The 57,671-nt window shown below is 64.7% G+C and carries 44 protein-coding genes, 1 tRNA gene and 2 pseudogenes (2 of these 47 cut by a window edge); 26 read left to right on the top strand and 21 right to left on the bottom strand.

Annotated features, from left to right (window positions below; genetic code table 11):
* Positions 1–1,349: the 5' portion of an SIR2 family protein gene (locus CH249_RS06980; RefSeq protein WP_094681617.1), read on the bottom strand. Its footprint begins 418 nt before the window's first position; the window shows 1,349 of its 1,767 coding nt (coding positions 1–1,349); it begins with the start codon at positions 1,347–1,349; its stop codon lies off the left edge, out of view.
* A gap of 309 nt (positions 1,350–1,658) precedes the next feature.
* Here CH249_RS06980 and CH249_RS27505 point away from each other — a divergent pair, with 309 nt between their 5' ends.
* The 3 genes and pseudogenes from CH249_RS27505 to CH249_RS28695 form a co-directional block, all read left to right on the top strand.
* Complete coding sequence (locus tag CH249_RS27505) at positions 1,659–1,913, top strand: hypothetical protein (protein ID WP_143544367.1); 255 nt, start codon at positions 1,659–1,661, stop codon at positions 1,911–1,913.
* Positions 1,914–1,940: 27 nt separating this feature from the next.
* Positions 1,941–2,636, top strand: a pseudogene (locus CH249_RS28700) (recombinase family protein); the annotation flags it as partial.
* A gap of 41 nt (positions 2,637–2,677) precedes the next feature.
* Positions 2,678–2,809, top strand: a pseudogene (locus CH249_RS28695) (hypothetical protein); the annotation flags it as partial.
* Between the two features lie 285 nt (positions 2,810–3,094).
* On the opposite strand, the gene CH249_RS06965 reads toward CH249_RS28695, so the two are convergent.
* The 3 genes from CH249_RS06965 to CH249_RS06955 form a co-directional block, all read right to left on the bottom strand.
* Entirely contained in the window at positions 3,095–3,469 is a 375-nt protein-coding gene (locus tag CH249_RS06965) for a hypothetical protein (RefSeq protein ID WP_094681614.1), read from the bottom strand.
* A gap of 45 nt (positions 3,470–3,514) precedes the next feature.
* Positions 3,515–3,604 (bottom strand) — tRNA-Ser (locus CH249_RS06960).
* Positions 3,605–3,649: 45 nt separating this feature from the next.
* Entirely contained in the window at positions 3,650–4,093 is a 444-nt protein-coding gene (locus CH249_RS06955) for a MarR family winged helix-turn-helix transcriptional regulator (protein WP_179273159.1), read from the bottom strand.
* Positions 4,094–4,239: 146 nt separating this feature from the next.
* Between CH249_RS06955 and mgrA the strand changes: the two genes are divergently transcribed.
* On the top strand, positions 4,240–5,274 hold the full coding sequence (mgrA, locus tag CH249_RS06950; RefSeq protein ID WP_094681613.1) for an L-glyceraldehyde 3-phosphate reductase: 1,035 nt from the start codon (positions 4,240–4,242) through the stop codon (positions 5,272–5,274).
* A gap of 35 nt (positions 5,275–5,309) precedes the next feature.
* Positions 5,310–6,299 carry an NAD(P)H-quinone oxidoreductase gene (locus tag CH249_RS06945; RefSeq protein ID WP_094681703.1) on the top strand — a complete coding sequence of 330 codons (990 nt, stop codon included), beginning with the start codon at positions 5,310–5,312 and terminating at the stop codon, positions 6,297–6,299.
* Positions 6,300–6,409: 110 nt separating this feature from the next.
* On the opposite strand, the gene CH249_RS06940 is transcribed toward CH249_RS06945, so the two are convergent.
* Positions 6,410–7,615 (bottom strand): cysteine desulfurase-like protein, encoded by a 1,206-nt coding sequence (locus CH249_RS06940; protein ID WP_032395644.1) that lies wholly within the window; start codon positions 7,613–7,615, stop codon positions 6,410–6,412.
* A gap of 176 nt (positions 7,616–7,791) precedes the next feature.
* Between CH249_RS06940 and CH249_RS06935 the strand changes: the two genes are divergently transcribed.
* The 5 genes from CH249_RS06935 to CH249_RS06915 all read left to right on the top strand — a co-directional run bounded on the left by CH249_RS06935 (position 7,792) and on the right by CH249_RS06915 (position 11,956).
* The gene (locus tag CH249_RS06935; protein ID WP_032395518.1) at positions 7,792–8,376 is read left to right on the top strand and encodes a bacterial proteasome activator family protein; all 585 of its coding nucleotides are present in this window, start codon (positions 7,792–7,794) and stop codon (positions 8,374–8,376) included.
* 81 nt (positions 8,377–8,457) lie between these two features.
* The gene (locus CH249_RS06930; RefSeq protein WP_179273032.1) at positions 8,458–9,294 is read left to right on the top strand and encodes an ABC transporter permease; all 837 of its coding nucleotides are present in this window, start codon (positions 8,458–8,460) and stop codon (positions 9,292–9,294) included.
* Positions 9,295–9,305: 11 nt separating this feature from the next.
* Positions 9,306–10,145: an ABC transporter ATP-binding protein gene (locus CH249_RS06925; protein WP_045198036.1), complete on the top strand. Its 840-nt coding sequence runs from the start codon at positions 9,306–9,308 to the stop codon at positions 10,143–10,145.
* Positions 10,138–11,040, top strand: coding sequence for a glycosyltransferase (locus CH249_RS06920; protein ID WP_032395519.1), 903 nt, complete (start codon positions 10,138–10,140; stop codon positions 11,038–11,040). Before CH249_RS06925 ends, CH249_RS06920 begins: the two co-directional genes overlap by 8 nt.
* A 52-nt stretch (positions 11,041–11,092) precedes the next feature.
* Positions 11,093–11,956 carry a TylF/MycF/NovP-related O-methyltransferase gene (locus CH249_RS06915; RefSeq protein ID WP_032395520.1) on the top strand — a complete coding sequence of 288 codons (864 nt, stop codon included), beginning with the start codon at positions 11,093–11,095 and terminating at the stop codon, positions 11,954–11,956.
* On the opposite strand, the gene CH249_RS06910 is transcribed toward CH249_RS06915, so the two are convergent.
* The 4 genes from CH249_RS06910 to CH249_RS06895 form a co-directional block, all read right to left on the bottom strand.
* Positions 11,957–13,849 carry a glycosyltransferase gene (locus tag CH249_RS06910; RefSeq protein ID WP_094681612.1) on the bottom strand — a complete coding sequence of 631 codons (1,893 nt, stop codon included), beginning with the start codon at positions 13,847–13,849 and terminating at the stop codon, positions 11,957–11,959.
* 111 nt (positions 13,850–13,960) lie between these two features.
* Positions 13,961–14,794 carry an alpha/beta fold hydrolase gene (locus CH249_RS06905; RefSeq protein WP_094681611.1) on the bottom strand — a complete coding sequence of 278 codons (834 nt, stop codon included), beginning with the start codon at positions 14,792–14,794 and terminating at the stop codon, positions 13,961–13,963.
* The gene (locus CH249_RS06900; protein WP_094681610.1) at positions 14,791–15,396 is read right to left on the bottom strand and encodes a TetR/AcrR family transcriptional regulator; all 606 of its coding nucleotides are present in this window, start codon (positions 15,394–15,396) and stop codon (positions 14,791–14,793) included. The genes CH249_RS06905 and CH249_RS06900 overlap by 4 nt, the downstream gene beginning before the upstream one ends.
* The gene (locus CH249_RS06895) at positions 15,393–17,180 is read right to left on the bottom strand and encodes an amidohydrolase family protein (RefSeq protein ID WP_094681609.1); all 1,788 of its coding nucleotides are present in this window, start codon (positions 17,178–17,180) and stop codon (positions 15,393–15,395) included. The genes CH249_RS06900 and CH249_RS06895 overlap by 4 nt, the downstream gene beginning before the upstream one ends.
* 164 nt (positions 17,181–17,344) lie before the next feature.
* On the opposite strand from CH249_RS06895, the gene CH249_RS06890 reads away from it, so the two are divergent.
* The 5 genes from CH249_RS06890 to CH249_RS06870 are packed head-to-tail and all read left to right on the top strand — an operon-like array spanning position 17,345 to position 22,890.
* A complete protein-coding gene (locus CH249_RS06890) occupies positions 17,345–19,597 on the top strand; it encodes a hypothetical protein (RefSeq protein WP_256988161.1) in 2,253 nt (750 codons plus the stop codon).
* A 14-nt stretch (positions 19,598–19,611) separates the two neighbouring features.
* Positions 19,612–20,655: a glycosyltransferase gene (locus CH249_RS06885; RefSeq protein ID WP_170945866.1), complete on the top strand. Its 1,044-nt coding sequence runs from the start codon at positions 19,612–19,614 to the stop codon at positions 20,653–20,655.
* Positions 20,652–21,593, top strand: coding sequence for an NAD(P)-dependent oxidoreductase (locus CH249_RS06880; protein ID WP_094681608.1), 942 nt, complete (start codon positions 20,652–20,654; stop codon positions 21,591–21,593). Before CH249_RS06885 ends, CH249_RS06880 begins: the two co-directional genes overlap by 4 nt.
* The gene (locus CH249_RS06875) at positions 21,590–22,057 is read left to right on the top strand and encodes a GtrA family protein (protein WP_037187241.1); all 468 of its coding nucleotides are present in this window, start codon (positions 21,590–21,592) and stop codon (positions 22,055–22,057) included. The genes CH249_RS06880 and CH249_RS06875 overlap by 4 nt, the downstream gene beginning before the upstream one ends.
* Entirely contained in the window at positions 22,054–22,890 is an 837-nt protein-coding gene (locus CH249_RS06870) for a glycosyltransferase family A protein (RefSeq protein ID WP_094681607.1), read from the top strand. Before CH249_RS06875 ends, CH249_RS06870 begins: the two co-directional genes overlap by 4 nt.
* Positions 22,891–22,898: 8 nt before the next feature.
* Here CH249_RS06870 and rfbB read toward each other — a convergent pair whose 3' ends face one another.
* On the bottom strand, positions 22,899–23,903 hold the full coding sequence (rfbB, locus tag CH249_RS06865; RefSeq protein WP_094681701.1) for a dTDP-glucose 4,6-dehydratase: 1,005 nt from the start codon (positions 23,901–23,903) through the stop codon (positions 22,899–22,901).
* 278 nt (positions 23,904–24,181) lie between these two features.
* Positions 24,182–24,700 carry a maleylpyruvate isomerase family mycothiol-dependent enzyme gene (locus CH249_RS06860; protein WP_179273158.1) on the bottom strand — a complete coding sequence of 173 codons (519 nt, stop codon included), beginning with the start codon at positions 24,698–24,700 and terminating at the stop codon, positions 24,182–24,184.
* 150 nt (positions 24,701–24,850) lie between these two features.
* Between CH249_RS06860 and rfbA the strand changes: the two genes are divergently transcribed.
* Together rfbA and CH249_RS06850 are read left to right on the top strand one after the other, a co-directional pair.
* A complete protein-coding gene (gene rfbA / locus CH249_RS06855) occupies positions 24,851–25,726 on the top strand; it encodes a glucose-1-phosphate thymidylyltransferase RfbA (protein ID WP_045198019.1) in 876 nt (291 codons plus the stop codon).
* Positions 25,723–26,307, top strand: a complete 585-nt coding sequence (locus CH249_RS06850) for a dTDP-4-dehydrorhamnose 3,5-epimerase family protein (protein WP_094681605.1) — start codon at positions 25,723–25,725, stop codon at positions 26,305–26,307. The genes rfbA and CH249_RS06850 overlap by 4 nt, the downstream gene beginning before the upstream one ends.
* Before the next feature lie 225 nt (positions 26,308–26,532).
* On the opposite strand, the gene CH249_RS06845 is transcribed toward CH249_RS06850, so the two are convergent.
* On the bottom strand, positions 26,533–27,051 hold the full coding sequence (locus tag CH249_RS06845; protein WP_094681699.1) for a GtrA family protein: 519 nt from the start codon (positions 27,049–27,051) through the stop codon (positions 26,533–26,535).
* A gap of 47 nt (positions 27,052–27,098) precedes the next feature.
* Between CH249_RS06845 and CH249_RS06840 the strand changes: the two genes are divergently transcribed.
* Genes CH249_RS06840 through CH249_RS06830 form a run of 3 tightly spaced genes read left to right on the top strand, consistent with a single transcriptional unit; the run spans position 27,099 to position 31,206 of the window.
* On the top strand, positions 27,099–28,550 hold the full coding sequence (locus tag CH249_RS06840) for an FAD-binding oxidoreductase (RefSeq protein ID WP_094646387.1): 1,452 nt from the start codon (positions 27,099–27,101) through the stop codon (positions 28,548–28,550).
* Positions 28,547–29,311 carry a decaprenylphospho-beta-D-erythro-pentofuranosid-2-ulose 2-reductase gene (locus CH249_RS06835; RefSeq protein ID WP_032381093.1) on the top strand — a complete coding sequence of 255 codons (765 nt, stop codon included), beginning with the start codon at positions 28,547–28,549 and terminating at the stop codon, positions 29,309–29,311. The genes CH249_RS06840 and CH249_RS06835 overlap by 4 nt, the downstream gene beginning before the upstream one ends.
* Before the next feature lie 5 nt (positions 29,312–29,316).
* Positions 29,317–31,206: a galactan 5-O-arabinofuranosyltransferase gene (locus CH249_RS06830; RefSeq protein WP_094681604.1), complete on the top strand. Its 1,890-nt coding sequence runs from the start codon at positions 29,317–29,319 to the stop codon at positions 31,204–31,206.
* Between the two features lie 9 nt (positions 31,207–31,215).
* On the opposite strand, the gene CH249_RS06825 is transcribed toward CH249_RS06830, so the two are convergent.
* Complete coding sequence (locus CH249_RS06825; RefSeq protein WP_094631884.1) at positions 31,216–31,776, bottom strand: hypothetical protein; 561 nt, start codon at positions 31,774–31,776, stop codon at positions 31,216–31,218.
* Between the two features lie 409 nt (positions 31,777–32,185).
* Between CH249_RS06825 and CH249_RS06820 the strand changes: the two genes are divergently transcribed.
* From CH249_RS06820 to CH249_RS06795, 6 genes are all read left to right on the top strand, one after another.
* Positions 32,186–32,680: a hypothetical protein gene (locus tag CH249_RS06820; protein ID WP_094631883.1), complete on the top strand. Its 495-nt coding sequence runs from the start codon at positions 32,186–32,188 to the stop codon at positions 32,678–32,680.
* Positions 32,677–33,066 carry a transcriptional regulator gene (locus CH249_RS06815; RefSeq protein WP_094631882.1) on the top strand — a complete coding sequence of 130 codons (390 nt, stop codon included), beginning with the start codon at positions 32,677–32,679 and terminating at the stop codon, positions 33,064–33,066. The genes CH249_RS06820 and CH249_RS06815 overlap by 4 nt, the downstream gene beginning before the upstream one ends.
* 200 nt (positions 33,067–33,266) lie before the next feature.
* Positions 33,267–35,036, top strand: coding sequence for a glycosyl transferase (locus tag CH249_RS06810; RefSeq protein WP_094681603.1), 1,770 nt, complete (start codon positions 33,267–33,269; stop codon positions 35,034–35,036).
* Complete coding sequence (locus CH249_RS06805; protein ID WP_094681602.1) at positions 35,014–38,217, top strand: arabinosyltransferase domain-containing protein; 3,204 nt, start codon at positions 35,014–35,016, stop codon at positions 38,215–38,217. The genes CH249_RS06810 and CH249_RS06805 overlap by 23 nt, the downstream gene beginning before the upstream one ends.
* A gap of 75 nt (positions 38,218–38,292) precedes the next feature.
* Positions 38,293–41,610, top strand: a complete 3,318-nt coding sequence (locus CH249_RS06800) for an arabinosyltransferase domain-containing protein (RefSeq protein WP_094646381.1) — start codon at positions 38,293–38,295, stop codon at positions 41,608–41,610.
* Positions 41,611–41,957: 347 nt separating this feature from the next.
* The gene (locus tag CH249_RS06795) at positions 41,958–42,920 is read left to right on the top strand and encodes a hypothetical protein (protein ID WP_094681601.1); all 963 of its coding nucleotides are present in this window, start codon (positions 41,958–41,960) and stop codon (positions 42,918–42,920) included.
* A gap of 161 nt (positions 42,921–43,081) precedes the next feature.
* Here CH249_RS06795 and CH249_RS06790 read toward each other — a convergent pair whose 3' ends face one another.
* From CH249_RS06790 to CH249_RS06755, 8 genes are all read right to left on the bottom strand, one after another.
* Positions 43,082–44,626, bottom strand: coding sequence for an acyl-CoA carboxylase subunit beta (locus CH249_RS06790; protein WP_032396431.1), 1,545 nt, complete (start codon positions 44,624–44,626; stop codon positions 43,082–43,084).
* Between the two features lie 3 nt (positions 44,627–44,629).
* Positions 44,630–49,708, bottom strand: coding sequence for a polyketide synthase Pks13 (gene pks13 / locus CH249_RS06785; RefSeq protein ID WP_094681600.1), 5,079 nt, complete (start codon positions 49,706–49,708; stop codon positions 44,630–44,632).
* A 43-nt stretch (positions 49,709–49,751) separates the two neighbouring features.
* Positions 49,752–51,650: a long-chain-fatty-acid--AMP ligase FadD32 gene (gene fadD32, locus CH249_RS06780; protein ID WP_032396433.1), complete on the bottom strand. Its 1,899-nt coding sequence runs from the start codon at positions 51,648–51,650 to the stop codon at positions 49,752–49,754.
* Between the two features lie 181 nt (positions 51,651–51,831).
* On the bottom strand, positions 51,832–52,830 hold the full coding sequence (locus CH249_RS06775; protein ID WP_032396434.1) for an LLM class F420-dependent oxidoreductase: 999 nt from the start codon (positions 52,828–52,830) through the stop codon (positions 51,832–51,834).
* 206 nt (positions 52,831–53,036) lie between these two features.
* The gene (locus CH249_RS06770; protein ID WP_045197997.1) at positions 53,037–53,990 is read right to left on the bottom strand and encodes a cutinase family protein; all 954 of its coding nucleotides are present in this window, start codon (positions 53,988–53,990) and stop codon (positions 53,037–53,039) included.
* A gap of 12 nt (positions 53,991–54,002) precedes the next feature.
* Positions 54,003–54,548, bottom strand: a complete 546-nt coding sequence (locus CH249_RS06765) for a DUF732 domain-containing protein (protein ID WP_032396436.1) — start codon at positions 54,546–54,548, stop codon at positions 54,003–54,005.
* Between the two features lie 87 nt (positions 54,549–54,635).
* Complete coding sequence (locus tag CH249_RS06760) at positions 54,636–56,537, bottom strand: alpha/beta hydrolase-fold protein (RefSeq protein ID WP_082073872.1); 1,902 nt, start codon at positions 56,535–56,537, stop codon at positions 54,636–54,638.
* Positions 56,538–56,758: 221 nt separating this feature from the next.
* A protein-coding gene (locus CH249_RS06755; RefSeq protein WP_045197995.1) for an alpha/beta hydrolase family protein crosses the window boundary here: on the bottom strand, positions 56,759–57,671 show its 3' portion. The gene runs 101 nt beyond the window's last position; only the last 913 of its 1,014 coding nucleotides appear in the window; its start codon lies off the right edge, out of view — the gene reads right to left on this strand; its stop codon occupies positions 56,759–56,761.

Below are 57,671 nucleotides of genomic sequence, written 5' to 3'. Positions count from 1 at the left end.
AGCTTGTACGACTCGGCTTCTGCCGAGGCCGACCGCGACCTGAGCCAGAGAAAGATACCGAATCGCTCAGAAGTTAGCGAATCTTTAAACTGTCTATATATTTCAGCCCGACTTTCGTTTTTCGTACGCGAGAGATTATCAACGGCTTGCGTAAGCAAACTTTGGACACCTCCATCTCTATTAAGTAGCTCATGGAGTCGGTCGGACAGGAGCACCGTAGCATCTTTTCCCGGAAACTCCAGATCGTCACCACATCCTAAATTCCTATAACAAAGATCCAACGTTCTACTCAACCTATAGCCATATCGCCTGGACTCGGTCGGATCATCGTTCCCGATATAATCCTCGGGCGCGAAACACGCAAGTGATGCGTCTGCAATGGCCTGAGCTTGCTGGCCGTATGACTTAAAAAATACTGTCTTTACATTCAACAGGCGCGATAGGTACTCTGCCTTTTTAATTTCATACGCTCGCGCCGAATTTGAGTTGATAGCAACGCGTGGAGACGCAACGGTCAGAAGAAAAGGCATCATGTATTCTTCGCGCGATTTATGCAAAGACCATAACGGCGACACCAGGTTTGGGTCAGTCATGCTCACCCCGATGAAAACTACATGCGAGACAATGAGTCTTTCGCGGACGAAGTCACGAATGCGCGGTCCAAACTCCAGAAAATCCGATTCTGTGAGAACAAGATTTCCTGCGGGGTCGCGGTTGGGCTTGAGCACACCATGTAGATGAAGCACCGAATTGCCCGCAGTCCATCCCGGATGTTCTCCTATTGTTCGGTCTTCATCCTCAAACACTAGCGGGTCGAAAGCCACCGGATTTATTTCCGACTTAGAGTCTCCACTAACTTCAAGATCTTCAATCGCAGTCTCAAGTAGCACGTCAAAATTGGTAGTTGCGATATATGCGCGATCTCCCAGAAACGAGCACAACTTTGCCACTTCGCCGGCCAGTCTTCCCGGAACGGGCTCTCTGATAACCTTGCCGTGCGGTGTCTTGTAGAGCGCTTGTTGCACGATTCGCTCGGGTGTAGCGGTAGTGCCCTCGTTCACAAACTGCAACACAGACTCAGCTTTTCGTAGAAGATCTTCCGAGTCAAGCGTGGCCGCTTCGCGCCAAGTCGGGTCCTCGATCTCGCGTGTCATGTTAGCGATCAACTGATTCCAACTCGGAAGTTCTGAGTCCAGGGATACACCAGCACCTAGGACAAAGGTAAAATTCTTGGTGGGATCGACCAGGTCGACCAGCAAATCCCTAAAATTTGGTTGATTCGAGAAAGATAACGCTGGTCTCTCAAAAAACTGATGACAGAAATCTGTATCTTTCTCATTCTCGTACATTCCGTTCACTTCTGAACCTCCAGACTATTCCGCACCGCCAACGTGTCGCCGTCGCGCGTCGCACCCACTGAAGGCACATGAGCACTACACAGCTTCGCCAGAATACTACGACTGGTTTGTTTTTTCGCGGAAAACGAGCGTACTGACGGCTATGCGCAGTAAGACGAGACGTCGTCCGAATTCTTCGGACTAATCTGACTGCTACGCCGAAGGATCACCACAGCTTCGGCGGGATTAGACGACACGAGATCTTGGTGTACGAGCAGGTTTCCCAGATCCGCCCAGTACTGCACTTCCAGGAGTAGCCGCATGAGCCGCCGCAGCACACCCAACTCACCATTCGGATCTGCCGACGACGCCGACGCGGCACCACCAGAAACTCTCCGGCGTAATCGCAGCGCCAGTCGGTACGCCGGTGCTCGGAAGTCGATCCTCGAAGAATTCCGCGCCGGGAACGCCCCGACCCAGGAAGCGCAGATCGTCGCGCCTGCAGTCCGCACCGAGCGTCAAGCACGTGGCCGAGCCGTCATCTACGTCCGCGTCAGTACCGAGGAGCAGGCATGAGTCGGTGGCGGCGCGGAAGGCTACTCGATTCCGTTCCAACGCGACGCCTGCCGCCGGAAGGCCGAAGAACTGAACCTCACCGTCGTCGCCGAGTATGCCGAACTCGGTCGGTCCGCGACGACCGTCAACCGACCCGAATTTCAACGAATGTTCGCCGAACTCAACGATCTCGGTGTCACACACGTCATCGTCCACAAGCTCGACAGGCTCAGCCGAAGCCCGAAAGCCGACTACTACGTCGATTCCGGCCTGGAGGCGACCAGGGCGGCGCTGGTATCGGTCAGCGAGTACATCGATGACACCCCGCAAGGAAAACTGAATCTGCAGATTCAGCGCGGCATGGCGAACTACTACTCGAACAACCTCGCGACGGAAGTGATCAAGGGACTGAAGTCGAAGCTCGCAGCCGGAGGCACTCCCGGCCGCGCGCCGATCGGGTACCTCAACAAGCGTCGCCTCGAAGGCAGCGCCGATATTCGGTGGGTTGAACTCGACCCTGAACGTGCCAATCATGTGAGCTGGGCATTCACCGAATATGCGAAAGGCGAATACAGTCTCGCCAATCTCGCCGATGCCCTCGAAGACCGAGGACTCCGTACCCGCGCGACACCGAAAGTACCGAGCCGTCCGGTGTCGATCAGCTCGCTTGATCGACTCTTGATTAACCCGTATTACGTCGGCATCGTGGCCTACAAGGGCGTCTATCACCAGGGCACTCACGAAGCGCTCGTCGATATGGGTACCGGCTACAAGTCCAGGACGTCATGCATGCCCACAACACCGCTGGTGAAAAGGACAGGACACGTAATTCGTACCTTCGCGGGAAAATTTGGTGCAGCCACTGCGGGACGCGAATGGTCTACTCGAAGAATCGCGGCAAGAGCGGAAACCTGTACGGGCACTTCTTCTGCATGGGACCAGAGGACAAAAAGAATCGATGCCCGCGCGGATTCGTCAAACTGCCTGCAAGATTCGCGATTGTCCTCGACACGGCCACGCGCGAGGCTGCCGACGCCGTTGCCGCAGCGACCAGAAACAAAGCCCAGCTCGAACGTGAGCGCGCCAAACTACTCGAAGCGCACTGCGCCGGGGCAGTACCACTCGACATGCTCAAGAGTGAGATGGATCGGCTCACGCGAGCCCTGAACGTCGCCGAACGAGACCTAGCCGAGGGCACCGAGTCACGAGCCGAGGTGAAGATCCTGCTCGACCGAGCGGTCGAGGCGATCAAGACCTGCCACCGGGTGTACGCCGAGATGAAGCCTCCCATCCGCCGGATGATCAACCAGGGGTTCTTCGGCAAGCTCTACATCAACGACGATGGCAGCGTCAGCGACGGAGAGATCCAGGAGCCGTTCGCGCATCTCGTCGCGCACCTGTCCACCGTCTTCTTCGACCAGAGGAAGAGCCGAGTGCCACGCGTCATCCAGAACCAAGTGCTCGAACTCGAACGGACAGGAACAGACGGATTGTCGAACCGAGCAGGCCTGGCACTCGTGAAAGAGGTTGAAGCAAGCGAACTTGCGACGCTGCTGACCTTCGACCGGGGGGAACAAACCCTGCCCACCCTTGCGGGTGGACCGGGTTCAACAACGAACATCTGGCGGAAGCGGAGGGATTTGAACCCCCGGACGCTTTTACACGTCTCTCGCTTTCAAGGCGAGTGCATTGGGCCGCTCTGCCACGCTTCCGTGTGCGATCTTAAACGGCTGGGCGGCCCGAGTCCCAATCGCCCCTCATCGTCGCGGTGCCGCCGCCGAGGTGTCCATCGCTGCGTCGACCTTCTCGAAGATGTCGCCGAGCACTTCGAGTTCCTCCGGAGAAAGCAGATCGACGAGATGTCGGCGCACACTGCGCACATGAGTCGGTGCCGCCTCCGCCAACCGTCGACGGCCTTCCTCGGTGATCACCGCGAGTACACCTCTGCCGTCGTCGACGCAGGTACTGCGAGTGACCATGTCCTGAACTTCCATTCGCCTGATCTGATGCGTCAGGCGACTTCTCGAAGACAGGACACCGTCGGCCAGCTCGCTCATTCGAACCGAGCCGTCGACCGATTCGGACAACATCACCAGGATGCGGTATTCCGCCATCGACAGATCGTGGCCATCCTGCAGATCCTTGTTCAGTACCCCCATCAATCGTTGCCCGCCGTCCATGTAGGCGCGCCATGCTTTCATTTCCGCAGTGTCGAGCCACTGCGGGTCCCCCCCGGAACCAATGGCTAGTTCGGCCGTCACCCGTGACATCTTAGGCAAGAAATCTACCGACGAGTAGCTTGCACTGGTTGAATGTTCGATTCGAGTCCGAGACCTATGGTCGAGTTATGACAGATCCCAACATCGAACCGTCGTACGTTGCCGCAGCCGACAGATACGAGTCCATGCACTTCCGGCAAGTGGGATCACGCGGACCGAAGCTCCCGGCGATCTCGTTGGGACTGTGGCACAACTTCGGCGACGACGTTCCAGTGATGAACCAGCGCGCGATCCTGCGTCGCGCCTTCGATCTGGGGATCACGCACTTCGATCTGGCCAACAACTATGGCCCGCCCTACGGCAGTGCGGAGAAGAATTTCGGCCGGATCTTCTCGGAGGACTTCGCCGGCTATCGCGACGAGCTGATCATTTCGAGCAAAGCCGGCTGGGACATGTGGCCAGGCCCGTACGGGTTCGGTGGTTCTTGGAAATATTTGCTCTCTTCGCTGGACCAATCGTTGACGCGCATGCGCCTGGACCACGTCGACATCTTCTACAGCCACCGTCCCGACCACGACACCCCGATCGAGGAAACCGCAGGCGCGCTGATCAGCGCGGTTCAGCAGGGCAAAGCTCTGTACGCGGGCATCAGCTCCTACAAGCCCGAGGGGACGCAGAAGATGGCGGACCTGCTCGCCGACGCGGGTGTTCCACTGCTGATTCACCAGCCCAGCTATTCGATGGTCAATCGCTGGATCGAGCCCGAACTACTCGGCACTCTCGACGCGATCGGCGCAGGCGTCATCGCGTTCTCTCCCTTGGCGCAGGGCATGCTCACCGACAGGTACCTCGACGGTATTCCTGCGGATTCGCGAGCAGCGCAGGGCAAGTCGTTGAACCCGGATTGGCTCACCGACGACCACATCGGACACCTTCGGGCTTTGAACGACATCGCCGCCGCCCGCGGTCAATCCCTCGCACAGCTCGCGCTGAGCTGGGCCCTGCGCGACCCGCGGGTGACGTCCGTCCTGATCGGCGCATCGAGCGTCGAACAGCTGGAGAACAACGTGGCTGCTCTGGACAACCTCGACTTCACCGACGACGAGCTGGCCCAGATCGACCAGCACGCCGAGGACTTCGGAATCAACCTCTGGGACCTGTAGGAGTGCCTGCGGCAGTGGTGGCGCACTATGGAGACATGCGTGCCATCACACTCAAAGAATTCGGCGACCCCGACGTCATGGAATGGACCGAGGTTCCCGACCCACGTCCGAGCCGCGGGCAGGTGATCGTCGACGTCTCGGCCACTGCCATCAACCGTGCCGATCTGATGCAGCGTCAAGGCAACTATCCGCCGCCCCCTGGTGCCAGCGACATTCTCGGCCTCGAATGCTCGGGCATCATCTCCGAACTCGGCGAAGGGGTCAGCGGGTGGAACGTGGGCGACAGAGTCTGCGCACTGTTGGCCGGGGGTGGCTATGCAGAGCAGGTCGCGGTGCCCGCCACTCAGCTGTTTCCGATTCCGCAAGGGCTCGATCTGCATGTGGCGGCGGCACTTCCGGAGGTCGCATCCACAGTGTGGTCCAACCTGGTGATGGATGGACACATGCGCTCGGGCCAGGTATTGCTCATCCACGGTGGTGGTAGCGGAATCGGTACGCACGCAATCCAAGTGGCCAAGCAGATGGGCGTCACCGTCGCGGTCACCGCCGGCTCGAAGTACAAGCTGGACATGTGTGCCGATCTCGGTGCGGACATCCTCATCGACTACAAGAACCAGGACTTCGTCACCGAGATTCGTTCACAGACAAAGGATCACGGAGCCGACCTGATCCTGGACAACATGGGCGCGAAGTACCTCGATCGAAATCTCGACGCCCTGGCCATGGACGGCACCGTCGTCACCATCGGCATGCAGGGCGGCGTGAAGGGCGAGCTGAACTTCGGAAAACTCCTCGCCAAGCGCGGCTCGGTGCACGCAGCCGGGTTGCGTGGCCGCCCCGAAACCGGGCCCTCGAGCAAGGCGAACATCGTCGCAGACATGACCGCGCACCTGTGGCCGATGATCTCCGAGGGCCGCGTCACAGCCGTCGTACACGCCGAAATTCCGATAACCGAAGCAGCGCAAGGACATCGAATGCTCGACGAGGCCGAGACCATCGGGAAAGTGATCCTGCGAGTTCGGTAGCGCGCAGGTCAGCGGTCGTGAGCGGAACTTCGTGGTGGGCTACGAGGGCGGAGTGGAGCCTGCGGAACGACCCGGAGGCACCTCGTGCACGTGCGGCGGAGCCGCTCCCGCTAGAGCGCGAGAGCGGACAACGCAGCCTGGAGCTGATCGATCTCGTAGCGGGTGGTGTACGGAGCCAGACCGATGGTGACGGCACCACCCTCGTCGTTGACGCCCAATGCGTCGAGCAACCGACTGCCACCGTGGACTCCGCTGACACTGCCGATTCTGGCCTGCGCGAGTTGCTCGGACACCTTCACCGCGGGAACACCATCGACGGTGAAGCTCAACGTAGGAATACGCGTCGGCGCATTGCCGAGCACCATGACGTGGTCCAGGGATTCGAGCGCCTTCATCAGGTAATCGAACAGGCCGTCGTGGTAATGCTGCAGGGATCCGATCGACAGCTCGAGGCGCTCGCGACGCGTCCCGGTCGCTGCGTCGTCGAGATTGGCCAGATAGTCGATGGACGAGACCACCCCCGCCAACAACGCGTACTGATGCGCGCTGACCTCGAGCCGCTGAGGCCCCTTCGCCGACGGGTTCAGCGACATCGAGGGCAACTGTTCCAGGAGCGTCGGATCGCGGAAGATCAGCGCACCGACCGACGGCCCGCCCCATGCGGCGGTGTCGATCGCGACGACGTCGGCTCCGAGTTCCTTGATGTCGACGTGTGCATAGGGGGCCGCTCCGGCCGCGTCGACCACGATCAGCCCACCGACCTCGTGCACCAGATCCGCTGCGACCCGAACATCGGGTGCACTGCCGACGATCGGCGATGCCGCAGTAACCGCGACGAGCCGAGTGGTCGAGGTGATGAGGTCATCGAACTGCCACGTGGGCAACTCGCACGTATCGATTTCGACCTCGGCCCATCGCACGTGCGCGCCGGATCTGCTGGCGACCCGCAGCCACGGCGCGACGTTCGCTTCCTCGTCCAGTCGCGAGAGCACCAAGCCGGTTCCGAGCCCCAGCCGCGAGCTCATCGAATCCGCGAGCCAGGACAGCAGCGTCGCGCGGTCGGGACCGATGACCACACCGGACGGATAGGCACCGACGAGATCGGCGATGGCGACGCGAGCGGATTCCAGTAGAGCTGCGCTGCGCTTGGCCGCGGTGTTGCCGGCCGAATGATTGGAGGCACTGTGCCGGAAAGCGGTGGACACGGCGGTCGACACGCGGTCCGGGATCAGCATGCCCAGCTGAGGGTCGAGATGAATCCACCCGTCACCGAGCGAGGGGATGGACCCTCTCACTCGCGCGACGTCGTAACCCATGCCGGACACTCTAAGCGCCGACCGGTGCAGCATGTGTTCCACGTCCTGTTTCGCCAGGGAACGGTTGCCCACCTCGCACGCTCGATCCTCCCGGCCTCCACTTGTTCCCGACGACCGAACCAGGATAATCGCCCCAGACGATCGCGCAACGGCGAGCGAGGCGTAAAGATGGATATATGACTCAATCCGAGCCGAACAGTGCGCCCGACGACCACGTTGTTGTGATCGGCCCCAACGGAGAACCGCTCGCCCTGAGCCGCGAGGAAGCGACGGCCGCTGCGGCCCGCGCCGCCGGCTCCTCCACGAACGATGGATCGGACGATGGATCCGGCCTGTCGGAGATGGTGGAGCAGCCGGCGAAGGTGATGCGTATCGGCACGATGATCAAGCAGCTTCTCGAGGAAGTGCGCGCCGCACCGCTCGACGACGCGAGCCGGACGCGGCTGAAGGAAATCCACAAGTCCTCCATCCACGAACTCGAACAGGGCCTGGCACCGGAGCTCCGCGACGAGCTCGAGCGCCTGGTACTGCCCTTCGGCGACGACGTTGTCCCCACCGACGCGGAACTGCGCATCGCGCAGGCTCAACTCGTCGGCTGGCTCGAAGGCCTGTTCCACGGCATCCAGACGGCCCTGTTCGCTCAGCAGATGGCCGCGCGAGCTCAACTCGAACAGATGCGGCAGGGCGCGTTGCCTCCCGGCGTGATGGGCGCTCCTGGTGGCGCAGGTCACGGTGGTAGTGGCACCGGCCAGTACTTGTAAAGAGTCGACACCTGTGAAGAGGTAGTGTCGACCGTCGTGTCGGCACCAGCGAAGGATCCCGAGAGCGAGGCAGGAGAACAGATGCCTGCTCCGGTTTCGGACTCACAGACTTATCGGCGCGCGTTCGGCGACCTCAGAACCGGTTTCGCTCAGCGCGAGCTGTGGCTGCATCTCGGCTGGCAGGACATCAAGCAGCGGTATCGCCGATCGGTGATCGGTCCGTTCTGGATCACCATCGCCACCGGTGTGCAGGCGATCGCCATGGGCCTTCTGTATTCGGTACTCCTGGACATCGACCTGCGGTCGTTCCTGCCGCACGTCACCGTCGGTCTGATCATCTGGAACCTCATCAGTGCCGCGATCCTCGAAGGCGGAGACGTCTTCGTCGCCAACGAGGGTCTCATCAAACAGCTGCCCAGCGCGCTGAGTGTGCACGTCTATCGCCTGGTGTGGCGTCAGCTGCTGCTGCTCGGCCACAACATGCTGATCTACGTGATCATCATCGCGATCTTCTGGCCCGAGGGCGGTCTGCACTGGACCGTGGTCTTCGCGATCCCGGCGCTGGTGCTGATTCTGCTGAACGCGATATGGGTGTCGATCCTGTTCGGCATCGTCGCCACCCGCTACCGCGACATCGCCCCGATCCTCGGCAGCTTCGTCACGCTGATGTTCTTCATGACACCGATCGTCTGGACCACCTCGGGACTCGAGTCGATGGGCGGTGAGGCTGCGAATCGCGCCAAGCTCGTCGAGATCAACCCGCTCTTCCACTACCTCGACATCATCCGGGCCCCCCTGATCGGCGAGGATCAGCAGGCGTACCACTGGTACATCGTGCTCGGCTTCACCGTCGTCGGATGGGCGCTGGCCATCGTCGCACTCAAGAAGTACCGGGCCCGCGTGCCCTACTGGGTTTAGGGGTATTCGAGTTGTCCATCAGCATCAGCACCCATGACGCGTGCGTCGACTTCCCCATCTTCGACGCCAAGACGCGGTCTCTGAAGAAGGCGTTCCTCGGCAAGGCCGGTGGCGCGATCGACCGCAACTCCTCCGACGTCGTCGTCGTGGAAGCACTCAAGAACATCACGATGAACCTGAAGGACGGCGATCGCGTCGGACTGGTCGGTCACAACGGTGCGGGCAAGTCGACGCTGCTGCGTCTGCTCTCGGGCATCTACGAGCCGACGCGGGGCAGCGCCACCATCCGCGGCCGCGTCGCGCCGGTGTTCGATCTGGGCGTCGGTATGGACCCGGAGATCTCCGGCTACGAGAACATCATCATCCGCGGCCTGTTCCTGGGTCAGACCCGCAAGCAGATGCTCGCGAAGATGGACGAGATCGCCGACTTCACCGAACTCGGTGACTATCTCGACATGCCGCTACGCACGTATTCGACGGGCATGCGCGTGCGCGTCGCGATGGGCGTGGTCACCAGCATCGACCCGGAGATCCTGCTGCTCGACGAGGGCATCGGAGCCGTCGACGCCGAGTTCATGAAGAAGGCGCGTCATCGGCTGCAGGAGTTGGTGAAGCGCTCGGGAATCCTGGTGTTCGCCAGCCACTCCAACGAATTCCTGGCTCAGCTGTGCGACACCGCGATGTGGATCGATCACGGCCAGATTCGCCAACAGGGCGGGATCGAGGACGTGGTGCGGGCGTACGACGGTGATGACGCGGGAGACCACGTCGCCCAGATCTTGAAAGAGATCGAGCGGGAGGACGCAGGAGTGAAGCCTGCGGAACGACCAGAGGATACGGCCGGTGGCTGACAAGATCGTCGGCGTCATCGTCACGCACAAGCGGCGTGAGTTGCTGGCACTGTCGCTGGACGTGATCGGCGCGCAGACGCGTCCGCTCGACCATCTGGTCGTCGTCGACAATGCCGATGAGCCCGCTGTACGCGAACTGGTGGAGTCGATCGACCTGCCGACGACGTATCTCGGCTCGCAGCACAATCTCGGCGGTGCAGGCGGGTTCGCGCTCGGGATTCTGTATGCGCTCTCCCTCGGTGCCGATTGGGTGTTTCTCGCCGACGACGACGGCCGCCCCGAGGGCCCGCAGGTACTCGAGACTCTCTACGACTGCGCTCTGACCCACGGACTCGACGAGGTCTCCCCGGTCGTCTGCGACATCGACGATCCGGACCGATTGGCCTTCCCGTTGCGCCGCGGCGTCGAATGGCGTCGGCTGCGGTCCGAATTGATCGACCCGGCGAACCCGGACGACGATCTTCTCGAAGGCATCGCGTCGCTGTTCAACGGCGCTCTGTTCAAGGCGTCGACGATCGATGCGGTGGGCGTGCCGGATCTGCGCCTGTTCGTCCGCGGCGACGAGGTGGAGGTGCACCGTCGGTTGCAGCGCTCGGGCCTGAAGTTCGGTACCTGCCTCACCGCCGCCTACGTCCACCCGAACGGGGCCGAGGAGTTCAAGCCGATCCTCGGCGGCCGGATGCACACGCAGTACCCGGAGGACGCGACCAAGCGCTACTTCACGTACCGCAACCGCGGCTACCTGATGTCGCAGCCAGGTATGCGAAAGCTGCTGCCGCAGGAGTGGATTCGCTTCACCTGGTTCTTCCTGATCACCACCCGCAACCCGAAGGGTCTGGCCGAGTGGTTCCGGCTGCGCGGGCTGGGGCGTCGGGAACACTTTCGTCGACCGTAGAGCCGTCCACCATGGGGTGCGCGCACCCGCGTGATACCGCTACCGTGTGCCCATGACGGAACCTCGGAAGCTCGCTGATCGCATCAAGTCGTCGGCACGGGAGAAGCTTCAACGAGCGATCGGCGAGGTTCTGGCTCAGCAGACCGCCCAGCTGGCCGAGCAGACCAGCGATCAGCAGGCGAAACTGCTCGACGTCCTCGAACGTCAACGACGCGAGATCGACGATCTGCACGCGTTCATCCGCGGTCTCGAGATGCGGATGCGTCGGGACATCCCGTACGCCTCCGACGTCGAAGCCGCCGCCCAGAGCGCAGAATTCGCCGAAGAGATGATGCCGCAGGCCCCGACGTTCCTACGGCCGCACGCGACGCTGCGCTTCGCCCTCGGTGAGGTCTCCATTCGCGGTATGGCGCTCGAGTTCGGCGTCGCCAGCGGGACGACGCTCGAGATCATCGCCGAGGAATTGAGCTCGCGGAAGGACATCACCGTCGTCGCCGGATTCGACGTCTTCTCCGGCCTACCCGAGACGTGGCGCACGGGTTTTCCGAAGGGCCTGTTCGAGCAGGACACCATCCCCGAAGTGCCGGGCGCGCAGATCGTCCCCGGCCTGTTCGAGGACTCGCTGCCGGGCTTTCTGAAGGGTCACCACGAGAAGTTGGCGTTCCTGCACCTCGACGCGGACCTGTACTCGTCGACGGTCACCGTGCTGGATCTGGTGGCCGATCGACTGGCCGTCGGCACCGTCATCGTGTTCGACGAATACTTCAACTTCCCCGGCTGGCGCAACCACGAATACCGGGCGTGGACGGAATTCGTCGCACGCACCGGCACCGAGTTCGACTACCTGGGCTACACCGCCGACAACGAACAGGTCGTCGTACGGATTCGCACGGCCCCGAAGGTCCGCGCGAACTAGCTACTGCCCGTACAGGCGAGCCCAGTTCTCTCGGCTAGTCAGCTGCGGGACGGCGGCGCGGTAGGACGCGGCGACCGTCGGCGTCTCGGTGCGCAGACGCTTGAGTGCGGTGACGCCGCGCTTGAGCAGTTCGGTCGCATGCGCCTTGTTGCGCTTGCGAACTCGGACGCCCTCCTGTGAGCGATCGGTGACGATGGCGTGGGAGAACAGCGACACGTGCCACCAGTGGGCATCGTCGGCCGAGATGGCAACCGGGCCCGGATTCACGGTGCCACGCCACTGATTGAGCACGCGCTTGGCCAGGACCGCGAACTCCATGCTCTTCTTCGGATGCGGACCGGCGGGAGTGATGAACATGTCCGCCGGACGCACACCCGGAACGTCGTTGGCGTTGTGCCGCTTGGTTTCTCCGTAGGCAGCCCGCTCGCGCCGGATGGAACCGGCAGCGTCCATTCCGCCGTCGAGCAGATAATCCGGACCGGCCAGGAAGTCCTCGACGGCCTTGATCAGCGTGTACGCCATGCCGTACTGCATCGACACCAGGTAACGCAGCAGATCGGTGAACAGTTGCTTGGCGAGCGCCTTACCGTCGAGTTCGATGTGCAGGGCGGCGGTGATCATGCCGTTGCGCAGGTTGAAGTAGCGGTGCCACTCGTCCCAGTCCTTCCACGCGAAGTCGGCATGCCACACAGCTGCGCCCGGGAGCGTCACGGTGGCGAATCCGTTTGCACGCGAGCGGTATCCGTACTCGATGTCGTCCCACTGGAAGAACAGCGGCAGCGGGTAGCCGACCTGCCCGACGATCTCGGACGGGATGAGGCACGACCACCAACCGTTGTAGCCTGCGTCGACCCGGACGTCCTGCTGACGCTTGCGCTTGAACGCACTCTTGTCCGAGATCGCGTTCTTGACGTGCACTCCGGCTTCGAGCTTCTGCAGGTTCGCCACCTCGGCACCGACGTGCACGCGATCGGGGTGCAACAGGTACAGCATCTGGGCGCCGATGATCGCCGGCTCGACGGTCATGTTGGCGAACGAGTTCATGCGCACGATCGCCTCGGGTTCGCACAGCACGTCGTCGTCCATGAAGATCACATTGGCCGGGTCGCCGCCCTTACCCTGCACCTCGTAGAGCCCGCGGGTGAATCCACCTGCGCCGCCGAGGTTGGGCTGAGTGATGTAGACGAGCTTGCTGCCGAGCTCCGCCGCGACGCGCTGGAACTTCTCGCGCGTCTGCACCTGATCGGTGCCCTGATCGACGACGTAGACGTTGTCGACCCCGAGCAGGGCGATGGGATCGTCGGCCATGGCAGCGACGGTGTTGGCGCAGTCGTCGGCGCGGTTGAACGTGCAGATCACCACCGAGGTGGGACGCAGCTTCTCCGGCGCGGCGACGGTCCATTCCGCGTCCTGCACCGACAACTCGGTCGAGGTCGTGGTGAAGCGGACGTACAACGCACCGCCGTCGAGGAACTGCGTGGTGGCGACGGGAACGGCCAATTGGGTCGACGCGTTCGCGGAATCGACCGTTGTACTGGCCATCGTGCGCTCGTGGCCCTTGTAATCGGTGGCCACCAGATCGATCCGACCGGCACCGGCGACGCTCGCCCGGAACACCACCTCGGTGACGGTGGTCCACCGCTGCCAGTAGCTGGCCGGGAACCGTCCGAAGTAGCTGTTGGTGTGCACCACGCTGCGCTTGGCGATCCGAACGCCCGTACGGGTGCGCTCGGCGTTGCCCTTGCCGACCGAGCTGTACATATCGGCACTGACCAGGGGCGACGGACCGTCGAACAGCAGTCTCTGGACTGTCAGTTCGGGCTCACCGTCAGCGCCGGCAACAGCCGACGAATTCGACGCGGAGCCGAGACGATCGAGAGCAGTGCCGTCCATACCGAGAAGTACCCCATCCAGTTCGAGTAGTGGCTCTGTGCGGCCGTGGAGAGAAGAAGACCACTGACCATGGTTGCACAGCCCCCGACCGATCCGTCCGACGCTCGCCGTCTACTCCGCTTCCCGCACCCTCGCCATCAGCACGCGAGCGGCGTCGACCGGGTGCGTGTACGGCCACCAGTGGCCCGCCTCGACCTGGTCGACGCGCAGGTCGGGGATCCATCGATCCAGACCGTCGGTGAGATTGGGCGAGAGCATGCGGTCGTCAGTCGGGACGACCACGGTGGTCGGGACGGCGCAGCGCGGGACGGGTCCGCCGAGCAGACGCCTGAGCACGTTGGCGCGGTACAGGGCGATGCCGCGCTGCTGGTCGGCCGCCGTCGGGGTCGGCTCACTCTGGGCGTTCAGGCGCGCCAACAGTCCCGGAACCCGCCTGCCCAGCACGGGCACGTGGAACCCGAAGACGTACCAGGACCGCGCCAACTGCTCGACCAGTGACGGCCAGCAACGGGGTCGCACCAGCCGCGCCCGCGCCACCTGCCGCAGGTGATCCAGGCTCGGGCCCGATACCGACGTGTACGACGCGAAAGCGGTGGATGCGCGAGGCGAAGCCATCGCCTCCCACATCTGGACCGACCCCCAGTCGTGGGCGAAGACGTGGACCTTCCCGGTGAGCCCCGGTATCGACTCGACCACCGCGAAGGCGTCGCGCGCCAGTTGCTCGATGGACACGTCCGCTGCGGGCTCAAGCGCGGACGCTCCGCTGCCTCGCGTGTCGTAGGCGATCACCCGGACCCGGTCGCCGAGCTCGGCGATCAGCGGATCGAACACATGGCGGTTGTCGGGATAGCCGTGCACCAGCAGCACCGTCGAGCGCGCCTCCGGGTTCCCGTGCTCGACGACGGGAAGTTCTGCGCCGGGCGTGCGCACCGTCCAGTGGGTCATCCCGCGTCGCTCAGGGCATGCAGAGTGCCACCGCGCAACAGGTGCGCAATCATCCTCAGCCGCATGGCCTCCTGTTCGGGCTGCGGGTGCACCACGGCGGCCAACGCCTCGCCGTCTAGCAGATGCACCACGCTGAAGATCACCGTCTCGAGATGCCGTGGGTCGAGCACGCCTGCGACCGGTAGTGTGCGAGCGAGTTCGGCGATCTGTTCGTGATAGCGAACGGTGAAGGGCTGCAGCCTCTCTCGCAGCTCTTCGTCAGTGCGGGCTGCGGTCAGGAGCTCGTACCAGGCGCCGCTGATCGGGGCTCGGCACGCAGCCCTGAGCAGTTCGAGGCAGTGTTCGATCGACGCGCTACCGAAACCGGACAGGCCATGACGGAACTCGACGAACTGGCGTCTGCGAACCTCGTCGGCCGCAGCGACGATCAGGTCGAGCCTGGTGTCGAAATGCCGGAACATGGCACCGGAGGACACCCCGGCGCGGCCGACGATCTCACTGACACTGGTTGCGGCATAGCCCTTCTCGCACAACGACGCGATCGTCGCGTCGAGCAACTTTCCGATCGTCTCGGTCCGGCGCTGCTGTTGACTCGGGCTCACACACGCTCCCGGCGACGAGGAGCCGTCGGGGTACCCGCCCGCAGGAAACTGCCGGCCCGCTCCGACACACCGAACCACGGAGCGAACGTGCCGCCGGAGAACACCACTCGGCCCGCGACCAGAGTGGCGGCGACAGCGCGGTCGTTACGGTTGACCATGCGGCTCAGACCCCCGAACTCCGGCATGGTCTCCTCCCGATAGGCCAGGACCTCCTCGTCCAGCCCATTCGGATCGATCACCACGATGTCGGCTCGATCACCCACCCGCACGTGTCCGGCGTCGACACCGTAGAAGTCGGCCAATTCGCCGCTGAGCTTGTGCACGGCCTTCTCCACGGTCATGAACGGCCTGCGATCGCCCTGCGCATCGTGCACGCGGTGCAGCAACCGGATACCGAAGTTGTAGAACGCCATGTTGCGCAGATGAGCGCCTGCGTCGGAGAACCCCACGGTCACCCCGGGCTGGTTGATCAGCTTGTCCATCTGACGCTTGCGATGATTCGCCACCGTGGTGTGCCAACGCAGTTTTCGTCCGTGTTCGACCACCAGATCGAGGAACGCGTCCACCACGTGCACACCGCGCTCGGCCGCGACCTCGGCGACGTTCTTGCCGACGACCGACGCGTCGGGACACTCGGTGATCTCGGCGTCGGCGAAGTCTCGATGCCAGACGCGTGAGCTGAACTTCTTCTCGAAGTCGGCGCGGAACCAGCGGCGGTACGCCTCGTCCGAGAGCAACTCGTTGCGTCCCAACTCTTCTCGTAGATGCAGAGCTGCTCGGCCCGATCCGAACTCCTCGAACACCACCAGGTCGATGCCGTCGGAGTACACGTCGAACGTGGTGGGCAGATGCTGCCAGCGGAACTGGCCCTTGCCCGGTCCGTTGACCATGCGCGCGAGCGGGCCGAAGACGCGATGAATCCACGGCGACGCCTTGGCATCGGCCGCCGCCAGCAGCGAGATCTTGAGTGGAGTGCGGCCGATCCCGGTGGCCGAGGCGAGGAAGAACAGCATGTCGTACTTGGTGTTCAGGTTCGGAATGCTCTGCAACAACCGGCCGCGTCGACGCAGGATCTTGTGCAGCGCACGGAACTCGCTCCACCGCGCGTACGAGGACGGCAACGACCGAGACCGGTACCGATCGCCGTCCAACTTGTCCCACGGGTTCGTCATCGTCGACATCCCGAGCAGTCCGGCATCGAGTGCCTGCTCGAGCGCGTCCGACATGGCGCGCCACTCCTCGCGGGTGGGCCGCTGACTGCGATCGGTCGAGCGATCCAAGCCCATCACGTGCGCCCGCAGATCCGAATGTCCCACCAGAGCAGCGATATTGGGACCGAGAGGCAGTCGTTCGAGCGCTGCGATGTACTCGTCGGGGCTGGTCCACGTCTTGTGCGTATCGACGGCTTTGAGCACATGATCTCGCGGCAGCGCCTCGACCCGACTGAACAGATCCGCGATGTCGACCGGAGTGGAATAGAGCGTCGACAACGAACAGTTCCCCAGCAGAACCGTCGTGACCCCGTGCCGGACGGACTCTTCGAGACCCGGGCCGACGAGCACCTCCGCGTCGTAGTGGGTGTGCACGTCCACGAAGCCCGGGGTGACCCACTTGCCGGTGGCGTCGACCACCTCGGTCGCCGGACCCACCTCGAGCGGCGTGGCCGACACGGCCCGCACGACACCGTCGACGATGCCCACATCGGCTCGCACTCCGGGACCGCCGGACCCGTCGTAGACGGTGCCGCCGGTGATGACGACGTCGAAAGCAGTGTTCGAGTTCATTGTGACCTCCGTCATAGTGTCACGTCAATCTAACTTAGAGAGTGATCGCTCGCAATAGTCGGTTGTCCGCCAACACCTGCGGGTCACACGCGTCGACGTTTCGGTTCCCGGACACCTCGGGAGCTACAGTCGGGTGTCTTTGCCCGCACTCACGGAGTTGACCCTTGACCCCCACGGATACCCAGATCGCGCGCGCCGCCCTGCCCGACAGCAGGAGAGAGCGCCTCGCGTGGGGAGCAGCGGTCGCTGCAGTCGTCGTTCTCGGCTACCTCCTTGTGCTCAGCGTCGATCCCCGCTTCTTCTACATCGACGACACCGAATCGGGTGCCGTACCCAACTGGCTCCAGCTCGGACGCATCATGCGCGACGGGCACTTCCCCTCGCTGGTGCTCGATCAGTGGATGGCAGGCAACTACCCGGTCGAGGGCCAGGGCGGCCTGTGGAATCCCGTGCAGATGGCGATCAACTACATCTCGCCGTCGATCGACAACTTGGTGCTGCTGGCCACGGTCGTCAAACTCGGATTCTCGATTCTGTTGGCCTGGGGCGTCTTTCGCGTCGCTCTGGCCTACGGAGCGCGGGCGAACTGGGCCGCGGTAGCCGGCGCGAGCGCACCGTTCGTCGGCTTCACGCTGTTCTTCGAGAACACCTCGTGGGTGACCGCACTGATGGGTACCGCGTGGATCATGAACGCGTGGGCGAGCTCGGTGTCCTACGCCCGCGGCCGCAGCGGCCCCATCGTGCCGTTCGTCTTCCTCTACCTCGCCATCAGCGTGGGATACGTCCACGCCGCGGTGATGGCCGGAGTCATGATCGGATCCGTCGCGATCGGCGAACGCCTGTTCCAGCGGCTGTGGCGTCCGGCAGTGAAGGTGTGCGCCGTAGGCATCGCCGCCGCGGCCTGCGGGGCCGTCACGTTCCTGCCCGGCGTGCTCACCTCGGCGGTCACCTGGCGTAGCGGCGACGAAGGCACGTTCAACGACAACTTCCTGACGGCACCGTGGTCGGAATCGCTGACCGCGAGCATCCCGACCGCTGTGACCAGCATCGAATCCTGGGCGGGCGAGACCACCGAATCGCCGGTCACCTACATCGCCTGGTTCGTGGTGCCCGCGCTGGCGTTCATCGCATGGCGTCGAGTACCCGCGGCTCTGCGCGAGCTGGCAGCCCCGCTGATCATGCTGGCGTTCGCCCTGATCTTCACCGCGGGCCCCAGCGACATCGGACCGATCCGCTGGCCCGCCCGCATCCTGCCGTTCGTCGCCCTCGTCGCGCTGATTCTCGTGGTCACCCTGATCAGCCGGTACGGCACTCTCGACAAGCTACGGCCCCGGCTGCTCGCCGCCGGCCTGTTGACGCTGGTGCTGCTGCTGCGGGCCGGTTCTTCGGGCCCGGAGTTCTTCGGCCGCCATGTCCTCGCTGCGCTGGTGATCCTGCTCGTCGGAGCACTCGCCCTGCTGTTGGCCCACCGGTTCTCCACGCGCGCGACCGCGGCACTGCTGCTGGTGACCATCGCGCCGGTCGCGATGTACCAGGTGGCCACCTACGAACCCCCCTTCGACAAGTGGTGGCTGCCCGCGTCCCAATCCGAGGCCAAGGCCGAGTTCCCGCAGTGGCAGGGCGCGACTCTGCAACTCGGCAGCCGTGCGCTCACCGAGACCGAGGCCGACGGACCCGACGACCCCAAGCTGCCCTGGCACTCCCAGGTGTACGGCAACTCCGCCAAAATCATGGGCCTGGACTACGTCAACGCGTACACCCCGGTCGGATATCTCGACTTCGCCAACCTGCTGTGCTTCGAGCACGAGGGATCGACCTGCGAGGACGCCTTCCGGCGCGTGTTCGAGATCGAGCCGTACACCGGCAAGACCTACGCCGATCTGATGCAACTCGATCGAATCGTGCTGCAGAAGAACCAGTATCCGCTCGCGAATTCACGACCCGCACCCGCAGGCTGGGAGTGGGTGACCGCTCCCACGCCCGAGTCCGCCCGCCAGATCTACGTCCTCGAACGCGTCGACGGACTGATTCCCGCCACGTCTGGACGCGTCGTCGCGACCGTGAACGCCACGGCCGAACCTCGATCGTCCGACGCCGACTCCGAGCACGTCGACGTCAGCGCTCCGAACGGCGGCAGCGTCGTGTTCTCCCGTCTGGCCTGGCCCGGCTACACCGCGACCCTGAACGGTGAAGAGCTGCAGACCAAGGGGTTGGCCGACATCTTCCTCTACGTCGACCTGCCGCCCGGTACCGAGAACGCAGATCTGCACATCACCTTCCGGCCGCCCGGCGAACGTCTCGGACTCGCCGCGATGGCGGGCGGGGTGCTGCTGCTGGTCGGTCTGGTGGTACTCGATGTGCGACGACGCAGAAGCTCGAATTCTCCGGAGTTCGGCAGTACGACGTCCAGCAGATAAGGTCAGACCTCGTGATGTCCGACGACGCTGCTGCTGATCCGCACCGCATCTCCATCGTGGTTCCGGTCTATCAGGGCGAACGGACGCTCAGCGCGTTGATGGACGAGATCATCCCGTTGACCCAGGTGGTGCACACTCCCCTCGGGCGTCCGATGGTCGTCGAAGAAGTTCTGCTCGTGTTCGATCACGGCCCCGACAACTCCGCTGCAGTGATCAGGCAGCTCACCGCAGCGCACACGTTCGTGCGCGGTGTATGGCTGAGCCGCAACTTCGGCCAACACCCGGCCACCCTCGCCGGTATGGCATCGAGCGGCGGCGAGTGGATCGTCACGATGGACGAGGACGGCCAGCACGACCCAGCGGCCATCGGCGGCATGCTCGATACCGCCCTCGACCAGCAGTCCACCGTCGTCTACGCCAAGCCCACCAATGTCGCTCCCCACGGAATGTGGCGCAACGCAGCCTCCAAGGGCTCGAAGTGGCTGATCGCCAAGGCTCTGGCCGGGGACAACACCGTCGACTACCAGAGCTTCCGCCTGGTGCTCGGTGAAGTCGGTCGCTCCGTCGCCGCCTACGCCGGTTCCGAGGCGTACCTGGACATCGCACTCGGGTGGATCGCAGGCGACGTCACGACCAGCCCGGTGGCGTTGCGCGAAGAGGTGGACCGTCGATCGGGCTACCGCCTGCGCACCTTGCTCTCGCACTTCTGGCGGATGGTGCTCTCGAGCGGCACCAAGGGCCTGCGGCTGGTCAGCTTCATCGGCATCGCCTTCGCCGTACTCGGCCTGATTCTGGTGGCGTACGTACTGGTGTCGTACTTCGTCTTCGATTCGGGTGCCGAGGTGCGAGGCTGGGCATCGACGATGGTGATCCTGTTGTTCGGCTTCGGGGCAACACTGTTCTCCCTCGGTGTGGTGGCCGAGTACGTGGGCGTGAACGTCAAGACGGCCATGGGCAAGCCGCCGTACCTGATCGTCACCGATCCCGGAAACGGCCCGCTCGGACGCACTGCGCCTGCCGTATCGACCGAATCGCCCGAAAAAACGCCGCCGTTGTGACCGCAACGCACACGTGGATCGTCGGCAGCGGCGGACTGCTCGGCGCTGCAGTGACCCGCGAGGCCGGTCGTCGTGGGCATCGGGTGCACACCAGCACCATCCCGTGGTCGGATACAGCGTCCGCCGAACAGGCTCTGCTGCAGCGCTGTTCGGACTTCTTCGACTCCTTCACCGACGGTACCTGGAACGTGATCTGGGCCGCGGGAGCGGGCGTGAACGGAACCAGCGCAGCACAATTCGCCGAAGAGAACGGCCTGATCCGCACCGTCCTGGCACGCATCGAGGCTGTCGCCGCCGACCGCGCGGGCACCGGAACCGTGTTCCTCGCCTCGTCCGCCGGAGGTGTCTACGCCGGCGCGACGGGAGCCCCACATCACGAGGGAACGAACCCGGTTCCGTTGGGCGACTACGGCTTCGCCAAGCTGCAGTCCGAGGCCATCGCGACCGAGTTCGGTGCACGCACCGGCATCAACGTGGCCATCGGCCGGTTCGCGAACCTCTACGGGCCGGGTCAGAACCTCGCGAAACCTCAAGGCCTCATCTCGCACCTGTGCCGGGGATACCTCATGGCCTCCCCCGTCTCCATCTACGTCCCGATGGACACGTTGCGCGACTACCTCTACGTGTCCGACGCGGCCGAGATGGTCGCCGACACCCTCGCCATGTCGGCCACGCAACGACTCTCGCCGACGATCAAGATCTTCGCCTCCGGTGAGGCCGTCACCATCGGCTCGATACTCGGAGCGTGCCGGACGGTGTTCCGCCGTCGACCGAACGTGGTGCTGGCGGCGTCCCCACTCGCAGTGTTCCAGGGTCGCGATCTACGGCTGCGGTCGACGGTCTGGCCACAGATCGATCGTCGAACGCACCGAACGTTGCCTGCCGGCATCGCGTCGACCTTGTTCGCGACGCGTCAAGCATTGGGGGTCGGTCGATGACCGAACCACAGACTCCCGCTCCCCCGGCCGGCATGAACGGCGCGCCCGGGCCGCTGATGCGCATCGTCAAGAATCAGAAGATCGCGTTCCTGCTCGTCGGCGGCGTCAACACCGCATTGGGTACCGCGTGGTTCATCCTGTGGCAGTTGCTGATCGGCGAGCAGTACGGATACCACGCCGCGATCGTGCTCGGCTATCTCTGCAACGTGCTCTGCGCGTTTGCGATGTACCGCTATCTGGTGTTCCGCGTGCGGGGTCACTTCCTACGTGATCTGCTGCGGTTCTTCGTCGTGAACTTCGGCGCCTTCGTCGCCAACATCTCCCTGATGACGATCGCCGTATCCGTCTTCCACTTCCCGCCCATCCCTTCACAATTGGTCGTCACAGCAGTGATGGCAGTCGTCAGCTTCTTCGGCTACCGCGACTTCTCGTTCCGCAGAAAGAGCCAGGCCCCCACACCATGACACCCCGTGTATCCGTCGTCGTCCCGGCGTACAACAACGCCGAGTACCTGGCCGAGACCATCGATTCGATTCTCGCCCAGACCTTCACGGACTTCGAGCTGGTCATCGCCGATCATTCGTCGTCCGACGGCACACTCGCCGTCGCGCAGAAATTCGACGACCCGCGTATTCGTGTGCTGACGACCCCGGCCGGTGGCGGCGCGCAGGCCAACTGGAATCGGGTCACCGAAGAGGCCACCGGCGAATTGATCAAACTCGTCTGCGGCGACGACACCATCGCGCCCACCGCGTTGGCGACTCAGGTCCAAGCATTCGACGACAACCCGACCGCCGTTCTGGTCGCCTCTCAGCGGACGTTGATCGACGCCTACGGCAAGACGGTGATCGCCGCCCGCGGGCTCGGCGGCCTGCACGGAACGGTCTCGGGTCGAGTTGCCGCGCGAACCGCAGTCCGAGCCGGCGCCAACATCTTCGGCGAACCCGGCGGCGTCATGATGAAGCTCGCGGAGCTCCGCGAAATCGGGCTGTGGGACAACAGCCATCCCTACCTGATCGATCAGGCCACGTTCATCGCTGTCGCGCTCCGCGGCGACATCGTGGCAATTCCCCGACCACTGGCATCGTTCCGCATCAACTCAGGGCAATGGAGTGTGGAGCTTGCGACGCAGCAGGCACGTCAGGCCGCCGACTTCCACCGCTCCCTGCAGGCCAGCGACCCGAGCCTGTTGTCCGACAACGACGTTCGCATCGGAAACGCCAAGGCACTGATGACATCGTTCATGCGTCGCGCGGTGTACCTGCTGCTGCGCCACCGGATGTCGCGCAGCAGCTAGGCCCTGCTTCAGGGCAGCACGGACTCCTTCGCCGCGTAGACGGCCTCGGTGGCGTCCTTCTGCGGTCGCCACCACTGCTCGTTCTCGCGGTACCAGTCGATGGTCGCCTTCAGTCCGGCACGGAAGTCGACATACGTTGGCGTCCAACCCAATTCGGTGCGGAGCTTGGTCGAGTCGATGGCGTAACGCAGGTCGTGGCCGGGGCGGTCGGTGACGAAGTCGAAGGCGTCGGGTGCGTTGCCGGTCTCTTCGAGAATCGCTTCGAGGACGGTGCGGTTGTTCGCTTCGCCGTCGGCTCCGATGAGGTAGGTCTCGCCGATGCGTCCGCCGTCGATGATGGCCCAGACGGCGCTGTTGTGGTCGTCGACGTGGATCCAGTCGCGCACGTTCTGCCCGGCGCCGTAGAGCTTGGGCCGGGAGCCGCTGAGGATGTTGGTGATCTGGCGCGGGATGAACTTCTCCACGTGCTGATACGGGCCGTAGTTGTTGGAGCAGTTGGAGATGGTGGAGCGGACGCCGAACGAACGCGTCCAGGCCCGCACCAGCAGATCACTCGACGCCTTGGTGGACGAGTACGGGCTCGACGGGTTGTACGGAGTGGACTCGGTGAACCGCGCCGGGTCGTCGAGTTCGAGGTCGCCGTAGACCTCGTCGGTGGAGATGTGGTGGTAGCGGACGTCGTGTTCGCGGACCGCATTGAGCAAGGTGGTGGTACCGATGACGTTGGTGTGCACGAACGGCCACGGATCGGTCAACGAGTTGTCGTTGTGGGATTCGGCGGCGAAGTGCACGACCAGGTCCGTCTCGCGCACGAGGCGGTCGACGAGATCGGCGTCGGCGATGTCGCCGTGCACGAACTCGATTCGATCGGCCACTGGATCGAGGGAAGCCTTGTTGCCGGCGTAGGTGAGCTTGTCGAGCACGGTGACCTGGGAATCGGGACGCTGCGCGAGGGTCTGATGTACGAAGTTCGCGCCGATGAACCCGGCCCCACCCGTGACGAGAATTCTCATGTACCGGCACTTTACCGGTGGATGCTCGTGCGGGCCGATCTTGTCTGCCACGCGTGCTAGCTTCTGCTCGACTTCGGGGGGAGTAGTAATCGGATGGGTCTGGGGAAGATTCCTGTTCGTCTCGCGGCATCGATAGCGCTGTTGTTCGGCCTCATGTGGGCAATCCCGCAGCTGGCACCGGAAGTGCCCGAACCGTACGAGTGGAGTGCCGTGTCGGCCCTACCGAATCACGTAGGCCGATGTCGCCGACTCGGTTGAGTGATCGGCCGTCGGAACTGTCAGGAGCCTCGGACGGTGCGGCCGGCGAAAGCCGCCAAACGCTCGTACGCGTTCGCGTCGTCGGGTGCCGGTTGCTCTGGATCGAAGGCACCACCGCGCCGTTCGTCGGTCATGTTCGCCGACATGAACACCATCCCCTCCTCGGGCACGGTCTGGTCGAGATCATCGGTGCCGCGACCGAGTGCGGTCGCGAGATCCCACGCGTGCACCGAGAGTTCCGCGGCAACCATGCCGAGCGGCAGCGGCGAACCTGCGTCGATCTCGGCCAGCAGTTCGCGAGTCCGCTCGGTCCACAGCGGAATCGGATCCGAGGACGACTCGGGTGACGCTGACCAGTCGATATCTCCACCCCGAGCCATGGTCACCAGGTTGGCAGCGGTGTTCACCAGGTGATCGGTCAGGTCAGCGACGGTCCACTCGGTGCAGGGCGTCGCCGATGCGCGTTCGGCTTCGGTCACTGTGGAGAGCAGAGCGGTGACCTGATCGATACCGGTGGCGATCTGGTTCGTCGTCGTCACGTGGCTTGTCCTCGGTTCTCGGTGGTCAGTCGGTCCCGTTCCCCACAGCTGCGGGGCAGGACGAAGTTTAGAGGCGGATTCCACATCGCGCGCGGAAACGGAGCGGCACAAGCGAGCGGGTGATCGGAGGGTCTGGAAGACTTCGCCGTCATGCGGGGAATCATTCTGGCGGGCGGCACGGGCTCGCGTCTTCATCCGATCACGATGGGCGTCAGCAAGCAGCTGGTCCCGGTCTACGACAAACCGATGATCTACTACCCGCTCTCGACTCTGATCCTGGCCGGGATCCGCGAGATCCTCGTCATCACCACACCCCAGGACGCCGACCAGTTCACGCGTCTGCTCGGTGACGGTTCCCAATTCGGCATCGACTTGACCTACAAGGTCCAACACGAGCCCAACGGCCTCGCCCAGGCCTTCGTGTTGGGTGCCGACCACATCGGCACCGACTCCGCGGCATTGGTGTTGGGCGACAACATCTTCTACGGCCCCGGCCTGGGCACCCAACTGTCCCGCTTCGACACCATCGACGGCGGAGCCGTCTTCGCCTACGAGGTCTCCGACCCCACCGCCTACGGCGTCATCGAATTCGATGCGAACCGAAAAGCCATCTCACTCGAAGAAAAACCCGCCGCCCCGAAATCGAACTACGCCGTCCCGGGGCTGTACTTCTACGACAACGACGTCATCGCCATCGCCCGCGACCTGCAACCGTCCGCGCGTGGGGAATACGAGATCACCGACGTCAACCGCCACTACCTCGAGGCAGGCCGCCTCCAGGTCGAAGTCCTCCCCCGCGGTACCGCCTGGCTCGACACCGGCACCTTCGACTCGCTGCTCGATGCCTCGAACTATGTGCGCACCATCGAACAACGTCAGGGCCTGAAGATCGGGTCCCCCGAAGAGGTGGCGTGGCGACGCGGATTCATCACCGACGACGAACTGCGCGCCCGGGCGGAGACACTCGTCAAATCCGGGTACGGCCGCTACCTGCTGGACCTGATCGACCGAGGACACCGAGCATGAGCTTTCGCGAGTTGAGCATCGCCGGTGCCTACGAGTACACCCCACGCCAGTTCGGCGACGATCGCGGTGTGTTCTTCGAATGGTTCAAAGCCTCGGCGTTCGCCGAGACCACCGGGCGGTCGTTGGAGCTGCTGCAGGCGAACTGCTCGGTCTCCGCAGCCGGGGTCCTGCGTGGGATCCACTTCACCACCAACCCACCCGGGCAGGCGAAATACGTCACCTGCGCCCGCGGAGCATTCCTCGACGTCATCGTCGACCTGCGCGTCGGATCCCCGACGTTCGGGCAGTGGGACAGCGTGCTGATCGACGACATCGACCGCAAAGCGGTGTTCCTGTCCGAAGGACTCGGCCACGCCATCCTCTCGCTCGAGGACAATTCGACCGTCATGTACCTGTGCAGTCTCGAGTACACCCCGGCCCTGGACCGCGACATCAACCCACTCGACCCCGCCCTGGGCATCGACTGGCCCACCACCGGACGCGACGGATCGCCCCTGACCTACGAACTCTCCGACAAGGACAAAGCCGCCCCCACCCTCGCCGAAGCCCTCGAACGCGGAGACCTGCCGAACTGCTCGTGAGCGGCGGGGCGAGGCGGCGACGCCGGATCGGACAAACGCGCGCGCGTTCGTCAGACGCGCGCAGAATCGCCCGTGACCGTTGACGAGAATGCGCGCGTTCAGCAAGTGCGCGCGCGTTTGCGAACCTCACGGGGGCGAACGCGCGTCCGGCAAGTGCGCGCGCGTGTGCGAACCTCTGGGGGCGAACCCGCGCTTGCGGACCCCCGGGAGCCCGAACCCGGAGGCTCAGCGGATCTTGAAGATCACGAATCGCTGAACGAGGAAGTTGATGACCGTCGCCGTGCCCTGCGCGATGACGAAGGCCACGTTGGCGTACCAGAAGCCGTCGGGAAGGGCCTGGTAGAGCCAGGTGTAGATGCCCACCTGGACGGCGAAGGTGACTCCGTACAGCGCGACGACGGCGAAGAACCGAGCCCGCGACGGGGCCGCGTTGAACGTCCAGCGGCGATTGATCAGGTAGGCCGTCGTCGTTCCGAGTACGAAGCCGATGGCCTTGGCCAGCGTCACACCGACGCCGAACACGAAATGCAGCAGCAGGTTGACGCCCTGGTCGACGATCGCCGACAACAAACCCGTCGCCAGGAACCGCAGCACCTGCGTCTTGAGGTCGAGGGCCGCGTCGGCGATGTTCTCGGTCAACGGCAGCTCGACGGGTAGCGGGACGTGATGCTGCAACTCTTCGTCCTCGGGCGACCAGTCGTCGCCCGTCGAGCCTTCTTCTGCGGAGCGGTCGGGGGTGGACACGAGGACTGACACTAGCCGCTGCTGCGGTGCGGGTACCCTCTTGAGCGATGTCCACGACAGCCGACGACGCACTCTTCCCCCTGGAACCACAGGCCGGGAACACTGCGCCGCTACCCACGCAGACCCGCACACTCACCGGTTGGGGCCGCACTGCTCCCTCCACTGGAGAGGTGCTCTCGACCTCCGACCCCGAGCTCATCGCGAACGCGGTCAAGCAGGTCGCCGAGCAGAACGACTCCAAGCCGGCCTACCTCCGACGCGGCGTCATCGCCCGCGGCCTAGGCCGCTCCTACGGTGACAACGCGCAGAACTCCGGCGGCCTCGTCATCGACATGAATGCGCTGAACGGCATTCACAGCATCGACGCGTCCACGCGCATCGTCGACGTCGACGGTGGCGTCAACCTCGATCAGCTGATGCGTGCTGCGCTGCCGTTCGGTCTGTGGGTACCGGTGCTGCCGGGTACGCGACAGGTCACCATCGGAGGTGCGATCGGCACCGACATCCACGGCAAGAACCATCACAGCGCGGGCAGCTTCGGCAACCACGTCCGCTCGATGGAACTGCTCACGGCGGACGGTCAGATCCGGCACCTGACGCCGTCGGGCAAGAACGCCAAACTGTTCTGGGCAACGGTCGGCGGCAACGGTCTGACCGGCATCATCCTGCGCGCGACCATCGAGATGACGCCCACGGAAACGGCGTACTTCATCGCCGACGGCGACGTCACCAGCACCCTCGACGAAACCATCGCGCTGCACAGCGACGGCAGCGAGAACAACTACGACTACTCGAGCGCATGGTTCGACGCGGTTGCTCCGCCACCCAAGCTCGGTCGCGCGGCTGTGTCTCGTGGATCGTTGGCGCGCCTGGACCAGTTGCCGGAGAAGCTGCAGAAGGATCCGTTGCTCTTCAACGCGAAGCCCTTGGTGAAGTTCCCCGACATTTTCCCGAACGGACTCGCGAACAAGTACACCTTCTCGGCCGTCGGCGAGGTCTGGTACCGAAAGTCGGGCAACTACCGCAACAAGGTGCAGAACCTTACGGCGTTCTACCACCCACTCGACATGTTCAGTGAGTGGAACCGCGCCTACGGCTCCAAGGGATTCCTCCAGTACCAGTTCGTGGTGCCGCCGGAGGCCGTCGACGAGTTCAAGAAGATCATCGTCGATATCCAGAAGTCCGGGCACTACTCGTTCCTCAACGTGTTCAAGCTGTTCGGGCCCGGAAACAAAGCGCCACTGAGCTTTCCGATTCCGGGTTGGAACATCTGCGTCGACTTCCCGATCAAGCCGGGCTTGAACGAGTTCGTCCGCGAACTCGACAAGCGCGTGCTCGAATTCGGTGGCCGTCTGTACACCGCGAAAGATTCGCGCACCGACGCCGAGACGTTCCATTCGATGTACCCGCGGATCGACGAATGGATCAAGGTCCGTCGATCTGTAGACCCCACAGGCGTTTTCGCCTCCGATATGGCTAGAAGGCTGGAACTGCTGTGACGATAGACGCCGTAGGTAACCCCCAGACGATTCTCGTTCTGGGTGGCACCAGCGAGATCGGTCTCGCGATTACCGAGGAGTACCTGTCGAAGTCGCCGGCACGTGTCATCCTCGCTGCGCTGCCGAACGACCCGCTGCGCGAGAGCGCCGTTGCACAACTGACCGCCAAGGGCGCGAAGTCCGTCGACGTCATCGACTTCGATGCACTCGACACCGCATCGCACCCGAAGGTCATCGACGCCGCCTGGGCCAAGGGTGACGTCGATGTCGCCATCGTCGCCTTCGCCGTCGACTTCGATGCCGAGCAGCTCTGGCAGGACCAGCGCAAGGCCGTCCTCGCCGCGAACATCAACTACACCGCTTCGGTGTCGGTCGGTGTGCTGCTGGGCGAGAAGATGAAGGCCCAGGCGTACGGCCGCATCATCGTCATGTCCTCGGTGGCAGGCGAGCGGGTACGACGCTCCAACTTCGTCTACGGCTCCACCAAGGCCGGACTCGACGGCTTCTACCTCGGACTCGGAGAAGCGTTGCGAGAGTTCGGACCTCGGGTCACCGTCGTTCGTCCGGGCATGGTGCGCACCAAGTTCAGCGCGCACGTCAAGGAAGCCCCGATGACCGTCGACAAGGAGGTCATCGCCAAGCTCGCGGTGAACGCGTCACGCAAGGGCACCCCCCTCATCTGGACTCCCGCGCCGTGGCGTCTGGTGATGATGGTGCTGCGGCACGTGCCGCGGCCGATCTTCCGCAAGCTGCCCATCTGATCTCGATGACAATCGGGGTTGCACCGGCTCGCAGAACCGCTTCTGCCGTCGGGGAAATCGCTCTCGGTGCGCTTTTCGCAGTCGTGGTGGCGACGGTCGGGTTGTACGCCTTCTCACTGGTTCAGTGGCCGGCGTTCAACTCGTCCAACGTCACTCGCGCGATCACGACGCTCGGGCAGGTGGTTGCCGCAGCACTGTTCGCCGCGTCGATCTACCTGTACCGAATTCACAAGTGGCCGTGGATCGCTCGACTCGCAGCATGGGCCGGGTTGAGCGGTTTCGTCACCGTCACCCTCGGGATGCCGCTGGCTGCAACCAAGCTCTACCTGTTCGGCATCTCCGTCGACCAGGAGTTTCGCACCGAATACCTGACTCGGCTGACGGATTCGGCGTCGTTGCGGGACATGACGTACGCCGACATCCCGCCGTTCTACCCCGCCGGCTGGTTCTGGCTCGGTGGACGCGTGGGCAACGTCCTGGGCATGGACGGCTGGGAAGTATTCAAGCCCTACGCAATCGGGCTGCTCGCCGTCACCGCCGTCGTGTCGTTCGTCTTGTGGAAGGCGCTCATCCGAGCCGACTGGGCTGTCGCCGTCAGCGCCGTCACCACCGCACTCGTCGTCGCCCACGCCTCCCCCGAGGCATACAGCGCCGTGATCGTGATGCTCTTCGCTCCGGCACTGGTTCTCGCGTGGGGAGCGCTGCACCGAAGCGCATCGGGTGGGTGGGGCGCGGTGGTCGGCACCGGACTCTTCCTCGGTCTGGCCGCAACGTTCTACACGCTGTACCTCGGTTTGGCGGCGTTCACCGTCGTACTCATGGCACTGTTCGCCGCGGTCCTCGCATATCGCGAGCGGAAGTCCTGGAACGTCCTGGTTCCCATCGCGATCAAGGTCGCCGCGATCGCCGCGATCTCGGGACTCATCGCCGCGACCGTGTGGCTGCCGTACCTGATCGAATTCCTGCGCGGTGCGCCGTCCACGTCGGGCACGGCGTTGCACTACCTGCCCGAAGCCGGTGCGACACTTCCCTTCCCGATGTTCGAGTTCTCCCTGATGGGCGGACTGTGCCTCATCGGCACGGTGTGGGTCGCGGTGCGGTTCTCGTCCTCACGCCGGGCACAGGCACTCGGCGTCGGCGTCGTATCGATCTACCTGTGGACTCTGCTGTCCATGGCAGCCACGGCTGCGGGCACCACCCTGCTCTCGTTCCGCCTCGAAGCAGTCCTGATCGTATTGCTCGGCAGCGCAGGCGTTTTCGGCTTCCTCGAAGGCAGCCACGCGATCTACCAGGCCATCAACGAGCCCCCGAAGTTCCGCATCGCCGCCGTCGTCGTAGCGGCCATCGGTGCCATGACCTACGCGCAGAACATCCCCCAGGTACTGCAGACCGAGATCACCGTCGCCTACTCCGACACCGACGGTGACGGCAACCGCGCCGACATGCGCCCACCGAGCGCGGTCTCCTACTACGGCGAGGTCGACGAAGCCTTGACCGAGCAGACCCAGCGTCCGCGCGACGAAACCGTCGTACTGACCGCGGACACCTCGTTCCTCAGCTACTACCCGTACTTCGGCTTCCAAGGACTGACATCGCACTACGCCAACCCGCTGGCGCAGTTCGATCAGCGAGCCGACGCCATCGAGCAATGGACCGAACTCGAGACACCCGATCAATTGGTCGACGCGCTGGAGAGCAGCCAGTGGCGCGCACCGGATGCGTTCTTGTTCCGCCGCGGTGCCGACGGCTACACCCTGCGCCTGGCCGAGGACGTCTACCCGAACGACCCGAACGTGCGCCGCTACACCGTCACCTTCCCCGAGTCACTGTTCGAGGATCCGCGCTTCACGGTGACGGATATCGGGCCCTTCGCGCTGGTTGTTCGCACTGCCTGACCGACCGGATCAGTAGGTGTAGTTGATACCTCGGGAGAACGTGAACCCGCCCGCAGGCGCGGTGCATGCGACTATGTCGTCGGGACCGGACTCGCACACCACGCCCTCGGCCGACAGCACCTGGCCGAACTCGAGCACCGGAGCGTTCGCGTTCACGTAGATGCCCTGCGTCGTACACAGGTTTTCCGGGCCCGCCCCGGTGACGCGAACGGCGACCTTGTCGTTCTCGGCGTTCGAGCATTGGGGCCCCTCGAAGGGGTTCCTGCCGTCCACCGCCTGACATCCCACTCGCCCCTCGGGCCCATCGGCGTCCCAGATGCCGCAGTGAATGTTGCCCGTCGGCGAAACGAAGTTGTATTGACCGCCTCCCGTCCGGAACGTCGCGGGATCGACGTTGCCTGGTTCGTCTCCCGACGGCTGCAAGATCGCACCACCACCACCCGGCACCAGGTCGGCTGCTTCCTCCGGTGTTCGCGTCGGCGGAGCGACAGTCGATTCCTGTTGGGATTCGACCTCGAGCGCTGTCGACGGCTCGGCCGTAGCCGAACTGGTTGCGGTCTCTGCGGGCACCGGTCTCAGCTCCGACGCTGAACTGGTATCCGAATCGCCACTGGCACAACCACTCAGAGCCAATACACACAACGTCACGACAGGAACAAGATTCTTCAGAGCAATTTTCACGTCTTCTCTTCTCTTCCGATTCGGAACGAGGACCCTCCGGAGTTCACGAGGGCGTCGTCTTTCGTCGTTCGGACTGGCAAGTTCGGTATGTCTCATCGCTTGTTCAGCGGGCCGGCACGTCGAAGGTGGGGCTCGGCGTGTGCGCGGAGCTCGAGCCGATCACTGCCGCGAGCGCGTTGGAGAGGACGAGTGAACGGGTGATGGCCGGATGCTTTTTCATGAACCTCCATGTGTGTGTCGTGCGATGGCAGAACCGAACATAACACTTGCCTCTAGGGAAAGTGTTAGTGTTGCCGCTATGGAAAGTCATCAGTCGCCGGCCTACGCTCGCGATCTCTTGGGTGCACTCCACGCCGATCGCGTCGCCCTCGCCGACCGTCTTGTTGCGCCGTCCTGGCTCTACCCGGCCTTCGCGGCATCCACCGCCCTGTACGTAGGCACACCGGCGTTGCCCGACGGCAAGGTCAGTGCGGCGCTCGCGGCCCTCCCCGTCGTCGTAGCAACAACATTGGCTCTGCTCTATCCCCGCATATCCGGAGTGCGGCCGGCGGCAGTGGGTTCGACCGGATGGGGTGTTCTGGTCGGGCTTCTGATCGGCGTGCTCGGCCTGTTGAGCGTGTCCTACGGCGTGGTGGCGTCACTGTCCGCGTGGTGGGTTCTCGTGCCGCAGGCCATGTGCTTCGTGATCGTGCTGTTCGGGGGCCGCGTGTTCGACGGCGAATACCGACGCCACCTACACGCCGGAGGCATCCGGCAACTGACCGGCCGGCGGAGCCGGAGCACTTGGTCATGACCGAAAATCCAAGTGCTGGACCGAGATTCGACGCCGTCATACACGCACCCGTCCGCCTGCGCGTGTGCGGAATTCTGCGCCGAATCGACGAGATCGACTTCGCGGTCATTCGTGACACCCTTCGGATCAGCGACGCGTCGCTGTCGAAACATCTCAAAGCTCTCTCCGACGCCGGCTACGTCTCGACGAACAAGACTGCGTCGCTGTCACGTTCGGACGCAAGGAGAGTGACGTGGGTCAAGCTCACGCACGCCGGCCGTGAAGCGTTCGATTCCCACATCGCCGAACTCGATGTCATCGCCAACGGCCACCCCGCACCAGAGCCGTCTCACCCACAACTACGAACGTGGAGTCCCACATTCGGCGCAACACCGGAGTTCGGCTGATCGAACGAGGCTGCGGCCGATGGTCGCATCGAAAGCTCGGGGCGGGGGCCCAGCCGAAATGCCACCCCCGCGATGGGTTGCGCCCTCGTAGGAATGCGTCTCGCTCGACACTGTCGATGGCGGAGAGCCTCAGCACCTCCCGCTGTGACCCCGGTCGTTCCAGTTTTCGCCTACCGTGATCTTTCTGTAACCTCGACGCGATGACCACCCACGACCAGAGAGTTTTCGAGCGGCAGCCGACAACGGCACCGGCTCGACACTCCGGCGTCGGACGTGGTGACTTCGTTGCAGCGGTCGGATTTCTGCTCGCTGCCGTCTACGTCCTGCAGGGTCAGTGGCGCAATCTGGGTGGCGGCTACCTCTACAACAGCGGCCAGGACCAGACCATGTGGGAGTGGTTCTTCTCCGTCGCCGCGCATTCGGTTGCTTCGCTGAGCAACCCGTTTGCGAGTGACCTGCAGAATTACCCGCTCGGGGTGAATCTGATGGCGAACACGGCGATGTTCGGCATCTCCATCCCGCTGGCCCCGATCACGTTGCTCTTCGGACCGACGGTGACCTGGGCAATTGCCCTCACCGTCGGACTGGCAGGAACGTCGTTCGCGTGGTTCTGGCTGTTCTCCCGCCAGCTCAACTCGTCCAAGGGTGCCGCGGCCATGGGCGGTGCGCTGTGCGGCTTCGCCCCAGGCGCGATCTCGCACGCCAACGGCCACCCCAACTTCGTGGTGCTGTTCCTGCTTCCGGTCATCGCCATGCTGGTCACCCGCATCGCCCGCGGCGGCGGTACCACCAAGAACACCGTCGGCCTCGGTCTGATCGTCGCGCTGCAGGTCCTGCTCGGCGAGGAACCGCTGCTGATCTTCGCGATGTCGTTCGCAATCTTCGCCGTCGTCTACTACCTGTCACGGCCGCGATCGCTGTGGCCCGCCGTCCGCAATGCCGTGCCCCGACTCGCCGTATCGGCGGGCATCGCGTTGACTCTCGTGGCGTTTCCGCTGTGGTGGCAGTTCTTCGGCCCGCAGTCGTACTCGTTCCTCGAACACGGGCCGATGGGCAACGACGCCAAAGCGCTGTTCCAGTTCCCGACGCAATCCCTCGGCGGCGAGGCGACGCCGGGGCAGAACGTCCGCATCAACGCCACCGAGGAGAACGCGTACTTCGGTTGGCCGCTGCTGGTGCTGTGCCTGGTTGCCGCGGTGTGGATGTGGCGCGTCGCATCGGCCCGTGCCGCCGCCGCGACCGCGATCGTCATGAGCGTGCTCTCGCTCGGCGCGACGCTGGTGATCGGCAAGAACGACACCGGCATCACGCTGCCGTGGACGAAGCTCGCCGAGTACCCCCTCGTCGAATCCGTGCTCGAGACCCGCTTCGCGTTGGGCGCGGTGCCTGCCCTGGCCCTGCTGCTCGTCCTGGCCACCGATCGGACGTTCCGCAACGGACTGCGTCCGCTGCCTGCGTTCTGGATCGCCGGACTCGCCCTCGCGCTCGTGCCCCTCATCCCGACGCCGTTGGTCACCGTCGACAAGTCCCCGACCCCGGAGTTCTTCGCCGACGGTGAGTGGGAGAACTACGTCGACGACGGTTCCGTCGTCACCGTTCCCCTCCCACGGCCGGAGGACGCGCGCCCGCTGCGCTGGCAGATGGACGCCGACATGGGCTTCAAGCTGGCCGCCGGATACTTCGTCGGACCGAGCGACCAAGAAGACAAGGTCGCCAAGTACGGAGCCGTCGACCGGCCCACCGCACTGCTGCTCGGCTCGGTCTACGACTCGGGCACCGTTCCCGAGATCACCGACGATCAGCGAAGTCAGGCAGCGCAGGACATGGCGTTCTGGGAGGCCGACGTCGTCGTCCTGCCGCCGAGCAAGAACACCATCGCCCTACGCACCACCGTGACCGACCTCGTCGGTGTCCAGCCTCGATACACCGGTGGCGTATGGGTGTGGGATGTGCGGACGCTCGTCCCATAGCATCGTCGGCGTGCCCGAGACCGCTCCGAACCCGAAAACCGCCCGGCTGGTAGCGATCGTCACCGGCATCATCGGTGCGGTTCTGGCCATCGCGACTCCGTTGCTGCCGGTTCAGCAGGACGTCGCGACGCTGTCGTGGCCGCAGAGTTCGTTCGGCAGCGTCAATGCCCCGCTGGTGAGCTACTCGCCCGTCGACCTCGAAGCAACCGTTCCGTGCAGCGCGGCCAGTGCTCTCACCGACGGCGGCACCCTGGTCTCCACTGCACCCATCGCCGCTGCGAAGACCGAGCAGAAGGCACTGATCGTGCGGGTCGACGACGGCCGACTGCAGGTTCTGCTGCGCGATCGGGTTCTTGCCGAGACTCCCGTTTCCGAGCTGAGCGGCAACTGCGCCCTGACCGTGTCGTCCAACGCCACCAACACCATCGTCGATCTGGACGGCGAGGCGATCACGGTGGACGGAGACATCCGGCCGCAGGTCGTCGGCGTCTACACCGACCTTCTCGCCCCGGTCGACGGCCTGACCGTGCGCGCGGACATCGACTCGCGCTACTCCTCGAGTCCCACCGCGTTCAAGTTGCTGGCCATGATCGTCGGCGCACTCGCTGTGATCGCATCCCTGTTCTCGCTGCATCGCCTCGACAGCATGGACGGTCGACGCCACCGCCGATTCCTCCCCTCACGCTGGAAGTCGATCACCGGAGTCGACGCCGTCGTGGTCGGCGTGCTGGTGTTGTGGCACTTCATCGGCGCGAACACCTCCGACGACGGCTACCTGCTCAACATGGCCCGCGTCTCCGAGAACGCCGGCTACATGGCCAACTACTTCCGCTGGTTCGGCGTCCCCGAAGCACCGTTCGGCATGCCGTACTACGACATGCTCGCCGCCCTCGCCAAGGTCAGCACCGCCAGTATCTGGATGCGCCTGCCCGCCACCATCGCGGCCCTGCTGTGCTGGCTGGTGATCAGCCGCGAGGTCATCCCCCGCCTCGGCCGCGCGGTGCTCACCAACCGGGTCGCACTGTGGACCGCCGGATTCGTGTTCCTCGCCTTCTGGCTGCCCTACGACAACGGACTGCGCCCCGAACCGATCATCGCCCTCGGTGCCCTGCTCACGTGGTGCTCGATCGAACGAGCCATCGCCACCGGACGGCTGCTGCCCGCCGCCATCGGCACCCTGATCGCCGCGTTCTCTCTCGCCGCCGGTCCCACCGGGTTGATCGCCGTCGCCGCCCTGCTCGCCGGACTGCGCCCGCTGGTGATGATCGTGGTCAAGCGAGCTCGCCAGGTGGGATTGCTCGCCGTCCTTGCGCCGCTGGTCGCGTCGGGACTGGCGGTGCTGATCGCGATCTTCGCCGACCAGACTCTGAGCACCGTCCTCGAAGCGACCCGGGTGCGCTCGGCCATCGGACCGAACGTGCCGTGGTTCGAAGAACGTGTCCGCTGGGACGCGTTGATGACCATCTCGCCCGACGGCTCGCTCGCCCGACGATTCGGCATGTTCGCGATGCTGCTCTGCATCGTCGTGTGCATCGCGGTGATGCTCCGCAAGAACGGACGCATCCCCGGGACCGCCACCGGGCCGTCGCGTCGGATCCTCGGAATCATCCTGGGCGCACTGGCTCTGATGATGTTCACGCCCACCAAGTGGACCCACCACTTCGGTGTGTACGCCGGTCTCGCCGCATCGTTGGCCGCGCTGGCTGCCGTGGCCGTCACCGCGGCAACCGTCCGATCCCCGCGCAACAGAACACTGTTCACCGCCGCCGTACTGTTCCTGACGGCGGTGGCGTTCACCAGCTCCAACGGATGGTGGTACGTCTCGAGCTACGGCATTCCGTGGTTCGACAAGCCGCCGTCCATTGCCGGAAAAGGCTTTTCGACGATCCTGCTCGGCCTGACGGTTCTGACGCTGCTCTACGCCGCCTATCAGCACGTCCGATTGCCCTATCGCCGAAAGGAACCCACCACGCGTCGACGCTTCGCGCCGTCCGCGCTGACCATCGTCGCCGGCGGGGTCGTCGCCTTCGAGGTGCTCTCGTTCGTCAAAGGCGCTGTGGCGCAGTACCCGGCGTACTCCATTGCCCGATCGAACTTCTCCGCCCTCGCCGGAAACTCGTGCGGACTCGCCGGCGACGTGCAGGTGGAGACCGACGTCAACGGCTCGGTCCTGCAACCGCTCGATCCCGCAGCCGACGCTCTGGGTGCCGGCGGCAGTACCGGCTTCACCCCCGACGGCGTCGCCCAGGACCTGACCGCAGACTCCGAGGACACCGCGCAGGGCAGCGCCAACTCCATCCGCCCCGAGGACTCCGAACAGAGCGCCGCAGCGACCTCGTCCAACTCCGCCGGCACCTCCGGCGGAACCAACGAGAACGTCGGAATCAACGGCAGCACAGTCGCTTTGCCGTTCGGTTTGAATCCTGCAACCACTCCGGTGCTGGGCAGCTTCGGAGCCACCGAGCCCGCGTCCCTGACCTCGGGCTGGTACCAGCTTCCTAGAGACGGCGACCTCATTGCCATCGCCGCCGCAGGCCGCATCCGATCGGTGGACAAGGACGGCGTCGTCACCCCGGGCCAACGCGTCGAGCTGGAATACGGACGCCGCGACGGCGGCGACGTTCAGGCATTGGGCCGCGTCACCCCGCTCGATATCGGTCCGTCGCCGTCGTGGCGCAACCTGCGGGTCCCGATGAACGACCTGCCCGCCGACGCGGACGTCGTGCGCATCGTCGCCGAGGACAACGACCTGGCCGGCGATCAATGGCTCGCCGTCACCCCGCCGCGTGTCCCGAAGACCCAGACGCTGAACTCGCTGGTCGGATCGACCGATCCGGTGTTGCTGGACTGGGCCGTCGGACTCGCGTTTCCGTGCCAGCGTCCGTTCGATCATCGCGACGGCGTCGCCGAGGTACCGAAGTACCGCATCCTGCCCGACCGCACCGGTGCCGAATCCACCAACGCCTGGCAGGACTCGATCGGCGGCGGCCCGCTCGGCTGGACCGAACTGCTCCTCGGAGCGCAGACACTGCCGTCGTACCTCGCCGACGACTACTCCCGAGATTGGGGCTCGATCGAGAGATACATGCCACTCGATCCCGAGGCGGCGACGGCCGAGATCGCCGTCGAGCAGCAGTCACGGTCCGGATTGGCCAGCGACGGGCCGATGAAAACCGACTGATCCCCTGGTTCTGTAACGATTCCGGGGACGGTGCCTGTGTGACCTCTTCGTCACGCTCGCATAACATCGACTCTCGTGCCCGACGTCGTGACAGATTCATCAGCTGGTCCACCCGTTCCCGCTCCACTGCGAGCCTCGGACGAACTTCGTGCTCAGGTACGAGTTCCCCGGCTGATCGCCATGGTGGCCGGCGTTCTCGGTGTGCTGTTCGCGCTGATCACTCCGTTCGCACCCGTCACTCAGACCACCGCCACCATCGCGTGGCCTCAGAACGGGCTCCTGCAGGACGTGGACGCCCCGCTGGTGTCCCAGGCACCCCTGAGTCTCACCGCGACCCTCCCGTGCTCTGCCGTCGCAGCACTCCCCGCGTCGGGCGGGCTACTGCTGGCGACGGCACCCCCGCAGGGTGAAGGCGCGGCACTGAACAGTCTGTTCGTTCGCGTCGGCGAATCGAACGTCGACGTTCTCGACCGCAACGTGGTCGTCGCGACGGCACCTCGCGCCGACGTCGAGAGCACCCGCTGCGCAACCATCGAGATCACCTCGAACGACCAGTACACCTCCGCGGCATTCACCGGACTGACCGACGACGACGGCCAAGCGATCCAAGGCCGTCTCGACGGCGACCTACGTCCCCAGGTCGTCGGCATCTTCAGCGATCTCAGCGGTGCGGCCCCGGCCGACATGTCCGTCACCGTCGACGTCGACTCGCGGTTCTCGTCGTCGCCGACGCTCCTGAAGTCCCTGATCATGATCCTCGCGATCGCCTGCACCCTGTTGGCGATCGGCGCGCTCGGTCGACTCGACGGCACCGACGGTCGCGCGCACCGCCGCTTCTTCCCGTCGCACTGGTGGAAGTTCACCGGCGTCGACGTCACCGTCCTCGGTGCTCTGGTCGGTTGGCACTTCGTCGGCGCGAACACCTCCGACGACGGCTACCTGCTCACGATGGCCCGCGCCGCCGATCACTCCGGCTACATGGCCAACTACTTCCGCTGGTTCGGCGTCCCCGAGGCCCCGTTCGGCTGGTACTACGACGTACTCGCCGTCTTCGCCAAGATCTCGACCGCCAGCCCGTGGATGCGCCTGCCCGCCCTCATCGCAGGCGTCCTGTGCTGGATGGTGATCAGCCGCGAGGTGGTGCCACGCCTCGGCCGTGCCGTCCGCAAGTCCAACGTCGCCCTGTGGACCGGCGGACTGGTGTTCCTCGCGTTCTGGCTGCCGTACAACAACGGTCTGCGCCCCGAACCGATCGTCGCCCTCGGAGCACTGCTCACCTGGTGCTCGGTGGAACGATCCATCGCCACCGGCCGATTGCTCCCCGCAGCCGCAGCATGTCTCATCGGTGCCTTCACCCTCGCCGCCGCGCCGACCGGATTGATGTGTGTGGCAGCGCTTCTCGCCGGGGCGCGGCCCATCGCGCGCATCGTCGTCCGACGCCACCGGCAGGTGGGCACCCTCGCGATGCTGGCACCACTGGCCGCAGCAGGTGTACTGGTCCTCGTCGTCGTCTTCGCCGACCAGACGTACGCCACGGTCATCGAGTCGACCCGAGTCCGCACCATCATCGGCCCCAACGAGGCGTGGTATCAGGACTTCCTGCGCTACTACTACCTCTTCGTACAGACCGTCGACGGCTCGGTCGCACGCCGCTTCGCATTCCTGACGATGATCCTGTGCCTGTTCACGACACTGTTCGTGCTGCTGCGTCGCCGACGCATCCCCGGCATCGCGAACGGTCCGGCCTGGCGCCTGCTCGGCGTCGTGCTCGGCACCATCTTCTTCATGATGTTCAACCCCACCAAGTGGACTCACCACTTCGGTTCCTACGCCGGAATCGCCGGTGGCCTGGCCGCGCTGACGGCCGTCGCCGTTTCGGCCAGCGCCCTGCGCTCGCGGCGGAACCGATCGCTGTTCACCGCCGGACTGATGTTCGTTCTCGCACTGTCGTTCTCGGGCATCAACGGCTACTGGTACGTCTCGAGCTACGGCGTTCCTTGGTTCGACAAGACGGTCTCGCTCGGTGGCAACGAATCCGGCACCCTGTTCCTCATCCTCTTCGGACTCGTCCTCGCCGTCGCCGCATTCCAGTACCTACGCGAGGGATACGCTCCCCCACAACCGAAACCGACATCCGCGCGCGGCAAACGCATCCGCAAGTTCGCTGCCGCACCGCTGACCGTCATCGCCGGAATCATGGTGCTCTTCGAGATACTCTCGCTCGTCAAGGGAGCCGTCTCGCAGTACCCCGCCTACTCGCTGGCACGATCGAATGTGCAATCGGTACTGGGTAATTCGTGCGGACTCGCCAACGACGTCCTCGTCGAATCGAACCCCAACGCAGGCGTGCTGAGCCCGCTACCCGAGGACTTCGACCCCGTCGCAGGACCACTCGGCGGATCGAGCAGCACACTGCGCAACTTCACCGCCAACGGCGTTCCCAGCGACCTCAGCGCGGACGCCGTGGAAGTCAAACCGGGACAAGGCAATACCGACCAACAGGCCGTCGGACCCGCCTTCGAGGAAGGCCAGAGTTCGGGTACCGCAGGAGGCACCGGCGAAGTGGGCGTCAACGGCTCCTCCGCCGCCCTGCCCTTCGGACTCGACCCGGCCACCACGCCCGTCCTCGGCTCCTACCAAGAAGGCATCCAGGAGCCCGCGTCGGCCACCTCGAGCTGGTACCAACTACCCGCCCGCAGCGACGACGCACCCCTGGTCGTCTTCTCCGCAGCCGGACGCATCTGGTCCTACGACGACACCGGGGCCCTCACCTACGGACAGTCGCTACTGCTCGAATACGGCAAGCGCCAGCCCGACGGTAGCGTCCAGGCCCAGGGCACCTACCTGCCGCGCGACATCGGACCCGCACCCTCGTGGCGCAACCTCCGAATCCCGTTGGCGGACATCGCACCCGACGCCGACGCCGTCCGCATCGTCGCCAACGACCCCAACCTCACCGGCGACCAGTGGCTCGCGTTCACTCCGCCGCGAGTGCCCGTGATGGAAAATCTGAACACCCTCATCGGCAGCGAACAACCCGTGCTGCTCGACTGGGCCGTCGGACTCCAATTCCCGTGCCAACGTCCCTTCGACCACCGGTACGGCGTCGCCGAGGTACCCGGATATCGCATCCTCCCCGACCGCCCACTCGCCGTCAGCTCCACCGACACCTGGCAGTCCGGCGAGAACGGCGGCCCCCTGGGCTGGTCCGAACTACTCGCCAAGCCCGTCACCGTCCCCACCTACCTCGAAAACGACTGGGCCAGAGACTGGGGTTCGTTGGAGCGCTACGAGCAGTACTACCCGAGCGCCGTGCCCGCTGAACTCGAAACAGCAGACGTCACCCGATCGGGCTTCTACAAAGACGGACAACTGCGAGTATTCGAGGACTGACTCCGCCCGCCCCCGCTCCGCCCCGCTCCGCGTCAATGGACCCTTGCATACGTCTCGACCGTGCAAGGGTCCATTCACGTTTCGGCCCGTCGTGGGTCAATGGACCATTGCATACGTCTGATCGCGTCAATGGTCCATTCACCTTCCGTGGGGCAGGGGCCATGCCCGCAGACGGCCATCGGAGTTGGTAGCGCCATCGGCCGGCCTTAACATCCGAGCCCGACAGCGTCGTCCACCTCGAGAGTGGTAACGGCCAATTCATCCACAGAGTGGTCGTTGATCCACAGACCGCCCGCGGCAGCGCCGAAGGCGACGAACGTGTCGGATCCGAATTCCACTCTTCAGGCATGAAGAGACGATTGTGGAACGCAGATTCATTGTTCGACCTGAGCTCGGCCGGCGTTGTGACGCGCCGGCAGCTTCGCGAGGCGGGCGTGAGTGATGCAGCGATCGACAGCAGATGCGCGCCCGGCGGGCCGTGGCAGCGGTTGCTACCGGGCGTCGTACTGCTGCGCAACGGTCATCCGTCGACGCTCGAGCGCTCAGCCGCGGCGCTCGCGTACGGCGGACCGACGAGCATGATCACCGGCTGCGTCGGACTCGATTCGTTCGGATACGGGACCAACGGGTCCGCCGGGGAGGTTCATCTGCTGCTACCCGCGCAGATGCGTCGGGCATCGGTGTCTTTCGTGCGCGCAGAGCGCACGTGGCGGCTTCCGAAGCCCATAACCAAGGGCAGCATCCGCGTTGCTCCTCTGGTGCGTTCACTGGTCGACGCCACGCGGGCCGCGAAATCCGAGACAGGGTGCGTTGCCCTGCTGACCGAGGTACTCCAACGAGGCGGCGTGTCCATCGACGAAATCGCGACCGAATTGGCCGAAGGTCCGCGCCGCTACAGCGCACTCACCCGGCGTGTACTTCTCGAGCTGCGGGACAACGCGCACTCGGTGGCAGAACTCGAAGACCAACGCCTGTACCGAAGCAGCGGGCTGCCTCCAATGACACACAACTGCGACATCTACGCCCCAAGCGGAGAGTTCATCGCCAAGACCGACGGCTGGATCGACGCCGTGGCACTGGCACGTGAAATCGATTCCGTGACCCATCATCTGTCACCGGCCGACTACCAGCGGACACAAGCTCGACGCAACCGAATGCAGGCCCACGGACTGATCGTCGTATCTCATTCACCACAAGACATCCGCGATCGACCGACACAGGTGCTCGACGACTTACGAAAGAATTACCAACACGCTCTCGCCAGACCTCGACCGGATGTCGTGATGGTTCCACGCCAATCGGCCGGGTGAATGGACCATCGGACACGTCTGAGCAGTGCAGTGGTCCATTGACACAGCCGCGGCTGGTGCGTGAATGAACCATTGCACACGTCTGACCGGGGCAGTGGTCCATTGACGCGAACGGGAGCGGAGCGACCCCGACAAACGAGGATCGCCCCACTTCGGTTCGACTAGATCGGAAGCAGCGAGTGCTTACGTGGACTCTTGTGCACTTCCTTGTCTTTCAGGATGTGCAGGGCCTTACGAATTTCGAGGCGGGTTTGCGAGGGCTCGATGACCGCGTCGATGTAGCCACGTTCGGCGGCGATCCAGGGCGTTGCCACGTGTTCGTTGTAGAAGTTGATGAGCTGCTTGCGCAGGGCCGGTGCGTTCTCTCCGGCCTCGGCGAGTTGCTTGCGACTCATGATGTTGATGGCACCTTCGGCACCCATGACGGCGATGCGGGCGGTCGGCCAGGCGAGGTTGATGTCGGATCCGAGCTGCTTCGAGCCCATCACCGCGTATCCACCGCCGTACGACTTGCGGATCACCACGGTCAGTTTCGGCACCGTCGCCTCGACGAAGGAGAAGATGAAACGGCCGCCGCGATGGATGACGCCGAGAGTCTCCTGGTCGACGCCGGGCAGGAAGCCGGGTGTGTCGACGAGGAAGATGATCGGAATGTTGTAGGCATCGCTGAGGCGGATGAAGCGGGCACATTTGTCCGCTGCCTTGGCGTCGAGCGCCCCGGACAGGTGCATCGGCTGATTGGCGACGATGCCCACCGGCCGACCGTCGACGCGGGCGAAGCCGGTGATGACGTTCGGTGCCGTCTGGCCCGACAGTTCGTGGAATTCACCGTCGTCGAATATGCGCAGGATGATGTCGTGCATGTCGTAACCGGCGTTGTCGGCGTCGGGCATGAACGAGTCGAGCTTGCGATCGGATTCGGTGATCTCCGGCTCGAGCCCCGGGTTGATCACCGGCGACTCCTCCTGGCAGCTCGACGGCATGTAGCTCAGGTAGTTCCGGATCCACTCGAAAGCGGCCTTCTCGTCGGCAGCGACGTGGTGCACGTTGCCGTTGACAGCCTGGACGCGGGCACCGCCCAGCTCGTCGAGGCTGACGTCCTCACCGGTGACGGACTTGATGACGTCCGGACCGGTGACGAACATGTACGCCTCTTCGGTGGCGACCACGATGTCGGTGTTGATGGGCGCGTACACGGCACCACCGGCACACTTGCCGAGGATCAGGGAGATCTGCGGGCACAGACCGGACAGCGCCTCGTGGCGTCGACCCAGCTCGGCGTACCAGGCCAGGGACGTGACCGCGTCCTGCACACGAGCTCCACCGGAGTCGTTGATGCCGACGACCGGGCAACCCATCTTGATGGCGAAGTCCATGATTCCGGCGACCTTGCGGCCGAACATCTCGCCGACGGTTCCGCCGAACACCGTCTGATCGTGCGAGAACACGGCGATCGGACGACCGTCGACGGTTCCGTGGCCGGTCACGACGCCGTCGCTGTAGAGAGCGGCCGGGTCGTTCGGGGCCTTCACCAGTGCGCCGATCTCGACGAAGCTACCGGGATCGAGCAACGACTTGACGCGATCGCGGGCACTGGGAATGCCCTTCTTCGCACGCTTGGCTACGCCGATGTCGCCGGCCGGTTCCTCGGCCTGTTCGAGCTTCGTCCGTAGTTCGGCCAGCTTCTCAGCAGTGGTGCCACTCAAGATCTACGCTCCGGTTCTTGCAGACTCGATGTTCTCGAGCGTCTTCGACAAATGGGCCGCAATTTTTCCAATGTACGGCTCGTCGACGACCGCGAGGTGATCGCCTCCGACGTAGACGATCTCCAGGTCCTCGACCACCGGTCCCCAGCCACCGTGCTCTTCGCGGGTGGCGTACGCGGGCTCGAGAGCGATCGCGTCGTCGTGGTACTTGTCGGCCATGTACAGCGTCACGTGACCGCCGTACTTCTTGAGCTCGGCCGTCTGGATGGCCCGATTGTCGAGCCACGACGTGCGCTGATGCTCGATGATCCCGCCGGGGATCTTGGCACCGCTGAGCTTGACCAGATCGGTGATGATGCGGATCTGTCCCTCGTCGTCGGAGTCGACCAGCTTGTCGTAGGGAATCGGGTAGTCGACGTTGTACGTCTTCTTCGCGAACGCCGCGTAGCGTTCCCAGCGCTTGCGCACCTCGTCCTTGGTGTCCGGGATCTGCGTGCCGGGCATGACGGTGTCGAGCAGCCCCACGTAGGCGACCTCGATGCCCTCTTCCTCCATCTGACGCGCGACCTCGTAGGCGAGGATGCCGCCGAGCGACCAACCGACGAACACGTACGGTCCTTCGGGCTGGATCGCCTTGATCAGCGGCACGTACTCCGCAGCTCGCACGGCAATGGGGCCTTCGACGCGCTCGAGGCCGTACATCGGCGTGCCGGCAGGCAGCTTCCGCAGCAGCGGCTCGTAGGCGACGGTGGAGCTGCCGGCCGAGTGGAACGCGAACACCGGTGTGGCGGTGGAGCCTTCGGGCCGGGCACGCAGATTGCGTACGACGCCGTCGATCTCACCGTCCTCGAGGTGCGGACGAACCTTGTCTGCGAGCTGCTCGATGGTCTCGGAGTCCAGGACGTCGTCGAAGGTGATCTCGCCGCCGGCCCGCTCGGTCAGACGAGCGGCCAGCTTCTCCGCCGTCTCGTCGTCGAGGATCGGCAGAGTGTTGAAGATTCCCTTGGCCGATTCCTTCGTCACCACAGCCCATGTCGCGAACGTCATCCGCTCGGCATTGTCGCGCGGAGGCACGTCGGATCCGGCGGCCTCGGCGAATGCTTCCTTGCCGCCGAGATCGGTCTGCGCCGCGGCAGCAACTGCCGGGGCAGCCTTCTCGACGGGGGCAGCGTCCTCGGCAACGGGGGCAGCGGGGGCAGGCTCGACGGCGGCAGGCGACGCAGCAGCCTGTTCGGCCGCCTTCTCCGCCGCCTGCTTGTCTGCCAGTGCCTGCACCTCGTCGCGGTTCTCGATCGCGTAGCGCAGGTACTTCTCCACCTCACGCAGGTTGGCGTCGCGCACGGCCTGCAATTGCACTGTGGGGATATCGAATTCGTACTCGACGCGGTTCTTGATGCGCACGGCGCTGAGCGAATCCAGACCCAGTTCGATCAGCGGAACCTCGGGCGGCAGATCCTCGGGCGCGTAGCCCATGGACTCCGCGACGATGACGGCCAGTCGGTCCTCGAGCTTCTGGTTGCCGTTCGGATCCCAGCGATCACCGAACGTCTCGACGACCTCCGGCAATTCCTCCATGGGAGACGAGGAGCGCTCTTCCACAGCGACAACGGGGTCCGGTCGAACGTCACCCGAGGTGACGACGGCCTCGTGCAGCAGGGTGAACGCCGAGCCCTCGTGCGCGTGCACCTGTACCGACGCGCCACCGAGGTGCGAGGTCAACGTGGTGACGACCGTACCCGCCTTCGGCACGCCGGCGTGGGAGACCGAAACTCCCAGTGCCACATCGGAGAACACCTGCGACGCGGCAGCAGTGACCAGTGCATCGAAATCGGCGACGGCGGAGGCCTGGACCTCCCAGACGTGGCGGCCGTCCGGCAATGCGACGCGGGCACCGGGAACTCGCGCGTTACCGCTCGAGCTGACCTGCGAGTTCAGCCAGAACTCCTTGCGCAGGTAGGCAGTTCGCGGGATGTCCGCGTACGGGCCGGATTCGAACAGCGTTGCCAGTTCCAGTGCATGACCGTGAACGTACAGCTGCGCCAGAGCGGCGAGGAAGGTCTCGGACTCGTCCTCCTTGCGCTTGAGCGTCGGAATCAGAGTCGAATCGGCGACGCCTGCAGCCCATGCCGTGGCGGCGACCGACATCAATGCGACGGGATTGGGAGCGAGCTCGACGAACGTCGTATGCCCGTCTCCCACAGCGACATTGACGGCCTGGGTGAACCAGACCGGATGACGCATTCCCTTGGTCCAGTACTCGACGCCGTGGATCGCCGCATGCCCGACGCGATAGTGGGCCTCGCGATCGACCGAAGAGTAGACCCCGGCGGTGAGCTTGCCGGGTTCGATTCCGGCGAGTTCGGCGGCCAGCTCACCGAGCAGCACGTCGACGGCTGCGGTGTGTCCTGCACCCTTGACGTCGAGGAGTCGGGCCATCTTGCCTGCGGCCTCGGCCATCTCGACGAGAGCCTCGACCTCGGCGCGCGGTCCGCCGACGGTGGTGTGGGTCGGTGCTGCGTAGACGCAGGGCTCGACGTTGGGGAACTGATCGGTGAGAGTCTTGACCTCGTCGGGGGTGTACTCGACAAGAGCCATTGCGCCCTGCGATGCGGCTCCGAGTCCGTCCTGGCCCTCGGCCAGCAGTCGCGACCGGGCGTAGATGATGCGCACTGCGTCTTCGAGGTTCAGGCCGCCGGCGACGTATGCGGCCGCGACCTCACCCATCGAGTGTCCGATGACGGCCGACGGCTCGGCACCGTGCGCGCGGAGCGTTGCGGCCAAGGCGATCTGGATGACGAAGATGCCCACCTGGGAGTTCTCGAACTCGTAGGTCTGCGAGTCGTCGAGGATGATCTCGCGGATGGAGTAGCCGGCCTCGTCGACCAGCAGTTCGTCCACCTTGTCGACCTCGGCGGCGAACACCGCGTTGGTGCGGTAGAGGCGCGATGCCATCTTGCGGTGCTGTGAGCCGAAGCCGGAGAACACCCACACTGCGCCGTTGGAGGCCGGTGAGTCTGCAGAGAACACACCGGGTCCGGGCTTTCCTGCGGCGATGGCGCGCAATCCTGCGATGGCCTCGGCGGTGGTGGATGCCAGAACCACTGCGCGCGAACGTCCGTGGTTGCGGCGGGCCAACGTGCGGCCGACGTCGACGAGAGGCGTCGTACTTCCCTCTTCGGTTTCGAGCCAGTCGGCCAACTCTCCGGCGGCTCGCTTGCGGCGCGACGGAAGGGCCGCGGACACAGCGAGAATGACTGTCTCCGAACCGGTTTCAGCATCGGACAGAATCGTCTCGGCCTCGGCTACCGGATCGGTTGTCTCGACCTTCGAGACGGCAGGTTCAGGCTCGGGGTCGGCGACGATCGGCAGCTCGGCACCGGAGACGTCAGTGAGGCCTTCGACGAGAACGGCTTCCGGGTCCACGGCCGCGGGGTCGAATGCGCCGTCGGTCTCACCCGGGACGTACTCGCGCACGACGACGTGTGCGTTGGTGCCACCGAAGCCGAAACCGGACACACCCGCGACGGCCTTGCCGGTGTACCGCGGCCAGTCGGTGGCCTCCGGAATCACCTTCAGGTGTGCCTTGTCGAAGTCGATGTACGGGTTGGGGCCCGCGTAGTTCAGCGAGGCAGGGAGCTTGTTCTGCTGCATCGCGAGCACGACCTTGATCAAACCTGCTGCGCCCGCGGCAGATTCGAGGTGCCCGAAGTTGGTCTTGGCCGATCCCAGCAGAGCCGGCTTGTCGGCGTCGCGGCCGCGACCGACGACGCGACCGAGTGCATCGGCCTCGATCGGGTCGCCCAGGATGGTTCCGGTGCCATGGGCTTCGATGTAGTCGACGCCCGACGGGTTGATGCCGGCGTCGCGGTATGCGAACCGCAGCGCATCGGCCTGTGCGTCCGGGTTGGGCGCAAGCAGACCGTTGGAGCGGCCGTCCTGATTGATCGCGGATCCGGCGATGACGGCGAGGATGTCGTCCCCGTCGCGTTCGGCGTCCTCGAGTCGCTTGAGCACGACGAGTCCGCCGCCTTCGGAGCGGATCATGCCGTTCGCGTCGGAGGAGAAGGCCTTGATTCGGCCGTCGGGCGCGAGCACACCCGTCTGGCCGAAGCCGACGGTGATGGGCGGCGCGAGAAGCATGTTGACGCCACCGGCAACGGCGAGATCGGATTCGCCGGTACGCAGACTGCGCACCGCCTGGTGCACGGCGACCAGCGAAGACGAGCACGCGGTGTCGACGGCGATCGACGGCCCGCGGAAGTCGTAGAAGTAGGACACTCGGTTGGCGACGATGGCGGTGGACGTACCGGTGAGGGCATACGGGTGCACGGCCGGGTCGCTGACGGCGATGAGTTGGTAGTCGTTGGAGGAGCTGCCGATGAAGACGCCGACCTGGCTGCCCTTGATCGAGCTGGCCGGAATGTGCGCGTGCTCCAACGCTTCCCAGGTCAGCTCGAGTGCGAGCCGCTGCTGCGGGTCGACGTTGACGACCTCGTTGGGCGACATCGCGAAGAATTCGGCGTCGAAGGTCTTGACGTCGTCGAGGTAACCACCCTTGGTCACCGTTGCGGCCACCGCGGCGGCGATGACCGGATCGGAGGTGAATTCCTGCCAGCGGCCGTCGGGCAGATCGGTGATGCCGTCGCGGCCCTCGATCAGCAGCGACCACATCTCCTCCGGAGTCTGTCCGGTACCGGGGAAACGGGACGACAGGCCGACGATCGCGACGTCGTGCGCGTCGCCGGAATTCCCGCCGCTGGTGTAGAACGCGTCGTCGACGGTGCCGACAGGCTCGTCCGGCTCGCCCTCGATGATGATCTTGGCCAGCGAGGCGATGGTGGGGTGCTGGTAGACGACGGTGGCGGTCAGCGTGACTCCCACCAGCTCCTCGATCTCGCCGCTCAATGCGACGGCATCGCGAGAGGACAGACCGAATTCCTCCATCGGGCGGTCGTCGGAGATGGCCGACGCCGGTTGCCCGGTCGCGTCCGCAACCCAGTTGCGCAGCCAGTCCCGCAGCTGCGCAACCGTGAGGTCTCCGCCGTCCACGCGCTCGATTTTGTCTGTCTCTAGTTCAGCCATTACTCACCAAGTCGTGTCGGAGGAAAAACGGAGGGTGCGTCCGTCAGTCGGGCAGTTCTGCGTCCGGGAAGGCCGTCTGCTGGTAGCCGCCACGCAGCGTGCCCTCGATGTACGCGGCCTTGCATGCGCGTCGAGCGATCTTGCCGCTCGAGGTGCGCGGGATGGAACCGGCCGGGACGAGGAGGACGTCGCGAACGGTGACGCCGTGCCGTGCGGAGACCGCGGTACGCACCTCGTCGGCGATCGGAGCCGGATCTGCCTTGCCGGAGCCGGGTGCGCGCTCGGCGACGATGACGAGCTGCTCGGAGCTGTCGTCGGGGTCCTTGGTCAGGGCTGCGCCACTGAACTCGAACACGATGTCCGGGAGCTGGTTGAGCGGGACGGCGAAGGCTGCGACGAAGCCGGGACGCAATGCCTTGCTGGCTTCCTGGGCCGAGAACTCGAGGTCCTGCGGGTAGTGATTGCGTCCGTCGACGATGACGAGGTCCTTGACGCGGCCGGTGATGTAGAGCTCGCCGTCGTGGTAGACGCCGAAGTCGCCGGTACGCATCCAGTTGCCACCCTCGGGAGCGCCGTCTGCGTGCGAGCCTTCGGGGTTGCGGTGGACGAGCTTGTTGTGGAAGGTCTCGGAGGTCTCGGTTTCGCGGCCCCAGTAGCCCTTGCCGATGTTCTCGCCGTGCAACCAGATCTCGCCGACGTGCTCGTCGGCAACCTCGGTGCCGGTCTCGGAATCGACGATGGCAGCCCACTGGCTGCGAGCGACGGTTCCGGTGGACACCTGCGGGATGGCACCGGGGGCGTCGGGGGCGACGACGACGAAGTTGCCCGCATTGAGCTCGACGCGGTCCACGTAGACAACCTTGGCCTCGTCGGCGTGCTTGCTGGTCGAGACGAACAGGGTCGCCTCCGCCATGCCGTACGACGGCTTGATCGCGGACTTCGGCAGACCGTAGGGACCGAACGCCTCGTTGAACTTCTTCATCGACGACGTGGTGACGGGCTCGCTGCCGTTGATCAGACCGATGACATTGGACAAGTCGAGGCTCTCGCCGTTCTTCGGCAGACCACGCTGGGCCGCGTGCTCGAACGCGAAGTTCGGCGCTGCTGCGAAGGTACCCGCGCCGTCGGACACCGCGGCGAGTTCCTTGATCCAGCGCCAGGGCCGCTGCACGAACGCACGCGGGCTCATGATGGTGATGTACTTACCGCCGAGCGCCGGGAGAATGACGGTGAGCAGACCCATGTCGTGGAACATCGGCAGCCAGGTGACGCCGCGGGAGTCGTGGTTGATCTCCATGCTGTCGACCATCTGCAGCGCGTTGACACCGACCGCGCGGTGCGTGATCTCGACGCCGGCCGGGGTCCGCGTCGAACCGGACGTGTACTGCAGGTAAGCGATGTCGTCGAGCCCGGCAGTCGGCTCGACCCACGTCTCGCCGACGCTGTCCGGGACCGCGTCGACGGCGATGATCCGGGGGCGCTCCGCGGCGGGGAGCGCGCGGAAGAAGGCGCGTACGCCTGCTGCCGAGTTGCTCGCGGTGAGGATGGCGCTCGGCTTGCAGTCACCGAGGACGGCATGCAGGCGATCGGTGTGCCCTGGCTCGTCGGGATCGAACAGCGGTACCGCGATGGTGCCCGCGTAGATCGCTCCGAAGAAGGCGATGACGTACTCGAGGCCCTGCGGTGCCAGGATGGCCACTCGATCACCGGGCTGGGTGACCTGCTGCAGGCGAGCAGCGACAGCTTTGAGGCGAGTACCGAACTCGGCCCAGGTCAGCTCATGAGCTTCGCCGTCACGTTCCCGGGAGTAATCGACGAACCGGTACGCGAGCGTGTCGGAATTCTCCTTCACGTTCACCTCGACGTGGCGGACGAGCGTCTGCCCCTCGCCGATGGTGATATGGCCGTTCTCATCGATGAAATCGTCGAACGTGTGGCTCATTACTTCAATCTCCTCCGACACGAATCCGCTGCCACACAGCCTGCGTGACCTGGGCCCGCACGACCGGCTACGTGCATGCGGACACCGAACAGCGTTTTATGTTACTGACTAGTAGCTCTTATGGTGTCGGTTTGGCACCTGGTTTGAAAGGCCAGCTACATGGTACCGACACGCGCCTACGTCACTCGCCTTTCAGCAAGTCGACAACCGGCGCGAATGCTTCCATTTGAGTAGGGAAAACCCCGACATAGGACATCGTCGTCCGCGCGCGAACGTTACGGATCTGATCGGCAATTTCCTCGTATGTCCCGAATGCGAGGTACGGAGACGACAGGATGTCCTCGACGGTGAGCTTGACATCGACGTCCACGTTCGGCGGGTAGCCGTTGTCGAGTGCCGCGAGCGCCATCTCGGCCATCTGCTCACGGTCGTCGGTGACGACGATCGTGGTGATGGCCCAGTTCAGTTCGATGTCGTCGAACCGATCGCCTGCTGCTGCACGAATGAGCTCGACACGCTCGAGGGTCTTCTCGATGGTCATGCCCGAGAGCAACAGCTTGCCCTCCTTCGAGGTGCTCGGCACCACGGAGATGATGTCGGCGTGCTTGGCCGCCAGGGCGAGCATCCTCGGACCGCCACCGCCGATACAAATGGGAGGACGCGGTCCCTGGCGGGGCCGAGGACTGCCCTTGAGTCCTGCGATCGTGTAGTGCTTGCCCTCGAAGTTGCATTCCTGACCGCGCAACAGGACGTCGAGAATTTCGAGGGTCTCCTCCAACTTCTCGATCCGCACGCCAGGGCGGTCGTACGTGATCCCCGCCTTGTCGTATTCCTCACGCATCCAACCCGCACCCAGACCGAGCTCGAGCCGCCCACCCGAGAGCACATCGATGGTGGCCGCATCCTTGGCCAGCACCGCGGGATGCCGGAAGCCGTTCGCCAACACAGCAGTGCCGAGCCGAATCTTGTCGGTGGCCACGGCGAGCGCGCCGAGCGCTGCGATCGGACCGACCTGGTTGCCCAGGTGGTCGGGAATCATGAAGCTGTCGTAACCCAGTTCCTCGGCCTGTTGCGCCAGCTTGATGAACTTCCGAGCCCCGCCCTCCTCGGCGTTTCCCTCTCCGCCTGCAGCGAATCGGAATTTGCGCGGCCCTGCGGTCGCGGCCTCGGCGGAACTCATCTATTGCTCTCCTCGGAGTGTGCAGCGGTCTTGTTTCTGATGGCGAGAGCAGCCCGGCCGAGGCCGATCTGCGCAGGTCCAAGGCGCCACTCTAGCCGCTGACCCGAGTCGATCACACCGGCTGGGGGCTTCGCGGCCAAGGTTTGTGCGCGGCACCAGACCACTGCACGTCGCGTTGTGACGTTTCCGTTATAAAGCGTCGACACTCACGAATGCGCGGGCGTCGGGGCATTCTCGATCAGTCCGGCGGCCCACCCAGCGGTCCACTGAGTGGCCGTCGTACCGGATCCGTCGACGACGAAACTGTTGTACGACGCATGAACCGGGTTGCCTGCAGCCCCGATCAGAATCTGGATGCTCTGCGGAATGTTGCGGAGCGACAATCCATCCGACGGCGACGAGCAGATCAAGTCTCCTGGTGCACAGATCTGGTTGGTCCGGTCGTCGAGGGCACCGAAGCCTCCTTCTCGACGCCCCGTCATCGTGATGCCGGGCAGGTCGAGTCCGCCGAGAGCGACCTCTGCACCGACGCCGTCGAGCGGAGCCGGAACATCCGTACCGGAGACGCCGTCGCGTCGACCGTCGGCGATGAGGGTGACGCCCAGAACACGATCTGCGGAGATGGGACCGTTGCCCGCTCCGATGTCGGCCGCGATGTCGCCGGAGATGACCGCGCCCTGCGAGAAGCCGGTGAGGACGAAGTTGGTCAGCGGGCAACGCGCACTGACATCGGTCATCTTCTGCACGGCGACGGCTTTGCCCTCGGTACGACTGTTGTTGTACGACTGCTGACCGTCCGGCGGCAGCGCGATGGGATTGGAGAACTGAGCCACGTACGGCACGGTGTAGACGTCGGCTCGCGAACCGGGGAACTGCTCCTGCAACGGGCGGGTGACGTTGAGCATCAACGACGCCGGATTGGCCGTCGGGTTGTACGGATCGTCGGTGGCCGACGATTCCCAGGTTCCGGGGATGGCGATGACCTGGACGTCGGGGCAGTCGGCCGGCTGCGACGTCGGCTCCTCCGGTCCCGGTGGCACCGGGATGCCCGGTTCCTTCGGCAGCCGTCCGGCCAGCAGGTACCACAGGGCGACGATGATCAGACCGATGATCGCCGCTACGGCGATCACCGGAAGGATTCTGCGCTTACGCTTGGCCATCACCGTTGATCTCTACGGCCTGCAGTACGTCGCCTGCGCGGCGGCGATGTAGGTCTGGGCTGCCTGCTGAGCCTGCGTCTCGCTCATCTGCGTTCCGGAGGCGCTTGCCTCGACGCCGACGTTCGCGGTGACGAAGGTCGAGATCTCCTCCGCCGTGACGCCCTGCGCCTGCGCGGCACAGATGTAATTGGCCGTCGACACCGCGATGTCGCCGTTGCCCGCCGGGGTGATCCCCTGCTTCTTCAGCTCCTCCAGGAAGCTCGCGCCGCGGTCGTCGATCTGGCTTTCCGTCGGCCCGGGGAAATCGTCCGGGACGGGCTGCGGCTGCTCGGGCGGCGCGGTGGCCGCCTCACCCGGACTCGTGGTCGGCGCAGCAGTGGTGGTCTCTGCGGCCGACGTCGTCGACTCGGCCTCGGTCGTCGTCTCGGCAGCCGAGGTGGTGGTCGTCGGCGCTCCGGTAGCCGTCGAGTCGTCACTCCCGCAGGCCACCAGCATCGAACTCGCCGCAAGGGCGAACACACCGAGCGACAGAGTCCTGGTGAGGGAATTACGCGTCATCGATCGAAATCCTTCGGTCGTCGGGTCGCAGGCGAGAGTACCGCCACGCTCTGAGAAGACTCTGAGCTGATGTCGTTTCGCAAGCAACTACGGCGCGATCGTGGCAACGCCGTCCTTGACGGTGATGATGCCGAACTGGAAGTTCTGCTGCTTGCCGCCACCGTCGATGTCGAACTGATCGCTGGTGGGGTAGCCCAACCGGCCGCCCTCGTAGCCGACCGATCCCCATGCGTCGAAGATCGGACCGTACGGGGTGGACCAGGCTCCGCTCAGCGGGCTCCAGTAGATGTTGCCCGTCTCGAACTGGTTGAAGCGTCCGCCGTCCCTGATCGGGCCGAGCTCGTTGGACTTGGGGAACCCGAGAGCTCCACCCTCCCAGCCCAATTCACCGTACTTGCCCAGAATCATGCCCTGCACCGAGTGCACACCGGCATCGGGCGAGGTGTAGATGGCACCGATCTCGAAGCCCTGTACCGATCCGGGCTTGGTCGGCGTCTGAACCTCGTCGAGCACCGGGTAGCCCAGCGGCCCGCCCTCGTAACCCTGGGCAGCCCACTCGTCGAGCACAGCACCCTTGACCACGTGTGCGCCGGTCTGCGGCGTGAAGTAGACCATTCCGTTCTGGAAGGCGTTGAATCGTCCGCGACCGTCCGGAGTTCCGATCTCACCGGTCGTCGGGAATCCGAGTGCACCCTCGGGGCCCCTGTTGCCCTGGTAGATGCCACCGATGGCTCCGGCGACGACCTGCGCACCGGTATCGGGGGTGAAGAAGACCCGGCCGAAGGTGAAGTCCTGCGCGCGACCTCCGGCCACGTTGTACTCGGCAGTCAAGCACGGTCCGAGCCACGAGTTGGCACCGCTCGCGTTGCCGATCATGCCGGCGACGCTGCACGCGGGCTTGTCGACCTCGACTCCGAGTGCGGTGGCGAGCTGCGGCCAGAGCTGATGCAGCTCGAACTGCCAGTACGGCCACGAGTGCGTGCCCGACGGCCGGTAGTTGACCTGAGCGGGGATGCCGAGCTGGTTGAGCTTGGTGGCGAAGGACTGCGAGGTCAGGCGCGAGAGGATCTCGAGCCCCATGCCGGCGTAGTTGGTGCTCACGCCCGGAATGCCCGACGGCTGGTCGTACGGTCCGGTCGAGCCGTTGCCGCTGGAGATGTAGAGGCTGACGCCCTTCAACTTGTCGGCCAGCAGGTACGGATCGTGCTGCGCCCACAGGGAGTTGGACGGCGAGCCCCACATGGCGCTCGAGCTGTAGCCGCCCGCGTCGGTCATCGCGTACTGGATTGCCTGCGGCATGCCGAGCGAGGTGGTGGTCAGGATGCCCGAGAGCGAACCCGCGAACTTGAAGAAGCCGGGGTTGCGCGCGGCGAGGAACATCGCGGACGTACCGCCCATGGACAATCCGACGACTCCACGGGTGTCGGTGCTGCGCCAGTCCCGCTCGAGAATGGGTGGGAGCTCCTGGGTCAGGAACGTCTCCCACTGGTAGTTCTTGCCGTTGTCCTGATCGAGCCAGTCGGAGTAGAAGCTGGACTGGCCGCCGATGGGGAGGACCACGTTGACGTTCTTGTCGGCGAAGTACGACTCGGCGTCGGTCTCGGCCGTCCAGCCGTTCTCCTGGTCGGTCGCGCGCAGACCGTCGAGCATGTACACCTGCGGGAACGTGGCCTGCGGGTTGATGTTCCAGTCACGCGCGAGCAACAGCTGAACCTGGATGGGCGTTCCCATCGAGGGCGACTGGATCCACAGCGCGACGCGACGATCGGAGAGCCAGTCCACCGACGTGACGGTGGCACCGGACGTCTGCGTGTAGGCGGGGCCGGCCAGCGCGACAGGGGCCGTCCGCGCGATGGGGGCAGCGGAGGCAACGGTCGTCGTCGCGAAGGGGATCATCAGCGCGGAAGCGACGGTCAGTGCTGCTGCCGCTCGCCGAGCCCGTGTACCGGCCGATGTAGTCCGACCGAACCGAACAAGCTCAGTGCGCATGATGGTGACTCTCTTTCGACGTGACTTTCGAAGGTCTCCTATCGAGACATGCTTCGTATGTCTTTCTACACGTGCCCGATGCCGACGAGCAGCAGACGCGCTGTGACTGGTGGTGCAATTGTGAACTGAGTCGGCATCGCGACCGCGGCCGGGACCGAAAAATGCCGCCCGGCGCACAGACGCGGGGCGGCATTTCTCGAAGAACGACTACTCGATCGGTGTCAGGCGTTGAGCGCGTCCAGGATCTGGCCGCGAGCCTTCCACAGCTCGGCTCCCCAGTACGGCCATGCGTGAATGCCGTTGGCCGGGAAGCTGTACGTGGCCGGGATGCCGAGAGTGTTCATGCGGATCTGGAATGCACGGGTGTTGGCGAGCGAGAGTGCCTCGAGCGCCATTCCGTTGGCGGTGTTGTAGAAGTCGATCGGCGCGGCCGGGCGATCGAACTCGCCGGGCAGCCCGCTGGCTGCCGAGATGTAGAGGGACAGGCCCTCGAGTCGCGGCGCGAAGACGAACGGGTCGTTGCGCAGCCACGCCGGGTTCCAGGGCGGTCCCCACATGGAGTCGACGTTGAAGCGACCGGCGTCCAGCATGGCGACGCGGATGGCCTCGCGCATGCCGGGCGCGGAGATGTTGAGGTAGCCCGAGAGCGAACCGGCGAACTTGAACTGATCGCGGTGGTACGCGGCGAGCGTCAGTGCTGCCGAACCACCCATCGACAGTCCGAGCACACCGTTGTTGCTGCGCGAGACACCGTAGTTCTCGAGGAACGCGGGCAGCTCCTGGGTCAGGAACGTCTCCCACTTGTAGGTGACTTCCTGGCCGTTGAAGTTCGACGAGGTGTACCAGTCGCTGTAGAAGCTCGACTGACCGCCGACGGGCATGACCAGGGTCACGTCGTCGTTGGCGAACTGATCCTGCGCGTTGGTCTCGAACGTCCAGGCGTTGCGGTCGTCGCGGGCACGCAGCCCGTCGAGCAGGTAGAGAGCGGCGTTGCCGCCACGGGCCGCCCACTGGACCTGAACCTTGATGGGGCCCATCTCGGACGGGACGATCAGGTCTTCACGGCCACCGGCAGGGGTCTGATGCGCGACGGGAGCGGGTGCTGCGACAGCGACCGCTCCACCGACGACACCG

Source organism: Rhodococcus sp. 05-2255-3B1 (assembly GCF_002258545.1).
Lineage (GTDB): Bacteria > Actinomycetota > Actinomycetes > Mycobacteriales > Mycobacteriaceae > Rhodococcoides.
This window is presented reverse-complemented; position numbering and strand designations above follow the sequence as displayed.

Excerpts from the sequence above, each read along its gene's own strand:
- CH249_RS27505 (WP_143544367.1), top strand. The coding sequence starts at position 1,659 with ATGAGCCGCCGCAGCACACCCAACTCACCATTCGGATCTGCCGACGAC.
- CH249_RS06955 (WP_179273159.1), bottom strand. The coding sequence starts at position 4,093 with ATGAAAGCATGGCGCGCCTACATGGACGGCGGGCAACGATTGATGGGG.
- mgrA (WP_094681613.1), top strand. The coding sequence starts at position 4,240 with ATGACAGATCCCAACATCGAACCGTCGTACGTTGCCGCAGCCGACAGA.
- CH249_RS06945 (WP_094681703.1), top strand. The coding sequence starts at position 5,310 with ATGCGTGCCATCACACTCAAAGAATTCGGCGACCCCGACGTCATGGAA.
- CH249_RS06940 (WP_032395644.1), bottom strand. The coding sequence starts at position 7,615 with ATGGGTTACGACGTCGCGCGAGTGAGAGGGTCCATCCCCTCGCTCGGT.
- CH249_RS06935 (WP_032395518.1), top strand. The coding sequence starts at position 7,792 with ATGACTCAATCCGAGCCGAACAGTGCGCCCGACGACCACGTTGTTGTG.
- CH249_RS06930 (WP_179273032.1), top strand. The coding sequence starts at position 8,458 with ATGCCTGCTCCGGTTTCGGACTCACAGACTTATCGGCGCGCGTTCGGC.
- CH249_RS06915 (WP_032395520.1), top strand. The coding sequence starts at position 11,093 with ATGACGGAACCTCGGAAGCTCGCTGATCGCATCAAGTCGTCGGCACGG.
- CH249_RS06910 (WP_094681612.1), bottom strand. The coding sequence starts at position 13,849 with ATGGACGGCACTGCTCTCGATCGTCTCGGCTCCGCGTCGAATTCGTCG.
- CH249_RS06905 (WP_094681611.1), bottom strand. The coding sequence starts at position 14,794 with ATGACCCACTGGACGGTGCGCACGCCCGGCGCAGAACTTCCCGTCGTC.
- CH249_RS06895 (WP_094681609.1), bottom strand. The coding sequence starts at position 17,180 with ATGAACTCGAACACTGCTTTCGACGTCGTCATCACCGGCGGCACCGTC.
- CH249_RS06885 (WP_170945866.1), top strand. The coding sequence starts at position 19,612 with ATGTCCGACGACGCTGCTGCTGATCCGCACCGCATCTCCATCGTGGTT.
- CH249_RS06875 (WP_037187241.1), top strand. The coding sequence starts at position 21,590 with ATGACCGAACCACAGACTCCCGCTCCCCCGGCCGGCATGAACGGCGCG.
- CH249_RS06870 (WP_094681607.1), top strand. The coding sequence starts at position 22,054 with ATGACACCCCGTGTATCCGTCGTCGTCCCGGCGTACAACAACGCCGAG.
- rfbB (WP_094681701.1), bottom strand. The coding sequence starts at position 23,903 with ATGAGAATTCTCGTCACGGGTGGGGCCGGGTTCATCGGCGCGAACTTC.
- rfbA (WP_045198019.1), top strand. The coding sequence starts at position 24,851 with ATGCGGGGAATCATTCTGGCGGGCGGCACGGGCTCGCGTCTTCATCCG.
- CH249_RS06850 (WP_094681605.1), top strand. The coding sequence starts at position 25,723 with ATGAGCTTTCGCGAGTTGAGCATCGCCGGTGCCTACGAGTACACCCCA.
- CH249_RS06840 (WP_094646387.1), top strand. The coding sequence starts at position 27,099 with ATGTCCACGACAGCCGACGACGCACTCTTCCCCCTGGAACCACAGGCC.
- CH249_RS06830 (WP_094681604.1), top strand. The coding sequence starts at position 29,317 with ATGACAATCGGGGTTGCACCGGCTCGCAGAACCGCTTCTGCCGTCGGG.
- CH249_RS06820 (WP_094631883.1), top strand. The coding sequence starts at position 32,186 with ATGGAAAGTCATCAGTCGCCGGCCTACGCTCGCGATCTCTTGGGTGCA.
- CH249_RS06815 (WP_094631882.1), top strand. The coding sequence starts at position 32,677 with ATGACCGAAAATCCAAGTGCTGGACCGAGATTCGACGCCGTCATACAC.
- CH249_RS06810 (WP_094681603.1), top strand. The coding sequence starts at position 33,267 with ATGACCACCCACGACCAGAGAGTTTTCGAGCGGCAGCCGACAACGGCA.
- CH249_RS06805 (WP_094681602.1), top strand. The coding sequence starts at position 35,014 with ATGTGCGGACGCTCGTCCCATAGCATCGTCGGCGTGCCCGAGACCGCT.
- CH249_RS06795 (WP_094681601.1), top strand. The coding sequence starts at position 41,958 with ATGAAGAGACGATTGTGGAACGCAGATTCATTGTTCGACCTGAGCTCG.
- pks13 (WP_094681600.1), bottom strand. The coding sequence starts at position 49,708 with ATGGCTGAACTAGAGACAGACAAAATCGAGCGCGTGGACGGCGGAGAC.
- fadD32 (WP_032396433.1), bottom strand. The coding sequence starts at position 51,650 with ATGAGCCACACGTTCGACGATTTCATCGATGAGAACGGCCATATCACC.
- CH249_RS06775 (WP_032396434.1), bottom strand. The coding sequence starts at position 52,830 with ATGAGTTCCGCCGAGGCCGCGACCGCAGGGCCGCGCAAATTCCGATTC.
- CH249_RS06770 (WP_045197997.1), bottom strand. The coding sequence starts at position 53,990 with ATGGCCAAGCGTAAGCGCAGAATCCTTCCGGTGATCGCCGTAGCGGCG.
- CH249_RS06765 (WP_032396436.1), bottom strand. The coding sequence starts at position 54,548 with ATGACGCGTAATTCCCTCACCAGGACTCTGTCGCTCGGTGTGTTCGCC.
- CH249_RS06760 (WP_082073872.1), bottom strand. The coding sequence starts at position 56,537 with ATGCGCACTGAGCTTGTTCGGTTCGGTCGGACTACATCGGCCGGTACA.